Source organism: Streptomyces sp. NPDC044064 (assembly GCF_056434245.1).
On record NZ_JBWKFN010000021.1, the window covers coordinates 1 to 55560 of the forward strand.

Here is a 55560-nt window from a genome sequence, read left to right on the forward strand (position 1 = left end):
ATCGGCTGCGGCATCCTCGCCGGGATCAACGGGCTGCTGGTGAACGCCGGATGGCTGCCCGGCCTGACCCCCGCCCTGGCCGCCGTCGCCTCCGCGTTCATGGCGCTGATCGCGGTGTTCGTCGGATACAACACCGCGAAGGAGTTCGGCGGCACGCCGGTGCTGGGCGGTGCCGTGGCCGCCGTGGTCGTCTACCCGGGCGTGGCGAAGGTGACGGCGTTCGGGGTGCATCTGGCGCCCGGCCAGGGCGGGGTGCTCGGCGCGCTCGCGGCGGCGCTGCTGGCGACCCGGGTGGAGAAGTGGTGCCGGGGCCGGGTGCCGGGTGCGCTGGACGTGCTGCTGACCCCGACCGTGACCGTCCTCGTCTCCGGCCTGGTCACGCTGTACGGCCTGATGTACGCGGCCGGCGTGGTCGCCTCGGCGATCGGTGCGGCGGCGAACTGGCTGCTGGCCACGACCGGAGCGCTGGCCGGACTGGTCCTCGGCGGCCTGTTCCTCCCCCTCGTCACGCTGGGGCTGCACCAGGCCCTGATCCCCATCCACACCACCCTCATCGAGCAGCAGGGCTACACCGTCCTGCTCCCGCTGCTGGCGATGGCGGGCGCGGGCCAGGTGGGCGCGGCGCTGGCGGTGTACGTCCGCCTGCGCCACGACGTCTCCCTGCGTACGACGATCAGGTCCGCGCTCCCGGCGGGACTGCTGGGCGTGGGCGAGCCGCTGATCTACGGGGTGTCCCTGCCGCTGGGCCGCCCGTTCGTGACGGCGTGCGCGGGCGGGGCGGCCGGCGGGGCCTTCATCGGGTTCTTCGCGATGGTCGGGGACAAGGTGGGGGCGACGGCCATCGGCCCGTCGGGCTGGGCCCTGTTCCCGCTGCTCGCGGGGAACCGGGGTCCGGGGCTGACGGCCGCCGTCTACGGGGGCGGACTCCTCACCGGGTACGCGGTGGGGTTCGCGGCGACCTACTTCTTCGGCCTCCCCCGCGGCTCCCGTGTGGCCGCCTCGCCGTGACGCAGCGTCGGCACCGGTCGTTGCCCCGGGCATGATGAAGAAGCTTCTGGCCACCGCCGCCCTGACCGCCTGCGGCGCCGCCCTGGCCGGCCCCGCCCACGCCGACGACCACTGGACCGCCACCGCGACCGCCCTGTGCGCCGGCGACCTCGTCGTGACCCCGGCGGTCAAATCCGTCTCACCGCTGCCCCTGACGGATTCCGCCCCCGCCTGCGGCAAGGGAAGCCTCATCCACAACGGCGGCTGACCGACCGACACGGCAGCGCCCACCCACCACAGGCCACCACGGACGCCCCCTGGCACACAAAGACCACCCGCACCCGCCGACGGCGAATCCGCCGACAAACACCACCCGCGCCCCCGACAGCGAATCCGTCCCGCGAAGACCACCCGCACCCGCCGACGGCGAATCCGCCCCGCAAGGGCCACCCGCACCCGACCACGAAACCCGCACGGGTGGTGCGGGTGGGAACACGAAACCCGGCCGGAGGCCGGGTGCCCACCCACCGGCCGCAAGCCGTCACCGTCCCGCGTTACCGTCGACACCATGAACCACGCCCAGCTCACCGCCCTCGGTCGGGCCCTGCGGCTGCTCGGGGAGCACGGGGAGGCGCTCACCGCCGACACCCCGGACGCCCGGCTGTACGAGGTCAAGGCCGATCTACGGCGCGCCCTCGACCTGCTGGACGAGAGCGTCACGGCCGGTGCCCCCTCCACCCGGTGCCCCGAACATCCGCACGGCCCCGTCGACGAGAGCGCCCCCGACCTGTGCCTGCTCTGCGAGACCCGGCGCCGGGCCGCCCGGCGCTCGGAATTCCAGGGCAGGCCCGGCCCGGCCGGACCGGCCGCCACCGCCCCCTCCCGTTACGGCGTCCGGGCCGACCGCCCCCAGCCCCAGCAGCGGTGGCTGCCGGAGGCCTGGAACGGGCGCGAGTGGGAGCTGTGCGGGACGCCCCGGCGGGACCGGCACGAGGCCGAGGCGTATCTGGCCGCCCAGCGACGCGGATCCCGGCCCGCCATGGCGTACCGGCTCGTGCACGAGTTCACCGACTACGAGGTGCTGCGGATCTGGGGGACGCCGGTGCACGTCGACATCGAGCCCCTGGGCAACCTCTAGCCGAGCAGTGGCAGGGGCAGGAACTCGTGGCCCTGCCACAGACGCCTGCTGCGCTCCTCCGGGTAGGCCGCGACCGTCGGCTCGGCGTCCAGGACCTGCACCCGGCGGGCCTCGGTGTCGTACGCCGGCCAGCCCGGGTCGCCGGTGCGGGCGAACGACGTCCACGCGCGGCGGAAGCGGGCGGACAGCTCCTCCGCCTCGGCCGGAATGTCCGCCCCGGCGAAGAGCAGTCCACCCAGGACGCCGCGGTACGTGCCGAAGAGCAGGGCGACGTCCAGGGCGTGGCAGGCGCCCAGGACACCGCCGCTGCCCGGCGCCGCCCAGGTCAGTTCGTAGACGTGGGCCCTGCCGCCGCCCGCCAGCTGGGCCTGGGCGAGATGCAGGCTCGGCATCCCGAACAGCCAGTCCGTCTGGATCCGTTCGAACAGGTCGCTCGGCGAGGCGTCCGGGAAGGCCGAGCGGTAGGCCTGTTCGCCGGCCTCGCCGCCCGGGGCGTACATCCGCAGCGCCGCGGTCGCCCGGTCCTCCGTGATCTTGCCGAGCATGCCGCCCATGGCCAGGAACAGACGGAACTCGTCCCGGTTGTGGCCCACCAGGAGATCGACGTCCCGTGCCGCGCCCGCCGCCAGAGCCTGCCAGGGGGCGGTGGGCAGGATGTCGCCGTCGACGACCGGGGAGAAGGGCGTGACCGTCGGTGCCGCCTGGCCCCATCTGTCCGTGTACTGGAGCATCTTGGCGCTCAGCGCCTGTCCGGCTCCGACGAGTTCACGGGGGTCCACCGCGGCCAGGTCCGCCGCCGTCGGCTGCCGCCCCGCCTCCGCCGCCAGCGCCCCGGCGATGTCACGCGCCAGCTCTGCGGAGAAGAACGTGCCCGGCAGGCTCTGCGCCACGGCCCGCCGGAACAGCCCCCGGGCCCTCGGCATCACCAGCAGCGAGGCCACCGAGCCCGCTCCGGCCGACTCGCCGAAGACCGTGACCTGGCCGGGGTCACCGCCGAACGCCGCGATGTTCTCCCGCACCCACTCCAGGGCCGCCACCTGGTCCAGCAGGCCCCGGTTGGCCGGCGCGCCCTCCAGGAGGGTGAATCCCTCCATGCCCACGCGGTGGTTGAAGGTGACCACGACGACGTCGCCGTCCCGGGCGATGCGCTGTGCGTCGTAGCCGGGCTGGCCGGCGTGGCCCAACTTGTACGAGCCGCCGTAGATCCACACCATGACCGGGCGGCCGGCGGACGGGTCCGGGCCGGGCGTCCACACGTTCACGGTCAGCCAGTCGTCACCGGTGGGGCCGGGCACCCCGGCCCCCTGGACTCCCAGGTCCTGCGGGGGCGGGGGTCCGAAGGCGTACGCCTCCCGGGTGCCGTCCCAGGGCCGGGCCGGGCGCGGGGCCTGGAACCTGGCCTCGCCGACCGGGGGTTCGGCGAAGGGGATGCCACGGAAGACCGCCAGACCGTCCTCGTGGCGTCCGCGCACCGCGCCGGAGGCGGTGCGCACCACAGGTCCGGCGGTCTCCGCCGCCCGGGCACCGGACTCGCTCGTCGTCATGCTCGCTCCTCACTGGTCATCAGGGGAACGGACGGGAACGATCACAAGTGCCCGGCGAACCGGGCCACTTCGGCCCAGGTCAGCTGAGGGTCTGCAGCGCGGCCGCGTCGTACGCCTTCAGCTCGTCGAAGCGGTCCGCGAGCACCTTCGCCGCCCACTCCGGGTCCTGGAGCAGCGCGCGGCCGACGGCGACCATGTCGAACTCGTCGGCCTCCAGGCGGTCGAGCAGGTTGTCGATGCTCTTGACCGGGGAGCCCTCGCCCTGGAAGGCATTGATGAAGTCGCCGTCGAGGCCGACCGAGCCGACGCTGATGACCTGCTTGCCGGTGAGCTTCTTCGTCCAGCCCGCGAGGTTCAGGTCGGAGCCGTCGAACTCGGGCAGCCAGTAGCGGCGGGTGGAGGCGTGGAAGACGTCGACGCCGGCGGCGGCCAGCGGGGTCAGGATCGCCTCCAGCTCCTCGGGGGTCTCGGCGAGACGGGCGGCATAGTCCTGCTGCTTCCACTGCGAGTAGCGGAAGATGATCGGGAACTCGGGCGAGACGGCCGCGCGGACCGCCGCGACGATCTCCGCCGAGAACTTGGTGCGGGCCGCCGCGTCGCCGCCGTAGGCGTCGGTGCGGCGGTTGGTGCCGGCCCACAGGAACTGGTCGAGGAGGTAGCCGTGGGCGCCGTGCAGCTCGACGCCGTCGAAGCCGATGCGCTCGGCGTCGGCGGCGGCCTGGGCGAACGCGGCGACGACGTCGTCCAGGTCCTGCTGGGTCATGGCCCTGCCGGTGGGCTCGGCACCCTCGGTGACCAGGCCGGACGGGCCGACCGCCGGAGCGTCCGCGAACGGCGGCTCACCCTGCTTGCGGACCATGCCGATGTGCCACAGCTGCGGCACGATCGTGCCGCCCGCCGCGTGCACGTCCTCGGCGACCTTCGCCCAGCCGGCCAGCTGCTCCTCGCCGTGGAACCGGGGCACACGGTCGCTCTGCCCGGCCGACTCGTGCCCGACGTACGTACCCTCGGTGACGATGAGACCGACACCGGCGGCGGCACGGCGCGAGTAGTACGACCGCACGTCCTCGCCGGGGACGCCGCCCGGGGAGAACATGCGGGTCATCGGCGCCATCACGATCCGGTTGGGAACCGTGAGCCCGTTGAGGCTGATCGGGCGGGAGAGGATCTGGGCCGCGCGGGAGGCGGGAGGCGTCGTGTCGGTCACGTGGGGGCTCCTCGAGTGCTGCTCGGTCTGACCGGCTGGTATGTGCATACGCATTGTTGCACCTCCTCAAAGAACCATCTATGCGGTGCGGCACATTCCAGGTCCGGGCCGGCCACCTTGTGATCCCGGCCACGCCCGCCGGCCTCAGGGCAGCTCGGCCGCCGCGCGCGAGCGGGCGTCCCGGTTCAGCCGCCGCACCCTTGCGCGCAGCACCTCGTCCGGCGCCGCCTCCCCCAGCTCCTCGGGCGGACAGTCCCACTCCCGGCCGCCACCCACGGGCCTGAGCTGCACATAACCCCCTACGCGCGCCATGACCTCACCGATCCGCCCGCTCCGCACGTCGACGGCGTACGTCCCGATCTCCCCGGTCACGCATCCCCGCCCGGCCGCCGCAGCACCGCCGCCAGCCGCGAGGCCACGCCCAGGTTGCAGCGGCCCAGGTCGACGAGGGCGTAGGGGTGGCCGTGGGCGCCGGTCACCGGGTCGATCCGCAGCGAGGGGAGGATGATCCCCACCTCGCGCAGGGCCGTGCGCAGCCGCTCGACGGCTTCCGCCGCGGAGCGGGCGGGCCGGTCGTCCGCGGTCGATTCCTTCGCATTCATTGCGCCAATTCCTCCACGCTGGGTGTTCACTTTCGCTACACAGCGTGGCCGTCCGCGCTCTAGCCTGGCTAGACACAGCGTCCCAACAACCCTGCTTGTACGACCCGGGAGTTGCCATGGCAGGACCGAAGGACCTCGATCCGTCGTCGTCGCCCCGCGCCCTGCTGGGCGCCGAGTTACGGCATGCGCGCGAGCGGAAGGGACTGAGCCAGGAGCAGCTGGGCCAGAGGCTGTTCGTGAGCGGGTCGTTCATCGGGCAGCTGGAGGCGGGGACTCGGCGGATGCAGCCGGAGTACGCGGAGCTGCTGGACGAAGTCCTGGAGACAGGGGGCTTCTTCAGCAGGAACTGCCATGCGGCGGCCAAGACGAAGTACCCGCAGCACTTCGCGGAGGTGGCGGAGTCGGAGGCTCAGGCGTCGGCGATCAGAGAGTATGCGCCACTTCTCATCCCCGGGCTGCTCCAGACGGCCGAGTACGCACGGGCCGTGAACCGCGCGTACGACCCGACGACGCCGGAGGAGACCATCGATGAGTGGGTGGAGGGACGAATGGCGCGGGCCCGCCTCCTCGACCACCCAACAAAGCCGCTGTTGTGGGCAGTGCTTGACGAGGCGGCCTTGCGCCGGGAGACCGGCGGCCGGGCAGTGATGGCGGAGGCCCTGCGCCATATCACCGGCCTGGCCCGTCGGAGCCGAGTCATCGTGCAGGTGTTGCCGCTCAGCGCGGGTGCGCACACGGCTATGGAGGGTGCCCTCAAGCTGATGGACTTCGAGGGCGCCCCTCCACTGGTCTACCTTGAGGGAGTACGCAGCGGGCGGCTGGAGGACGACCCGGCCGCTGTCGCCCAACTCAGGTTCGTATTCGACCTCCTTGTGGCCTCCGCTCTCTCACAAGAGAAGTCCCTGGCCCTGGTCGAGGCGTTGGCGGAGGATTACGCCCATGAGGAACATCGCTGACTACGACCTGAGCACGGCTGAATGGATCAAGTCGAGCTACAGCGGTGGTGGCGGCGGCAACTGCCTCGAAGTTGCGGTCGACCACCCCGCCCTCATCCCCATCCGCGACTCCAAGACCCCCCTGGGCCCGAAGCTCGCGTTCCGGGCCGAGGCGTGGTCGGCGTTCGTCGAAGACCTGAAGCGGGCCTAGCCGAGGCTCAAGCGCCAAGCTCCGAGCCCTCTTTGCATGGAATGGGAGGCGGGTTCAACCCACCCTCCCACCCTGCGAGTTGACTTGGCGCGACCGACTTGCGACGGACAGTCACGAGGCTCTAGCGTGCCCGCATAACGAACAACCCCCGCCAGGTGCTACCAACACCTGCGGGGGTCTGACCTACGAGATCAGGAAGCGGATCCCGTGGCTGACGCCAAGCTTAGTGCTGCCCCTGTACCCGTGCACGCATCCGGCCATCCGATGGCCAATCCGGGTTACGGCAAACGCTCCGCACCGGACCAACTCCCCCGCACCAAACACGACTTCGCACACTTACCTCCCCGCGAAGCCGCCATCGCCGCGTACATCGACCGCCTACCCGACGGCGCTGACATCTCCGTCAAAACGCTGGCCAAGACGCTCCCGTACGGCCAGTGCGCGCTCCGTACGGCGCTCAACCGCATTCAGGCGGCAGGGCACTTGAGGCGAGGCCGGGAACGGCTGGAGACCGACTCGGGCGGCTCGCGCTGGATCACCCGATCGTGGTGGTCCCGTACCGCGCGCGACGATGCCTGGTGGGCGGCGTTCACGCGCGGCAACGTACCGGAACCGGAGCAGCCGCCGGACGAACGCGCCCGCCCCACCCGCTCCCGCGCCCACATCCTCCTCGCCGCCCTGGGCCGTACGGCCCCGGTCCTGTCCCTCTCCGCCGCCGACTGCGCGGCGCTCGCCCCGCTGGTGGAGGAGTGGTTCGCGCGCGGGGCCACCGAGGAGATGCTGCTGGCCGCGCTGACCGCGGGGCTGCCGACGCCCGTGCACAGCCCGGCGGCCCTGCTCCGCCGCCGGTTGACCGACAAACTCCCGCCGGAACCACCCGCCCCACGCCCGCCCCGCCGGGTCCTGGAGTGCACGGAGTGCGGGGTACCGGGGCGCCCGGAAGCACTGCCGGGGGGCGTGTGCAGCGGCTGCCGAGGCGAACGCGCTCCCTCGCACCCTCGTACGCCCCTGCCCGCCCCCGCAGTCCACGCCCGCGTGGGCGAGATCCGGGCTGCCATGTCCGTACGACGACGCGAAAGGACACCCGCATGACCGCTCCTACGGTCCGGCGACACCACCCCGGGGCACGATGGAGGGGAGGAGGCGACGCCATGACCCCCAGCACCGCCGAACGCCCGCAGATGCCCATCGAGGACTTCGAGGACCTCGCCGCCGCAGCCCCTGAGCACGTGCGCCTCGAATTCGTCGACGGCCGGGTCCGTACCAAGGACCCGCTCAGCGTCGAGGACTTCGAGGAGCTGGAACGCCGGGCACCGGAGACCGTCCGGCTTGAGTACATCAACGGAAAACTAGAGGTCAAGGCGATGCCGGACGGCAAGCACCGTTCGATTTACGTGTGGCTGGTGCGCCAGTTCCTGCTCCACCGTCCCGACCTTGATCTCGCGCCCGAGTCCGGGGTCAAGGCCGAGGCGTACCGCAAGGGACGTGCCCGCACCGACGCGGCACTCGCACCCGTGGATCACTTCGTCGAAGACGGCGAATGGTCCGAGGCCAACGGCATCCTGATGGCTCTGGAGATCACCTCCCGCGACCACGACACCAACCAGCGCGACCGCATCGACAAGCCCATCGGCTACGCGGAGGCCGGTATCCCGGTCTACCTCCTCGTCGACCGCGACAACTGCACCGTAGTCGTGTACAGCGAGCCCAAAGACGGCCACTACCGTCAGTCCCCCTCCTACCCCTGGGGAGCAGTCGTCGAGCTTCCGCCGCCCGTGAGCATCACCCTCGACACCGAACCGCTGAAGAAGTACGCCTACTGAAACGCCCGAGGGCGGCACCCCCAGCCAGAAGCTGGAAGCACCGCCCTCGGTCCGAAGGACAGGCGATCAACCGTCAGGTCGATCAGAAGTCCATGTCACCGCCCGGCATGCCGCCCGGAGCGGCCGCAGCGGCCTTCTCCGGCTTGTCGGCGATGACGGCCTCGGTGGTGAGGAACAGCGCGGCGATGGAGGCGGCGTTCTGCAGGGCAGAGCGGGTCACCTTCGCCGGGTCGATGATGCCCTCGGCGACCAGGTCGACGTACTCGCCGGTCGCGGCGTTCAGGCCGTGGCCCGGGGTCAGGTTGCGCACCTTCTCCACCACGACACCGCCCTCGAGGCCGGCGTTGACGGCGATCTGCTTCAGCGGGGCCTCCAGGGCCAGCTTCACAGCGGCGGCACCGGTGGCCTCGTCGCCCTCGAGCTCCAGCTTCTCGAAGACACCGGAGGTCTGCAGCAGGGCCACGCCACCACCGGCGACGATGCCCTCCTCGACCGCGGCCTTCGCGTTGCGGACGGCGTCCTCGATGCGGTGCTTGCGCTCCTTGAGCTCCACCTCGGTGGCGGCACCGGCCTTGATGACCGCGACACCGCCGGCGAGCTTCGCCAGGCGCTCCTGCAGCTTCTCGCGGTCGTAGTCCGAGTCGCTGTTCTCGATCTCGGCGCGGATCTGGTTGACCCGGCCGCCGACCTGCTCCGAGGAGCCGGCACCGTCGACGATGGTGGTCTCGTCCTTGGTGATGACGACCTTGCGGGCGCGGCCCAGGAGGTCCAGGGTCGCGTTCTCCAGCTTGAGGCCGACCTCCTCGGAGATGACCTCGCCGCCCGTGAGGATGGCGATGTCGCCGAGCATGGCCTTGCGGCGGTCACCGAAGCCCGGAGCCTTTACGGCGACGGACTTGAAGGTGCCACGGATCTTGTTGACGACCAGGGTCGACAGGGCCTCGCCCTCGACGTCCTCGGCGATGATCAGCAGCGGCTTGCCCGACTGCATGACCTTCTCGAGGAGCGGGAGCAGGTCCTTGACGGAGCCGATCTTGGAGTTCGCGATGAGGATGTACGGGTCCTCGAGCGACGCCTCCATGCGCTCCATGTCGGTCGCGAAGTAGGCGGAGATGTAACCCTTGTCGAAGCGCATGCCCTCGGTGAGCTCGAGCTCCAGACCGAAGGTGTTGCTCTCCTCGACGGTGATGACGCCTTCCTTGCCGACCTTGTCCATGGCCTCGGCGATCAGCTCGCCGATCTGGGTGTCGGCGGCGGAGATGGACGCGGTGGAGGCGATCTGCTCCTTGGTCTCGACGTCCTTCGCCTGCTCCAGCAGGGCGGCGGAGACGGCCTCGACGGCCTTCTCGATACCGCGCTTCAGAGCCATCGGGTTGGCACCGGCGGCGACGTTGCGCAGGCCTTCCTTGACCAGGGCCTGGGCGAGCACGGTCGCGGTGGTCGTACCGTCACCGGCGACGTCGTCCGTCTTCTTGGCGACTTCCTTGACCAGCTCGGCGCCGATCTTCTCGTACGGGTCCTCGAGCTCGATCTCCTTGGCGATGGAGACACCATCGTTGGTGATCGTGGGGGCGCCCCACTTCTTCTCGAGGACGACGTTGCGGCCCTTGGGGCCGAGCGTCACCTTCACGGCGTCCGCGAGCTGGTTCATGCCGCGCTCGAGGCCGCGCCGCGCCTCCTCGTCGAACGCGATGATCTTGGCCATGTGAAGTGGTCCCTCCAGGACTGGGGGTGATTCCTTCGGACCGCGCCCGCGCCCGCGACGGACGGCTCGCCGACCTGTGGTTCCTTGCCCCACCTGGCCTGCGGGCCTCACCGACCCGGTCCTTCTTGTCACTCTCACCTTCAGAGTGCTAACGCCAATGATTAGCACTCGACCCCCCCGAGTGCAAGCGCCTCGGGCATGCCGGAGGGGGCGCTCAGCCGCGCGCGAACAGGGACCCCGGGCACGACGAAGGGCCCGTACCCCAGGAGGTACGGACCCTTCGAAGATGAACAGAAGAACGTCGCTGTCAGTCGACGCGTGCCTCAGCTGGTCGCCAGCCGGACCATGTCCGCCTGCGGGCCCTTCTGACCCTGCGAGATCTCGAAGTCGACCCGCTGCCCCTCTTCCAGGGTGCGGTAACCGTCCATCTGGATCGCGCTGTAGTGGACGAAAACATCCGCACCACCGTCGACCGCGATGAAGCCGTACCCCTTCTCCGCGTTGAACCACTTGACGGTGCCCTGAGCCATGCCTAACTCCCCTATTACTGGCCCTTGCACAGATCCACACTTCGCGGACCCGGGTCAGACCTCACCCCCCATTGGTCGGGGGCGTGCGCCGGAACGCGTCGACCGCGGCTGAATGTATCTGTCCAACTGCCCTCTGCAACAGGTCAATCGGACGAGAATTCTGGACGAGCGCGATCCGGAATCTGCCGAGAATTCGCCCGAATTCAGGGCAAGTCGGGCTATATAAAAGGCGCAAAAGGCGCATACTCCGCGTGTACTTTGGCTGCTTCTCACCGGGCGTAAGGCATGATTCCGGGGCTTGCGACCCGCAGATCCGGCACGCGTTCCCCAACCTTACCGCGCTCAATCACACAGAATGGCCCCCTCCGCTTCTCTCACGGAGGAGGCCATTCGATGAACATTCAGTAACCGCGGTTACCGAAGGTAATGGTCCACTTTTGATCAGCCGCCGGCGACGGCGGGAATGATGGAGACACCGGCACCGTCCGGGGTCGCCGTCTCCAGCCCCTGCTCGAAGCGGACGTCGTCGTCGTTGACGTACACGTTGACGAAGCGGCGCAGCTTGCCCTGGTCGTCGAGAACCCGGGCCGCGATGCCCGTGTGGTTCTTCTCCAGGTCCTGGATCACCTCGGCGAGGGTCCCGCCCTCGGCGGCGACCTCGGCCCGGCCGCCCGTGTAGGTGCGCAGGATGGTGGGGATGCGGACGGTGACGCTCACGATGAAACCTCCGGTCAGGCGGAACGAAAGGACGGGGTAGGACGAGGTCCCTAGACGAGCCCCGCGTCGCGGAACGACTCGAGGGTGGGACGGATCGTCGCGGTGAGCCCCGTACCCGCCACCGCGTCCAGCGTCTTGAGACCGTCACCGGTGTTGAGGACGACCGTCGTCAGGGCCGGGTCCAGCACACCGTCCTCGATCAGCTTCTTCGTCACGCCGACCGTCACGCCGCCGGCGGTCTCCGCGAAGATGCCCTCGGTCCGGGCCAGCAGCTTGATCGCGTCCACGACCTGCTCGTCCGTCACGTCCTCCACCGCGCCACCGGTACGGCGGGCGATGTCCAGGACGTACGGGCCGTCGGCCGGGTTGCCGATCGCCAGCGACTTGGCGATGGTGTTCGGCTTCTGCGGGCGGACCACGTCGTGACCGGCCTTGAAGGCGGTGGACACCGGCGAGCAGCCCTCGGCCTGCGCACCGAAGATCTTGTACGGCCGGTCCTCGACGAGCCCGAGCTTGATCAGCTCCTGCAGACCCTTGTCGATCTTCGTGAGCTGGGAGCCGGAGGCGATCGGGACCACGATCTGGTCCGGGAGCCGCCAGCCGAGCTGCTCGCAGATCTCGTACGCCAGGGTCTTCGAGCCCTCCGCGTAGTACGGCCGCAGGTTGACGTTGACGAAGCCCCAGCCCTCGCCGGCCGGGTCACCGATCAGCTCGGAACAGAACCGGTTCACATCGTCGTAGTTGCCCTCGATGCCGACCAGCTCGCCGCCGTAGACCGCGGCCATCACGACCTTGCCCTGCTCCAGGTCGTGCGGGATGAACACGCAGGAGCGGAAGCCGGCGCGGGCGGCGGCGGCGCCGACGGCACCGGCGAGGTTGCCGGTCGAGGAGCAGGAGAGCGTGGTGAAGCCGAAGGCGCGCGCCGCCTCCAGGGCCTGGGCCACCACCCGGTCCTTGAAGGAGTGCGTCGGGTTGCCGGAGTCGTCCTTCACGTACAGCCCGCCGGTGACACCCAGCTCGCGGGCCAGGTTGTCGGCCTTGACGAGCTTGGTCCAGCCCGGGTTGATGTTGGGCTTGTCGGCCACGTCGGCGGGGACGGGCAGCAGCGGCGCGTAACGCCAGATGTTCGCGGGGCCGGACTCGATACGCTTGCGCAGCTCTTCGGTGTCGTAGGCGGCGAAGTCGTAGGCGATCTCCAGCGGACCGAAGCACTCCTCGCAGGCGAACACCGGCCCGAGGGGCACCCGGTGACCGCACTCGCGACAGCTCAGAGCTGTGGCGGGGCCGAGGTCTACGGTGGGATTGCTGGTGCTTGCAACTGTCTGCACAGCCATGGAGGCGAGGCCCTTTCTCCTCATCTTCCTCACGACGCATCTCGCCGTGAGACGGATTTGGCACCTTCCCTAGCCGGGAGCCTCGCTGGAGAACGAGAACCGACTGGAGGGTTGCCGGGGCTTCATCGGGCCGTTTCCCTCTGCCCCTCTGGATGAGCTGTATGTGGTTGTCAACGCTCGTTGACCCTGACATGCGATGGTCACCGGCGTTGTTCAAGACTGTAACCGAAGGCCAGGACAGTTGAGATAGTCGTCCGAACCGCGAGATGGATCACACGGTCACGCCATGTGATCACGACAGTGAGGAGCCGCAGACCGTGCTGGAAGAAGTCGAGCGCTGGCTGGCCACCCGCTCCTGGTCCGTGACCGATCGTCCGCTCCACCGGATACTCGCCGCCAAGCAGCGCACCGGTCAGTCCGTCTCCGTCGTCCTGCCCGCGCTGAACGAGGAGGAGACGGTCGGCGACATCGTCGCGATCATCCGTCACGACCTCATGCAGCAGGTCCCGCTCGTCGACGAGATCGTCGTCGTCGACTCCGGGTCCACCGACCGCACCTCCGAGGTGGCCGCCTCGGCGGGCGCCCGGGTCGTCCACCGCGACGAGATCCTCCCGCGCATCCCGGCCGTCCCCGGCAAGGGCGAGGTGCTGTGGCGCTCGCTGCTGGTGACCGGCGGGGACGTCATCTGCTTCATCGACGCCGACCTGAAGGAGTTCTCCTCCGACTTCGTCTCCGGCATCGTCGGCCCGCTGCTCACCGAACCCGGCGTCGACCTGGTCAAGGCGATGTACGACCGCCCGCTCGGCGGCGCGACCGGACAGGGCGGCCGGGTCACCGAACTCATGGCCCGTCCGCTGCTGAACATGCACTGGCCGCAGCTGGCCGGTTTCGTGCAGCCGCTCGGCGGCGAGTACGCGGCCCGCCGCTCGCTGCTCGAACAGCTCCCCTTCCCCGTCGGCTACGGCGTCGAGCTGGGCATGCTGGTCGACGCCGTGCACCTGGTCGGCCTGGACGCCCTCGCCCAGGTCGACGTCGGTGTGCGCAAGCACCGCCACCAGGACGGACAGGCGCTGGGCCGGATGGCCGCGGCGATCTACCGCACGGCACAGCTCAGGCTCGCCCGCGGACACCTCGTACGGCCGTCCCTCACCCAGTTCGAGCGGGGCGAGGACGGGTTCGAGCCACGCACCTACTCGGTGGACACCGAGGAGCGGCCGCCGATGGCGGAGATCGCGGAGTACGCGGCGCGCCGGGTGGCGTGAAGGGCGCACGAGAACGGCTGTATACAGCCCCCTTCCGGGGCAGACCGTACGTTTGAGCGTTTCCGGGCCGGGCTAGGTTGAGGCGTATGGCTTCCACCCACGGTGCTGAGGTGCTGGTCGCGTCCAATCGCGGCCCGGTTTCGTACGAGGTCCTCGAGAACGGCTCGCTGCGTGCCAGACGGGGCGGCGGCGGGCTGGTCTCGGGTCTGTCGGCCATCGGGCCGGACACCAACGCGGTATGGGTGTGCGCCGCGCTGGGCGACGGCGACCGCGAGGCGGTACGGCGCGCGGGCGGCGGGCTGCTGCCGGCCGAGGAGACCGGCGGGCAGCGGGTGCGGATGCTCGACATCGACGCGACCGTGTTCTCCGACGCGTACAACGGCATCGCCAACTCGGTGCTGTGGTTCGTCCACCACATGCTGTACCAGACGCCGCTGGAGCCGGTCTTCGACGCGGAGTTCCGGCGGCAGTGGGCGTCGTACGAGGCGTACAACCGCGCCTTCGCCGAGGCGCTGGCCGAGGAGGCGGCGGACGGCGCCGCGGTGCTCATCCAGGACTACCACCTGGCCCTCGCCCCCCGGATGCTCCGCCGGCTCCGCCCCGACCTGCGCATCGGCCACTTCTCGCACACCCCGTGGGCCCCGCCGGACTACTTCCGTCTGCTGCCCGACGACATCGCGGCCGAGCTGCTGACCGGCATCCTGGGCGCGGACCGGGCCGCGTTCCTGACCCAGCGGTGGGCGGACGCGTTCACCGACTGCTGTCACGCGGTGCTGGGCCCCGGCATCCCGTCCGGGACCCGGATCGGTGTGCACGGGCTCGGCGCGGACGCGGACTTCCTGCGCGAGCGGGCGCACCGGACGGACGTGGACGAGCGGATGGCCGCGCTGCGGGAGGAGATCGGCGAGGGGCGCCGGACGATCGTCCGGGTGGACCGCACCGAGCTGTCCAAGAACATCGTGCGCGGCCTGCTGGCGTACCGGCAGCTCCTGGAGGACCACCCCGAGTGGCGCGAACGGGTGGTCCACCTCGCCTTCGCCTACCCGTCCCGGCAGGACCTCGCCGTCTACCGGGAGTACACGGCCGAGGTGCAGCGGGTGGCGGAGACGATCAACTCCGTGTACGGGACCGAGGGCTGGACGCCGGTCGTGCTGCACGTCAAGGACGACTTCGCCCGCTCCCTGGCCGCGTACCGGCTCGCGGACGTGGCGCTGGTGAACCCGATCCGGGACGGCATGAACCTGGTCGCCAAGGAGGTGCCGGTGGTCTCCGAGGAGGGGTGCGCGCTGGTGCTGTCGCGGGAGGCGGGGGCGTACGAGGAGCTGGGCGAGGACGCGATCGTGGTGAACCCGTACGACATCGGGGGCACGGCGAACGCGTTGCACGAGGCGCTGAGCCTGCCGGCGGGTGAGCGGGCGGAACGCTCGAAGAGGCTCGCCGTGGCCGCCACGGCGCTGCCGCCCGCCCAGTGGTTCCTGGATCAGCTGGGCGGACTGGAGCGGTAGCGGGTCAGGGCATGCGTGCTGCCAGGGCTCGCAGGAGGGCCACGACTCCCTCCGGGCCGTCCACCACCACGTCCGCCCGTTCCGCCAGTTCCGTGACCTCGGTGCTGCCGCTGCAGACCAGGAGGCCGGGGACGCCGTCGGAGCGGAGCTTGTCGACGGCCGCGTAGGCGGGGAGGTCGCCGAGGTCGTCGCCGACGTAGAGGACGGACCCGGCTCCGGTGGCGCGGACGTGGTCGAGGAGGGCGACGCCCTTGTCCATGCCGGGCGGGCGGAGTTCGAGGACGAGCCGGCCGGGCTCGACGATCAGTCCGTGGCGGGTGGCGAGGTCGGCGAGGGGGTCGTGCAGGGCATCGAACGCGGCCTGCGGGTCGTCGGCGCGGCGGGTGTGCACGGCGATCGCGCGCCCCTTCTCCTCGATCCAGGTGCCGTGCCCGGCCCCGGTCTGCTCCAGGAGGCCCGGCAGCTCGGCGCGGACCTCGGCCACGCCGGGGTGGGGCGGAGGTGCGGTGACCGTGTCGGACGCGGCCTCCCAGCGTTCGGCGCCGTAGTGCCCGAGGACGACGAGGTGTTCCAGGCCGGGGGTGCCCGCGAAGCCGCCGTGCCTGACCGCCACCTCGGCGGGTCTGCCCGTGATCACGGCCACCGAGGCGACCTTGGGGGCGAGGACGGCCAGCGCGGGGACGGCGTCCGGGTGGGCTCGGGCCTGTTCGGGGTCGGCGACGATGGGGGCCAGGGTGCCGTCGAAGTCCAGGCCGATCACCGCGGTGCGGGGCCTGGCGAGCAGCGCGGCGAGTCCGTCCCGTCCGGCCTGGGTCACCGGGGTCGGCAGAAGGTCCATACGGCGACAGTATCCAGGGCGGGCCCTGGTCACTCCTGGCAGCAAAACCTCAGCGCTCCGAGCGGCGTGCCTCCCGGACCCGGCGCAGACGGTTCACCGTCACCGGGTCCAGGGCCAGGGCCCGCTCGTCGTCCAGCAGGGCGTTGAGGAGCTGGTAGTAGCGGACCGGGGAAAGGCCCAGTTCCTCGCGGATGGCCCGTTCCTTCGCGCCGGGGCCGGGGAAGGTCCGGCGCTCCAGCGCGAGGACGGCCTTTTCGCGGGTGCCCAGTTCCATGAGGGTCACCGTAACGCCGGGCGGTGACAGCCGGGTCAGCTCGCGTCGCTGCTGTCCGCCTCGGTCGCCGTCGCCTGGAGACGGGTCAGGACGCCGGAGGGGCTGCCGCCGGGGGTGACCGCCTGGCCGATCTCCTTCTTCACGGACGCGCTGACCGTCGCCCAGGAGGTCTTGCCGACGGGGTACAGCTCGGAGATCGGGAGCTGGTCGAGGAAGGGGCGCAGGTCCTTGTCGGGGGCGGAGTCCGACTCGGTCATGGTGTTGGACGCGGAACCCGTGACCGGGAGGAGTCCGTACTCGCGGGAGAAGGCGAGGACGTTCTTCTGCTCGTAGACGAAGTCGAGGAAGTCGCCTATCTGCTCGGCGTGCCCGTGCTGCTTGAAGCCCATCATCCAGTCGGTGACACCCATCGCGGCCTTGGCCTTGCCGGTGCGGCCCGGCATCGGGACCGTGCCGAAGCGCACACCCTTCTTGGCGGCCTGCTGGATCAGGGTGGGATGCCCGTTGAGCATGCCGACCTGGCCGTCGGCGAAGGCGGCGAAGGCGTCCGCGCGGTTGAGCCTGCCGGGGGCGACCGGACCGGTCAGGCCCTTGCCGACCAGGTCGTCCCTGAGCCAGGTGAACGTCTCGACGTTCTGCGCCGAGTCGATGGTGTAGGTGCCGACGTCGTCGGTGTAGCCGGCACCGCCGCTGAGCAGCCACTGCATGGTCTCGGCCTGCGCCTCCTCGGAACCGAGCGGGAGCGCGTAGGGGTACTTCACCCCCTTGTCCTTGAGCGCCTTCGCGTCGGCGGCCAGCTCGCTCCAGGTGGTGGGCGGGGTGATGCCGGCCTCGGCGAAGAGGGTCTTGTTGTAGAAGAGCACCCGGGTGGAGGCGGCGAACGGGATGCCGTACTGCACGTGCTTCCACTCGCCCGCGTCGGAGAGCTGGGAGAGGAAGTCGGCCTGGGTGCGGATGGAGAGCAGGTCGGAGGCCTGGTAGAGCTTGCCCGCGGCCGCGTAGTCGGCGTAGGCGCCGATCTGGGCGATGTCGGGCGCGTCCCCGGCGTCGACCATCTCCTTGACCTTGCGGTCGACGTCGTTCCAGGAGTAGACGCTGACCTCGACCTTCACTCCGGAGTGCTGGGACTCGTACGCCTCGGCCAGCTTGTCCCAGTACTTCTTCGAGCTGTTCGCCGTGGAGTCGCCGTAGTCGGCCGCGACCAGTCTGAGGGTCACGTCGGAGGAGCCCGTACTCCCGCAGCCGCCGAGGACCGCCGTCATGCCCAGTGCGGACACCACCGCGATCGTTCCTGCCGTACGCCGACGCACTGTCAAAGCCCCAACCCTGCTGTCTGACCGTTCAATATGTGGACACATAAGGTCTACACCACGCGAGTGGACTAGACCTCTTGTGGGTCCGCGGGCCACACTGTCCCCCGTGAGACATGTCATCGCCCTGGACGTGGGCGGTACCGGGATGAAGGCGGCCCTCGTCGGAGACGACGGCGCGCTGCTGCATCGCGCCCGCCGCGCGACCGGCCGCGAGCGCGGGCCCGACGCGGTGGTCGAGACCATCCTCGGCTTCGCCGCGGAGCTGCGCGCGTACGGCGTGGAGCACTACGGCGAACCGGCCGCGGCGGCCGGCCTCGCGGTCCCCGGCATCGTCGACGAGGAGCACGGCATCGCCGTCTACGCGGCCAACCTCGGCTGGCGGGACGTGCCCCTGCGCGCCCTTCTCGCCGACCGGCTCGGCGTGCCCGTGGCCCTCGGCCACGACGTGCGCACCGGCGGGCTCGCCGAGGGCCGGATCGGCGCGGGCAGGGGCGCCGACCGCTTCCTGTTCGTGCCGCTGGGCACCGGCATCGCCGGCGCCATCGGCGTCGACGGGCGGGTGGAGGCGGGCGCGCACGGCTTCGCCGGCGAGATCGGCCATGTCGTCGTACGGCCCGGCGGGACCCCGTGCCCCTGCGGGCAGCACGGCTGCCTGGAGCGGTACGCCTCCGCGTCCGCCGTCAGCGAGGCGTGGGCGGCGGCCTGCGGGGACCCGGAAGCGGACGCGGCCGACTGCGCGAAGGCCGTCGCGTCCGGTGACCCGAACGCCGTCCGGGTCTGGCAGGAGGCGGTGGACGCGCTGGCCGACGGGCTGGTCACCGCACTCACCCTGCTGGACCCGCGCACGCTGATCATCGGTGGCGGCCTGGCCGAGGCGGGGGAAGTGTTGTTCCAGCCGCTGCGGGACGCCGTCCGCCGGCGGGTCACCTTCCAGAAACTCCCGTCCATCGTCCCCGCCGCCCTCGGCGACACGGCCGGCTGCCTGGGCGCGGGACTCCTCGCCCGGGATCTCCTCAACCACACCAACCGTACGGAGGCAACCCGCTGATGGCAGCCGACCCAGGGGCGCGGGGAACTGCGCGACCAGCCACGACGCACCCGCAGCCCGCGAAGGCCGGAACCCCCCTGGTGCTGTCCGGCGCCAACGTGGTCCTCCCCACCGGAACCGTCAAAGAGGGCCAGGTGATCGTCGACGGCACCGGCATCACCAGCACAGCCCCAGGGAACGCCCAGGTCATCGACGTACGAAACCACTGGCTGGTGCCCGGCTTCGTCGACATCCACAACCACGGCGGTGGCGGAGCCTCCTTCTCCGGCACGGTGGACGACGTGCTCAGAGCCATCCGTACGCACCGCCTGCACGGCACCACCACCCTGGTCGCCTCCACCGTCACCGACGAGATGGATCTGCTGGTGCAGCAGGCGGGGCTGCTGAGCGAGCTGGCCGAGCAGGGCGACATCGCGGGCATCCACTTCGAGGGGCCGTTCATCTCGCCGTGCCGCAAGGGCGCGCACTCCGAGGAGCTGCTGCGCGCCCCGGACCCGGCCGAGGTGCGCAAGCTGATCGACGCGGGGCGCGGCAGGACGAAGATGGTCACCCTCGCCACCGAGCTGCCGGGCGGCATCGACTCCGTGCGGCTGCTCGCCGAGCACGGCGTGATCGCGGCGATCGGGCACACGGACGCCACCTACGAGCAGACGGTCGAGGCCATCGACGCGGGCGCCACGGTCGCCACCCACCTCTTCAACGCCATGCCGACGCTCGGCCACCGCTCCCCCGGCCCGATCGCCGCCCTGCTGGAGGACGAGCGGGTGACGGTCGAGCTGATCAACGACGGCACCCATCTCCACCCCGCCGCGCTGGAGCTGGCGTTCCATCACGCGGGCGCCTCCCGGGTCGCGTTCATCACCGACGCGATGGACGCGGCCGGCATCGGCGACGGCCGCTACATGCTCGGCCCGCTGGAGGTCGAGGTCAGCGAGGGGGTGGCCCGTCTGGTGGAGGGCGGCTCGATCGCGGGCTCCACGCTCACCCTGGACCGCGCGTTCAAGCGGGCGGTGACGGTCGACAAGCTGCCGGTCGAGGACGCGGTCGCCGCGCTTTCGGCCAACCCGGCCCGTCTCCTTGGCCTCTCCGAGCGCATCGGCTCCCTGGAGCCCGGCAAGGACGCCGACCTGGTGCTGCTGGACGCGAACTTCGACCTGAAGGGCGTGATGCGCAGGGGTGAATGGGTGGTAGCGCCCCAACTGCCCTGATCCGTCCCCCTCTTCGCCGGACGGCGGCCGATCCTCGCACTGGGCCGGCCGCCGTCTGTTTGGCATGATCAGGTCCCCGGTACCGATGGCACAGGACTTCGAGGGAGGTCGGCCCGGGTGATCCTCACGGTCACACTGAACACCGCTCTCGACATCACCTATCGCGTACGGTCCCTCCGGCCGCACACCTCGCACCGCGTCTCGGACGTCATCGAACGGCCGGGCGGCAAGGGCGTGAACGTGGCGCGGGTGCTGGCGGCCCTCGGACACGAGGTGACGGCCACCGGCTTCGCGGGCGGCGCCACCGGCCGGGTGCTGCGCGAGCACCTGGCGGCCACGCCCGGCGTGACGGACGCCTTCGTCCCGGTCGCCGGGTCGACCCGGCGCACCATCGCCGTCGTGGACGAACTCTCCGGCGACACGACCCAGCTGAACGAGCCCGGCCCGCAGATCTCCCCCACCGAGTGGGGCGCCTTCCTGGACCGCTACGAGGAGTTGCTGGCCCCCGCCTCCGCGGTGGCCCTCTCCGGCAGCCTGCCGCCGGGGGTACCGGTGGGCGCGTACGCGGGCCTGATCCGCACCGCCCGCGCGGCCGGCGTCCCCGTACTCCTGGACACCAGCGGCGAGCCCCTGCGCCGTGGGGTCGCGGCCCGCCCCGACATCATCAAGCCCAACACCGAGGAACTCGCCGAACTCACGGGCTCCCACGAGCCGTTGCGCGCCACCCAGGACGCCCGCCGCCGCGGCGCCCACACGGTGGTCGCCTCCCTCGGCCCGGAAGGCCTGCTCGCAGCGACCCCCGAGGGCCGCTGGCGCGCCGCTCCGCCGGCCCACATCCACGGCAACCCGACCGGCGCGGGCGACTCGGCGGTCGCGGGCCTGCTCTCGGGCCTGGTGGAACACCTGCCGTGGCCGGAGCGCCTGACCCGCGCGGTCGCCCTGTCGGCGGCGACCGTACGGGCGCCTGTGGCGGGCGAGTTCGACCCGGGGACGTACGAGGAGCTGCGGGGGCGGGTGGCGGTGAGCGGGGTGGTCAGCGCGGCCTAGTGCCCCGGCCCTAGCTGTCCTTCTTGACCTGCCCCGGCTTCAGCTTGACGTTACTGATCAGGGCGTTGCACTTGTCGTCGGTGCCGCAGGAGATGGAGATCGTGTTGGGTCCCTGCTTCAGGGTCGGCCACACGAAGGACCGGGTCCAGCCGTTGGCGAAGTCACCGTCTTTGGCGTGCCGGTAATTCTGCAGGTCCAGCTTGCTGCCGAACGGGGTGCCGTTCACGGTGACCGACATCGTCTGGTCGCCGCCGGCCGCGCTGTAGTACACGAACAGGGTGTACGGGCCGGCCGACGGTGCGTTCACCTTCCAGGTGACCGAGGCGCCGGGCTGGTTCAGCCCCGTCACATAGCTGCCGTCGGAGGAGGTCGCGCCCTTGACGTCCGAAGCCTTCGCCGCACCGCCGGCAGGCTCGAGGGCCGAGGCGTCGGACTGCGTCGAGCCGCTCGCCGCCGAGCTGCTGCTCGACGGGCTCGGGTTGCTGTTCTGGGACTGGGTCGGGGAGGTGCCCACCTGGCTGCTGGACTTGTTGTCGTCCGAGCCGTCGTTGAACATCGCGATGCCGATGCCGATGACGACCGCGGCGACCACCGCGATCGCGCCGATCAGCAGGCCCTTGGTGTTCGGGCCGCTGCGGGCCGGGGCCGGCGCGGACAGGCGGCTCGTCGGGGCGCCGCCGGGGAGCGTCTCCGGGGCCTGGTAGTGGGCGTTCGGCTGGCCGTAGGTGCCCTGCTGCTGCGGGACACCGGGCTGCGGCTGCTGCCCGCCGTACGTGCGCTCGCCGACCGAGCGCACCCTGCTGACCGAGTTCGGGTAGCCGTACCCGCCGGACGGCGGCTGGGCTCCTCTGGCCTGACCGTCGGCGTACAGATAGCCGAACGGGTCGTCGTCCTCGGGCGTGCTCGGGCTGTTTTCGCCGGGCGTCATCCCTTGGTCTCCTCAGCAGGTGCGGGTGGATGCGGTACAGGTCTGGAATGGCGAGCCTACCCGCTCTGGCTGGCCCAAACGGGTGACTCGGACCGCATCAACTCACTGACCTGCGGATCATCCGGCGCGTCGGTGCTGTTTGGGACGAGATCGTTTCTCTACGTACATCCGCTCGTCGGCTGACTTCAACACTTCGTCCGCAGTCATGCCGCAGTGCGCCCATCCGATGCCGAAACTGGCGCCCACCCGGACGGCCCGTCCCTCGGCGCGGATGGGCTGAATGATCTCGTTGCGCAGGCGTACGGCGAGGTCCTGGGCGTCGGCCATGCCGAGGCCGTCGGCGAGGATCACGAACTCGTCGCCGCCGAGGCGTGCCACGGTGTCGCCGTCGCGGACGCCTCGGGAGAGCCTGCGGGCGACCTCGATCAGGACCGCGTCGCCCGCGTTGTGCCCGAAGCGGTCGTTGATCGACTTGAAGCCGTCCAGGTCGCAGAAGAGGACCGCCAGGCCCTTGGTGCCGTCGTCGCGGCCGTCCTCGGGGGCGACGGTGTGGACGTGGTGGTCGAAACCGTCGTACGACTCCGCACCCGGCACGAAGTCGAAGCCGTGGCCGGCGGGGGTGTCGAAGGCGGGGTGGCCGTAGGCCGCGTCGAGGGACTCCAGGGCGCCGGCGTGGGTCGGGCGCTGACAGAGGCGCGCAGACAGCCGGGAGCGCAGCTCGGCGGAGTTCGGCAGGCCGGTGAGGGAGTCGTGGGAGGCGCGGTGGGCGAGCTGCAGCTCGCGGCGCTTGCGCTCCTCGATCTCCTCGACGTGGGTGAGCAGGAAGCGGGGGCCGTCGGCGGCGTCCGCGACGACCGAGTTGCGCAGCGACACCCACACGTACGAGCCGTCGCGGCGGCCGAGGCGCAGTTCCGCGCGGCCGCCCTCGGCGGAGGTCCTGAGCAGGGTCCCGATGTCCTCGGGGTGGACGAGGTCGGAGAAGGAGTAGCGGCGCATCGCGGAGGCGGGGCGGCCCAGCAGGCGGCACAGGGCGTCGTTGGTGCGCAGGATCCGGCCGTGCTGGTCGCCGCCCATCTCGGCGATCGCCATGCCGGAGGGGGCGTACTCGAAGGCCTGCCTGAAGCTCTCCTCGCTGGCTCGCAGCGCCTGCTGCTCCCGCTCCAGGCGGACCAGGGCGCGCTGCATATTCGCACGTAGACGCGCGTTGCTGATCGCGATGGCGGCCTGGAAGGCGTACATCTGGAGGGCCTCGCGGCCCCAGGCGCCGGGGTGACGACCGTTGCGCGGCCGGTCGACGGATATGACGCCCAGCAGCTCACCGGAGGAGCCGCCCGGCGCGCCGGGCGTGTACATCGGCGCGAAGAGCCGGTCGGAGGGGTGCCACTCGTCCTCGAAGCGGGGCGCGGGCCCGTCGGTGTACCACTGCGGGACGTCGTCGTCGTCCAGCACCCAGCCCTCGGTGTGCGGTATGAAGATCAGGTCGCCCCACTGCTCGCCCATGTTCAGCCGGCGCAGCCAGGAGTCGCGGGAGCCGACCCGGCCGGTGATCAGTGCCTCGGCGGCGGGGTTGCCGGAGAAGGCGGCGACGACGAGGTCACCGTCCTGGCGCACGAGGTTGACGCACGCCATCTCGTACCCGAGGGCGTTCACCGCGCCGTCGGAGACGGTCTGCAGTGTGTCCGCCAGGCTGCGTGCCGTGTTCATGTCGGCCATGACCTGGTGCAGCTGCCGCAGGGACGCAAGACGGACATACGGCTCCGACTCGGTCTCCATGCTCGCCCTCCCCCCGAGACCTCGCAGCGAATCAAGGGTTGTCTTCGGCGCTTCTTTACCCCGGTTGGTTCTTGTCGTGCTCCTAGCTTCCCGCCACTGAATCACAGCGCGCTGCCCACTCGGTACACAGGGTCAACAATTACTGCCCCTTGTGACTCAAGTCACAGATGAACATGAACAATTGGGTGGAGTTTCTGCGTTTTCCCCGTGCGATTACTGAACGCAGGCTTTGCGAGTGCGTTCACATCATGCACACATTGCCGGCCACTCATGGTCCCCGGGTCCTAGGACCCGGTTCGGTCCAGGGCCCGATGCGGCGTGCCCGGAGCGGAGATTAGCGTCTGCGGCGTGCTGAACACTCCCTCACCCACCGTCGCACCCCCGTCCGGGCATGCTGAGGGGGTGAGCAACGACGAGTTCCGGGCCGCGATGTCCCGGCTGGCCGCGGGCGTGGTCCTGGTGACCGCGCAGGAGCCGCCGCTGGACCCGGACGACCCGACCGCGCCGGGCGGCGAGGACGTCGGCATGACCGCCACGGCCTTCATGTCCGTCTCGCTCGACCCGCCACTGGTGCTGGTCAGCCTGCGCACGGGCGCCCGCATGGACGACCTGCTCGACGAGCAGCCGCTGTGGGCGGTCTCGGTCCTCACCGAGAGCCAGCGCCACGTCGCCGGCCGCTTCGCGATGAAGGGCCGGATCAGCGACCGTCTGCTCTTCGAGGACCTCCCCTGCGTCCGCGGGGAGGCCTCCGGCGCCCCGCTGGTGGGCGGCGCGCTGGCCACCCTGGAGTGCCGCACCGAGCAGCGGGTGACGGCCGGGGACCACACCCTCGTCATCGGCCGGGTGCTGACCGCCCGGGTACCGAGCGCCGAGGGCGGACCGCTGCTGTATTTCCAGGGCCGCTACCGGCAGTTGGGGTAATCGGGCGCCGTGGAATTCCGTGGCGGTGCCGTGAACACCCGGGCCAATACGCGCGGATGGACGACTGCTCGTCCGGAAGGCGGATAACCCCGGGGAATCCCGGAGGGGCTACGACCAGTCGCGGCCGGACCTGCCCCGCTTGGTGTCCGAGCGCTGCTTCTTCTCCCGCAGCCGCCGCTCGTTGATCCCCCGCGGGATCCGGGTCGGCCGGCGCGGCTTGGGCGGTGGGGCCGTCGCCTCGGCGAGGAGGGCGGCCAGGCGCACGGCGGCGGTCTCGCGGTTGCGCCACTGGGAGCGGTGCTCGGAGGACCGTACGACCACGACCCCGTCGATCAGCCGCCCGGCCAGCCGCTGCAGCGCCCGCTCCTTCCACACCTCGGGGAGCGCCTCGGTGGCCGCGAGGTCGAAGCGCAGCTCCACCTGCGAGTCGCTGGTGTTCACATGCTGCCCGCCGGGCCCGGAGGATCTGGAGAAACGCCACGTCAGCTCGGCCTCGGGAAGCGAGACCGAGCCACGGATGAAGTAAGGCCCGGACATGCATCCCATGTTCCCGTTCTGGCCCGCCTCGCGTCATCCGGTTTTCGTCGCGGGTAAAAATGGTAAAGGGATCCGGAACCATCGGGACCCCCCTCGACGTTCTCCCCGGTGACGGTAGCTTCGTCGGCACAGAAACCTAAAAGGGAAGGGACTCCCAATCATGGCTGTAAGCCTGTCCAAGGGTGGCAACGTCTCGCTCACCAAGGAGGCTCCGGGCCTGACCGCCGTCACCGTGGGCCTCGGCTGGGACGTCCGCACCACCACCGGCACGGACTTCGACCTCGACGCCTCCGCCATCGCGGTGAACACGCAGGGCAAGGTCTACTCCGACGCCCACTTCGTGTTCTTCAACAACAAGCAGACCCCGGACAGCTCCATCGTCCACACGGGCGACAACCGCACCGGCGAGGGCGCGGGCGACGACGAGGCGATCAACGTCAACCTCGCGGCGCTCCCGGCCGACATCGACAAGATCGTCTTCCCGGTCTCCATCTACGACGCCGAGAACCGCGGCCAGAACTTCGGCCAGGTCCGCAACGCCTACATCCGCATCGTCAACCAGGCCGGCGGTGCCGAGATCGCCCGCTACGACCTCTCCGAGGACGCCGCCACCGAGACGGCCATGGTCTTCGGCGAGCTGTACCGCAACGGCGCGGAGTGGAAGTTCCGCGCGGTGGGCCAGGGCTACGCCTCGGGCCTGGTGGGCATCGCCCAGGACTTCGGCGTGAACGTCTGACGGACACCGCGCTGCGCGAGGACCCCCGGCTTCGGCCGGGGGTCCCGGCATTCGGGGCCGTGCAGCGGCCCTACCGGCCCGCCGGCCGGTAATGCCCCAGCACGGCGGACAGCTGGGTGAACCACTCGCCCAGCCGCGCCCTCGGCTTCGCCTCGACGACGCACTCGTAGAACCGGCCGTCGGGGAGGACCACCGCCACCATCAGGGCCTTGCCGGACGGATTCGCCTTGTAGTGGACGCTGCGGATGTCCTGCCAGGGGAACTCGACGGACATGCCGTGGTCCTCGAAGGCCACCCCCTGGGTGTCGACCACGATCGAGTTGTGACGGTCGACCGCCATGAACTCCGGCCCACCGGCCTGCGGTGGGGGCGCGGTCGGGGGATAGACGTACTGGGGCGGCGGGGGGCCGAAGCCCGGCTGGGCGGTGGCCGGCGGGAGCGACGACGGCGGCTGCCCGCCGTAGGGGGGCTGGTTGCCGTACGGCGGTGGCTGGGTCGTCATCGTCTTCCGTCTCCCCGGACATGGTGTGGCTTCGGCGGAAATCTATCCAGCACCCCGGTGACCCCGGAAAGAGGGCCGGTCGGTGGATAGGGTCCCGTCATGCTCCTCGAACAGCTCTCGACGACCGACGGCTCCCTCCCCGCCGAGCTGCTCACCGAGCTCACGGCCCTGTACGCCTCCAACCGCGAGTTCCACGCGCTCAGCGGTGACTTCCCCGACCCGGACGACGTACGGCCCGAGCAGGTGGCGGCCGCGCTGGCCGACGAGTTGGCGCATCCGGACGCCGAGGTGCTGCTCGCCCGCAGCCGGGGCCGGGCGGTCGGGATCGTGATCACGCTCGCCCGGCACCCCGACCCGGCCGACCCGGACCCGTGGATCGGGCTGCTGATGGTGGACGCGGCCGAGCAGGGCAAGGGGTACGGCCGACAGGTCGCCATGCTGGTCGAGGAGCGCTTCCGCACCGCCGGGCGCCGGGCCGTCCGGCTCGCCGTCCTGGACAACAACCCCAAGGGACTGGCCTTCTGGACCGCCCTCGGCTACGAGGTCGTCGGCCACCGCCCCGACCGCGCCCACGGCCGCCCCTGCGCCGTGCTGCGCAAGGTCCTGCGGACACCCCGGCGGGCGGCCCGCGTCGCCGTCGTGGACCCCGAGGGCGCGGTGCTCCTCTTCCGTTACGACAACGTCGAGGTCGGCGTCCACTGGGCGCTGCCCGGCGGCGGCCTGGAGCCGGGCGAGGGCCCGGCCGAGGGTGCCCTGCGGGAGCTGGCCGAGGAGACCGGCTGGACCGACGTGAAGCCCGGCCCTCTCCTGTGCACCTGGGAGCACGACTTCACCCGCATGGGGATCGCCGTCCGCCAGCACGAGCACATCTACGTCACCCACGGCCCCCACCGCGAACCGGCCGGAGCCGGCCTCGCCGCAGCGCACGCAGCCGACGGCATCCTCGACTGGCGCTGGTGGACCCGGCGGGAGCTGGCCGAGGAGGCGGAGCCGGTGTGGCCGCCGGACCTCGCCCGGCTGCTGGACGAGTGGGAAGGCCGAACGGGCGGGGCGTGACACTCGGCGCGTCAAGTCCGCTTGAATAAAGGGCAGTTGGGCGCGTGCGGTGCGTCCGGATAGCGGATTCCGAGGCACGTCTTTCGGATACGAACACGTAAAATCTTGTCGGCACTCTGTCAAACAAGCCGTTCTCGGTGTCACTCTCTCCCCGCCGCCGCAACTCTGTGCATCCCCTGTGTCCTGCCTGGGTCTCCAACCCCACGGAGACCAGCCTGAAGGAGATCGAGTGAGACAGCAGCCCCACGCTCCCCGCACCTCCCGCAAGACCGCCGTGCGCGCCGCCGCCCTGGTCGGCTCGGCCGCGATGGTCGTCCTCGCTCTGCAGAACGGCGCCGCCACCGCCGCCCCCACGCACACCCCCGGTGCCACCGCCCTCCCGCTCGGCGTCACGGCCCGCGCCGCCGCCATCGAGTCGGCCCAGCACCACGCCGGTGCGGCGGCCCGCGAACTCGGCCTCGGCGCCAAGGAGAAGCTGGTCGTCCGGGACGTGGTGAAGGACGCGGACGGCACCGTCCACACCCGTTACGAGCGGACGTACGCCGGGCTCCCCGTCCTCGGCGGCGACCTGGTCACCCACGTGGCGAAGAACGGTTCGTTCAAGGGCGTCGACAAGGCGGTCAAGGCCCGGATATCCGTGCCGACCACCACCGCGGCCGTCTCCCCCGCGAGCGCGAGGAAGACCGCCCTCAAGGCCGCCGGCACCGCCAAGGCAGCCGCCTCGACCTCCCGCAAGGTCGTCTGGGCCGCCGGCGCCAAGCCGGTCCTCGCCTACGAGTCCGTCGTCAAGGGCCTCCAGCACGACGGCACCCCGAGCGAGCTGCACGTCATCACCGACGCGCAGAGCGGCAAGAAGCTCTACTCCTACGAGGGCGTCGACACCGGCACGGGCACCAGCCGCTACAGCGGCACGGTCACGATCGGCACCACGGCCTCCGGCTCCGGCGGCTACGACCTGATCGACGGGGGCCGCGGCGGCCACAAGACGTACGACCTGAACGGCGGCACGTCCGGCACCGGCACCCTCTTCCACGACGCCGACGACGTCTGGGGCGACGGCAGTGTGACCAACCGCCAGACCGCCGCCGTCGACGCCGCCTACGGCGCCGCCGTCACCTGGGACTTCTACAAGTCCGCGTTCAACCGCAACGGCATCGCGGGCGACGGCAAGGCCGCCTACTCCCGGGTCCACTACGGCAACGCCTACGTCAACGCCTTCTGGGACGACAGCTGCTTCTGCATGACGTACGGCGACGGCGCGGGCAACGCCGACCCGCTCACCTCGCTCGACGTGGCCGGCCACGAGATGAGCCACGGCCTGACCGCGGCCACGGCGAAGCTCAACTACAGCCGTGAGTCCGGCGGTCTGAACGAGGCCACCTCGGACATCTTCGGCACCTCGGTGGAGTTCTTCGCGAACAACTCCTCCGACCCCGGTGACTACCTCATCGGCGAGAAGATCGACATCAACGGCGACGGCACCCCGCTGCGCTACATGGACAAGCCCAGCAAGGACGGCGGCTCCGCCGACTACTGGTCGAAGACGGTGGGCCGCCTCGACGTGCACTACTCGTCGGGCGTCGCCAACCACTTCTTCTACCTGCTGAGCGAGGGCAGCGGCGCGAAGACGATCAACGGGGTCTCCTACAACTCCCCGACCTACGACGGCTCCACGGTCACCGGCATCGGCCGGGCCAAGGCAGACCAGATCTGGTACAAGGCCCTGACCACGTACTTCACGTCGACGACCAACTACGCGGGCGCCCGCACCGGCACCCTGCAGGCCGCGGCGGCCCTGTACGGCTCGGGCAGCGCGGAGTACAACGCGGTGGCGGCGGCGTGGAAGGCGGTCAACGTCAAGTAGCCGCACGCGCACGGTGGTACACCGGCCGGGCCGCCCGTCACGGGTGGTCCGGCTTGCCGTCTCCGTACAGCCAGTCCTTCCAGATCTCGCGGAAGTCCTTGTCCGGGGCCTTCTTCTCCACGTACGCGGTGAAGTCGGCCGTGTCGGCGGTGCCGTAGCGGTGGGCGGCGGCCCAGCCCTGGATGATGTCGTAGAAGGTGTCGTCGCCGACCTTCTGGCGGATCTTCTGCAGCACCATCGCGCCACGCTGGTAGACCGGGCTGTCGGAGATGTGCGCGGCGCTGGAGGGCCTGGCCGGCGGGAAGGCCCAGATCTCCTCGTGGTCGCCCTTGTACAGGTCGGTGAAGGTCTGCTGGGCGCTCTTGCCGCCGAAATCCTCCGCGTAGAGCCACTCGGCGTACGTCGCGAAGCCCTCGTTGAGCCACATGTCCCGCCAGCTCTTCGGGGTGACCGAGTCGCCGTACCACTGGTGGGCGAGTTCGTGCACGAGCGTGCTGGTGTCGAACTGGTCGGCGGGGAAGACGGGCCGGGTCTGGGTCTCCAGGGCGTAGCCGGCGTCGCCGGGGCGGTCGACGATCGCACCGGTGGAGGAGAACGGGTACGGCCCGAAGTTGGTCTCCTCCCAGTCGATGATCTCGGGGATCTTCGCGAGCACCTTCGCGCTGTCCTCGGCCTGGGTGGGGTCGACCGCGGTGAGCACGGGCAGACCGTGCGGGCCTGTGCTGCGGGTGATGTCGTAGTGCCCGATGGCGACCGTGGCGAGATAGGCGGCCATGGGCTGGGCGCAGTGCCAGGCGAAGGTGGTCCGGCCGCCCTTGGTGTGCTGACTGCTCAGCTCTCCGTTGGAGACGGCCTGGAGGCCCTTCGGGACGGTGACGGTGATGTCGTACGTCGCCTTGTCCGAGGGGTGGTTGTTGACGGGGAACCAGGCCATGGCGCCGACGGGCTCGCCGAGGGCGAGCGCGCCGTCGGCGGTGCGCAGCCAGCCCTCCTCGGAGCCGTCGGGGTCGGTGAGGGTCTTCGGTCTGCCCGCGTAGCGGACGGTGACGCTGAACGTCTCGCCCTTGTCCAGGTCGTCGTGGGGCCGGACGGTCAGCTCCTGGCCGGCGCGGTTCCAGCGGGCGCTCCTGCCCTCGACGGTGACCGAGTCGACGTCCAGTCCGGCGAGGTCGAGGTCGAAGGCGGACAGGTCCTTCGTGGCGCGGGCGGTGATGACCGCCTCGCCGGTGAGGTGGCGGGTGTCGGGGGTGTAGTCGAGGGTGAGGGCGTAGTGGGTGACGTCGTAGCCGCCGTTGCCCGCCTTCGGGAAGTACGGATCGCGCACGCCGGGGCCCCCTGGGGTGCCGTGGACCCCGCCGTCGCACGCGGTGCCGGTGAGGGCGAGAGCGAGCAGGGTGGCGACCGCCGGGACAAGGCGCGCGGATCTGGACATGTCATCGATCTTAGGCGGGCGGGCACACGGCAGCAGGGGGCGGGCGGTGGGCGTGACACCATCTCTTCCGTGCTCGACATCGGCTACGCCCTCTCCAACCGCTTCCCGGACCCGCCGCAGACCGACTACCGCCGCGCGGACGTCCATGCGCTGCGGCACGACCTGTTCTGCGGGGACGTCTATCTCGCGGACACCAAGTCGGACCGGGAGCTGTCCACAGCCTGGGGATGGGTGCCGGTGCTGGACTTCGCGTGGGCGCTGTGCGACATCGCGGAACAGCTGGACCGGGACCCCATGGGCTCCCGCGCCTCCCGGCCGCAGCACGCGGAGCTGGACTTCACCGAGTCCACCGACCGCATGCTGTTCGAGCGCCGCTTCGGCTGGGTGGACGTCGAGGCCGACTGGATGCCGGCCGAGGAGCCCCCGCTCACCTTCTCCCACACCGAACTCCGCCGCGAGGCCCGGGACTTCCTGCACGACCTGATCGCCGACCTGACCGACCTGCACGAGGACCTGGCGGAGAACCCGGCCGTGTGGACACTGCAGGCCCGCTTTCCTCGAGTGCCGTAACGCCGCGCGCCGCTCAAGCGCCGGACGGGCTGTTCTACTCCACCCTGATCCCCAGTTCGTGTGCCAGCACCGGCGCCAGGTCGAGCAGCTGCCCGGTGCTGATCACCGCCCCCGACAGCCGGTCCAGGCCCCGGACGATCTCCAGCGGGGCGGCCCCGCGCAGATCCACGTCCGTCAGGGTCGCACCGCTGAAGTCGGCCTCCTTCAGGGCGCAGTCGAGGAACTCGACCCGCTCCAGACGGGCGCCCGCGAAGTCCGGCTCGACCAGGACGCAGGAGTCGAAGACCACGTCCTTGAGGCGGGCCTCGCGCAGGTTCAGACAGTCGATCTTGCCGCCGCGGATCACGACCCGCTCCAGGACGGCGCCATGGAGCTGGGTGCCGCCGAGGCGGGGGTCGATCAGCTCGACGTCGCGGAGCGTGGACTCGGCGAGCTGCGTGCCGACCCCCCGCAGGCCGGTGAGGACCGAGTCCAGGAAACGGGCCCGGCCCAGTGCCGTCTCGTCCACCGCGCAGCCCGTCAGCGCGCAGTCCAGGAAGCGGGCGCCCGCGCCGTCCTGCCCGGCCAGGTCCGCCTCCCGGAACTCCAGCCCGTCGTAGTCGCCGTCCGGCGCCAACTCCCCGTCCGTCCAGGGCTCCAGGGGCGGCAGCCGCAGCTCCGGCCGCCGTGCGCCCTTGATCCCCGCCTTGCCCGTGCCCGTCGCTCTCCTCGCCATGGCCCCATGCTGCCCCCCTCCACTGACAATCCGCCTGAGCTGCGGAAACCGGATCCGCGCCGGGCCGATGTCACATTTCGGGGTCCTGTTCAGTCGTATGCACGGAAGGTGAACCGACCCGAGGGAGAGCGCACCCCATGCATCGCATCACCGTCGTCGGCGGCGGTTTCGCCGGGCTCACCGCCGCCATCACGGCCGCCGAGTCAGGCGCCCAGGTCACCGTGTACGAGGCCCACCACACCCTGGGCGGCCGGGCCCGCACCGCCGAGGCGCCGTACCGGACGAACGAGGGCCCGCACGCCCTCTACAGCGGCGGCCCGCACTGGACCTGGCTCAAGCAGCGGGACCTGATCGGGCCGCTCGCCCCGCTCCCGCCCCTGGAGGCGGCCCGGCTGCGGCTGCGGCACCACGGCGTCCTGCGCCGCACCCCGCCCTTCGCCCTGCTCAAGCTGTTGCGCCCCGGCGTCCGCCGGGCCCCCGTCGACACCGACTTCCTCAGCTGGGCGACCGACGTCGCCGGCGAGGAGGGCGCCCGGGCCGCGGCGAACTACTCCGCCGTGGCCCTCTTCCACCACGACCCGGGCGCCCTGTCCGCCGCCTTCGTGCAGGAACGGCTGCGCCGGGCCACCAAGCTGCCACCGGAGGCGCACTATCCACGCGGCGGCTGGGCGAGCGTCATCGACCGGATGGCCGCGCGGGCCTGGAACCTCGGTGTGCGGATCGAGACGCTGTCCCGCGTCGACGCCCTGCCGACCGACACCCCCGTGGTCGTCGCCACCTCCCTGCCCGCCGCCCGGCGGCTGCTCGGCGACGACTCGCTGACCTGGCCCGGCGGCCGTACCGTCCTGCTCGACCTCGCCCTGCGCACCCGGCGCGGGGACGCCTTCGCCGTCTCCGACCTGGACGCGCCCGGCTGGATCGAGCGGTTCACCGCGCAGGACCGGACTCTCGCCCCGGCCGGCGAGCAGCTGCTCCAGGGGCAGATCCCGATCGGCCCGGGCGAGGCGCGCGGCGACGGTCTCGCCCGGGCCGAGGAGCTGCTCGACCTGGCCTTCGAGGGATGGCGGGAGCGGGTCGCCTGGCGCCGGGAGTCCGTGGCGGAGGGCCGTACGGGAGCCGTGGACCTGCCGGGGACCAGCTGGCGGGACCGCCCCCCGGTGGACCGCGGCGACGGCGTCTACCTGGCCGGCGACCAGGTGGCGGCACCGGGCGTGCTGTCGGAGGTGTCCTTCAACAGCGCGGTCACCGCGGTGTCGCTGATCCTCGGCCGGACCGCCCTTGACCTCAAGCATGCTTGAGGTCGAAGAGTGGCCCCCGGAGACGCAGACACGATCACTGGGGGGTCCCATGCACGCCGTGCGCCTGTACACCTTCGGACCGGCCGAGAACCTGACCTACGAGGACGCCACGGACCCGGTGCCGGGGCCCGGCGAGGTGCGGATCGCCGTGGCGGCGGCCGGGGTGCACCTCCTCGACACGGCCCTGCGCGAGGGCCGGCAGGGGCCGCTGCCCGAACCGCCCGTGCTGCCGACCGTCCCCGGCCGTGAGGTCGCGGGGGTCGTGGACGCCCTCGGCGACGGCGTGGCGGAGGCGTGGCTCGGCCGGCGGGTGGTCGCCCACCTGGGCTTCGCGCCCGGGGGGTACGCCGAACTCGCCGTCACCGCCGCCGAACGCCTGCACGAGATCCCGGAAGGACTCGGCCTCGCCGAGGCCGTCGCCATGATCGGTACGGGGCGTACGGCGCTGGGGATCACGCAGTTCGCCGAGCCGGGTCCGGACGACGTGGTCGTCGTACCCGCGGCCGCCGGCGGCATCGGCACCCTGCTCGTGCAGTACGCCAAGAACGCCGGAGCGACGGTGATCGGCCTCGCGGGCGGGCCGGAGAAGACCGCCCGCGTGCGGGCCGACGGCGCCGATCTCGCCGTCGACTACAACGACACCGCCTGGCCGGCCAAGGTCCGCGCCCACCTCGCAGGGCCCGCCACGATCGTCTACGACGGCGTCGGCGGTGCTGTCGCCCGGGAGGCCGTGGCGCTGCTCGGGCCCGGCGGCCGGCATCTCGTCTTCGGCTGGTCGGCGGAGGGCATCGGTGAGGAGGCCCGGGGCCACTTCGTCGACGGACTCTCCGAGTCGGTCCTCGGCCCGGCGATGCTGCGGAAGGCCGGCGGTCTGCGCGCCCTCGAACTGCGCGCCCTCACCGAGGCCGGCCAGGGCCGTCTGCGCCCGGCCGTCACCCGTTTCCCACTCTCCGAGGCGGCCGCGGCACACCGGGCGCTGGAGAACCGCGGCACGATCGGAAAGGTGGTGCTGGAGCCATGAAGGACAAGCACGGCAGGACCCCGCACGCGGATGCGATACGCCCGGATTCATGGTCTTCTGGCCAGATGAGCACCGGCCGAACGGGTGAAACCCCGGCGGCGGCAGCCGGAGCCGAAGGAGCCGATCCCCACCGCTGGTGGAGCCTGGTCGTCATCGCTCTCGCCCAGCTGATGGTGGTGCTGGACGCGACGATCGTGAACATCGCACTGCCCTCGGCGCAGCAGGACCTGGGCATGTCCGACGGCAACCGGCAGTGGGTCATCACCGCCTACACCCTCGCCTTCGGCGGACTCCTGCTGCTCGGCGGCCGGATCGCGGACCTCGTCGGCCGCAAACGGACCTTCGTCATCGGACTCGTCGGCTTCGCGGCCGCCTCCGCGCTGGGCGGCGCGGCCACCGGCCCCGGCATGCTCTTCGGCGCCCGCGCCCTGCAGGGCGCCTTCGCCGCCGTCCTCGCACCCTCCGCGCTGAGCCTGCTGACCACGACCTTCACCGACCCGCGCGAACGCGGCAAGGCCTTCGGCATCTACGGCGCCCTGGCCGGCAGCGGCTCGGCGATCGGGTTCATCGTCGGCGGTCTGCTCACCGAGTACCTGAACTGGCGCTGGTGCCTGTACGTCAACGTGCCCATCGCGATCGCCGCGGTCCTCGGCGCCTCCGCCCTGCTGCGCGACCGCCCCGGCCGCACCGACGCCCGCCTCGACGTGCCCGGCGCCCTGCTCGGCTGCGGCGGACTCGTCGCGATCGTCTACGGCTTCAGCGAGGCCGAGCCGCGCGGCTGGACCGACCCGCTGGTGCTCGGCCTGTTCGCGGGCGGTGCCGTCCTGCTCGTCGCCTTCGTCCGGTGGCAGAACCGCGCCCCGAGCCCGCTGCTGCCGCTGCACATCGTCAAGGACCGCAACCGCGCGGGCTGTTTCCTGACCATGATGCTCGCGGTGATCGGCATGTTCGGGATGTTCCTGTTCATGACCTACTACCTGCAGGTCATCCTCGGCTACTCCCCGATGAGGGCGGGCCTGGCCTTCCTCCCGCTGACCGCGGCGATCATCACCGGCTCGACCCAGATATCGGCCCGCCTGCTGCACCGGGTGGCCCCGCGCGTGCTCATGGTGCCCGGCACGCTCATCGCCACCTCCGGTCTGATCCTGCTGACCCGGATGACCGTCACCTCCTCCTACACCACCGAGATCCTGCCCGCACTGCTCCTGATGGGCCTCGGCATGGGCCTGACCTTCATGCCGGTGTTCGCCACCGCCACCGCCGGCGTCCCCGCCCGCGACTCCGGCGTCACCTCGGCCACCGTCAACACCGCCCAGCAGGTGGGCGGCTCGATCGGTACGGCCCTGCTCAACACCATCGCCACCACCAGCAGCACCGCCTACATCGCAGCCCATCTGCACCACCCGGCCGACAAGCCCACCGTGGTCCCGGAGGGCGTGGTGCACGGCTACACGGTCGCCATCTGGTGGGCCGCCGGCATCATGCTCCTCGCCGGCCTGGTCGCGGGCCTGATGGTCACGGCCAAGGCCCCCGGGCACGGCGCACGGGCCGGGGCGCGGGTGGCCGAGCCGGCGACCTGAACCGCCGGGCCTCGCGCCGCAAACCGTCCCGGGGCCCCGTGATGCCTCAGTGGCGCCCCGCCACCCGGTCCGCGATCTGCGCCAGGCGGGAGGACTCCGTGCCCGGATGGAGGAGTTCACGCCGGTCGGCGGCGCGGTAGGTGGCGTACATGCCCTGGACGCCGAGCCAGCGGAAGGGTTCCGGCTCCCACTTGCGGACCTTGTGGTTCACCCAGGGCAGGTCGGTCAGCTCGGTGCGGCCGGCCTGGCCGGAGTCCTGCTGGACGAGGTCGCGCAGGGTGCGGGCGGCGAGGTTGGTGGTGGCGACGCCCGAGCCGACGTAACCGCCCGCCCAGCCGAGGCCGGTGGCCCGGTCGAGGGTGACCGTGGCGCACCAGTCGCGCGGGACACCGAGGACACCGGACCACGCGTACGCGACGCGCACGCCCGCGAGGGCGGGGAAGAAGCGGGTCAGGATCTCCTGGAGGGCCTCGATCGTCTCCGGCTGGGTGCGGCCGTCGTTGTCGGTGCGCGAGCCGAAGCGGTACGGCACCCCGCGCCCGCCGAGCGCGATCCTCCCGTCGGCCGTGCGCTGCGCGTACATGTAGGCGTGCGCCATGTCGCCCAGTGTCTCCCGGCCGTCCCAGCCGACGGCCGCCCACTGCTCGTCGGTGAGCGGCTCGGTGGCGATCATCGAGGAGTTCATCGGCAGCCAGGTGCGCCGCTGGCCCTTCAGGGAGGCGGTGAAGCCCTCCGTGCAGCGCAGGATGTAGGGGGCGCGGACCGTGCCGTAGGGGGTCACGGCGTGCTTGGGGCGGATCTCGGTGACCGGGGTCGACTCGTGGATGGTGACGCCGAGCGCCTCCACGGCCGCCGCGAGGCCCTTCACCAGCTTCACGGGGTGCAGCCGGGCGCCGTGCGGGGTCCAGGTCGAGCCGACCGCGCCGGCCACCCTGATCCGCTCGGCGGTCTGCCGGGCGCCGTACAGCTCGCGGTCCTTCTCGCCGTACGACAGCTCGTGCTCGTGGAACGCCTTCAGCCGGGCCAGCTGGGCGGGCGTCGTCGCCACTTCCAGCACCCCGCCGCGGTGCACGTCGGCGTCGATGCCCTCGGCCTCGGCGACCGCGACGACCTCGGCCACGGTGTCGTTCATCGCCTTCTGCAGCCGTACGGCGGCCTCGTGGCCGTGCAGCTTCGCGTACCGGTCGCGGCCCGCGATGCCGTTGTACAGCCAGCCGCCGTTGCGGCCGGAGGCGCCGTAGCCGCAGAACTTCTGCTCCAGGACGGTGATCCGGAGGAAGGGGGCGGCCTTCTTGAGGTAGTAGGCGGTCCACAGCCCCGTGTAGCCGCCGCCGACGATGACGACGTCCGCCGACGCGTCCCCGGACAACGGCTCCCGCACCGCAGGGAGACCGTCGTCCGCGTACCAGAAGGAGATGCCGCCGTTGACGACACTTCTTGCCGTGCTGCTCATGTGCGGACGTTAACCGTTCCTGGAGACTGAGTGGAAGTGGGTCCTACGGGGCGAGGCACGCGCACGGCGGGGGAGCCGATGGGCAGCGAGGTTCGGCGGGACGACGACGGCGGAGGTGCGGCGGAGCTGCGGAAGGAGGCGGAGGACGCCGTCCGGGAGGCACGGCGGCTGCTGGACGGCCCGGAACGCCGGCCTCCCGCCGAGACGTTGGGGCCGGTGGGCGAGCGGCTGGCCCGCGCGGAGGCCGCGCTGGCCGAGCGGCACGAGGAGGAATTCCTCCCTGTCGTCGTCATCCACCTGGGCCTCGTGCTCGGTGCGCGTTGCCTGAGCAGGGACGAGAGCGCCTCGTCCGGTTCCAGCGAACGAACGGAGGCACTAGGGCGCCTGCGGTGGGCGGACAAGGGGCCGCTGGACAACCTGCTCGTGGTGCAGGCCCGCATGATGCTGGTCTTCCTGCTCCTGCCCTGGATGCTGCCCCGCGCCGACGGCACCCGCACCGCCCTTCAGGTGGCGCTGCTCTCCGCCGCCGACGAACGGGTGCTGACCGAGTCGTTGCGCCGGGACATCACGGAGGCCCTGGAGGTGGTCGGCCGCATCGCCGCGGCCCCGCTCGACCCGGAACTCCAGCAGCGGACCGCGAGCGTCAAGCGGGACCTCGAGCTGATACTCACCCCTGGCTGGGCTTCCCCCGGCACGACGGCGGAGACGGCGGTGGCGACCACCGACGCGGACACCACGGGTGCGGCCGTCGCCCCCGAGGACGCGCTGCTCGACGCCGTCCGCGGCCTGGTGGCCCTGGCCGGCTCACGCAGCACGCCGCAGTTCACCCGCGTGCTGGTCTGGCTGAACACCAAGTTGCATCCCAAGAGCGACGGGCGAACCGGCCACGGCGAGGACCTGGTGGACCCGGAAGCCGCGGCGCTGCTGCGCCAGGCCGACGCCGGCCGGGCAGCCGGCACCGACGGCATCCGCCGCGCCGCCGACCTGGTGCTGCAGGCGCTGCGCGCGTTGCCGCCGGACACACCCGAGCGGGCACGGGTCGCCAGGCTTCACGCCTACCTGCTCGTCATAGTGGAGTTCAGGGAGCCCGGTTCGGTCGACTTCGGCACGGTGGAGCGGCCCACGCCGGAACCGGACGACGACGGCGACCGCCTCGGCGAGTGGCCGATCAGCCTCCCCGTGGAGCCCGGCTTCTTCGACCATCTCGACAGCCATCTGCAGGACTTCGTCTCCCACCTCGGCATTCGCGAGCGGCGCTCCGCGGCCGTGAACGACCGTTTCCTGGCCCAGCGAACCGGCGATCCCGGTTACCTGGAGGACGCCGCCGCCCTGCTCAAGGAGGCGCTCGACGCGAGCCCCGCGGACTCGTGGTGGGCCACGGCCCTGCGGGTGGAGTTGGCCGAGATCGTGGACGATGCCGCCTCGCGCGGCGGCATCTTCCATGACTCCGACGTCTCCCTGGCCGCCATGCGCGGGCTGGGCGCCACCCTGGAAGGCGAGGGCTCCCTGCCGCCCGACGCACCGCTGGCCCTCGACTTCACGCTCTCTCGCGCCGACGGCGAGTTGCGGCGCGCGGAGCGCACCGGAGACCACGAGGCGCTGCCGCGCCTGAGCGAGGAGCTCCGTGGCCAGCACGCCGCCCTGCCTGCGGACAGCGAGTGGCGCGACAAGGTGGCGGAGCGGCTGAGCCGGATCGACAAGCTACGCGCGGACGCGCGGCGGGCCGACGACGGCGAGGCACCTGGAGCGGCCAAGACGGCAGACCCTGTCGACGCGCGAGCGTTCCTGGAACGCGACATCGCCGAGATCCGCCGGTCGCTGGACGAACCGGAGGCGTACCACGAGCAGGAGTACGACCGGCGCGCCCATCTCGGCCTGCGGCTGTATTTCGCCGTTAGGCAGGGTGAGAAAGACCCGGCGCTGCTGGACGAGGCCATCACCGAGCTGACCCGTGTCCGCGCACTGCTCGCCGAAGGGCGTGGCGCACACCGACGGGTGGACCTCCTGAGGATTCTGGCCGAGGCCCACTCCATGCGCTCCGCCCGGCCCGGCGCGCACGCCGCCGACGACCTGCTGGCGTTCGTGCGGATCACCCGTGAGGCGCTGGCCGAACTGGCCGCCGACGTCCTGCTCCAACTCGGCGCCGACCACGGCCTGTCGGCGGCCCTCAACGCGGCCCTGCTGACACGGCGGCTGGCGTTCGTCGACTTCCGACTGAGCCGGGCGGCCGACGCGGTGGCCGATCTGGAGATGGGGCGCGCCCTGGTGCTGCAGGCCGCCTCCACCGCCCGGAGCATCCCCGAGCTGCTCGACGACGCCGGCCAGTCCGCACTGGCCCGGCAGTGGCGCGCCCAGGTCCCCACGGACCCGCTGCGGTCCCGGACCGGCGACGCGCCGTCCTCGTCGGCCGACGGCCCGCCGATCCCGGGCGCGCTGCGGCGCAGGGCGCTGTCCGTGCTGGGCGTCCGCCCCGGTGCAGGGGAGGGCACCCGGCAGCTGGTGGGCGCCGCGGACGTGGCCCAGTTGACGGACGGTCTGGCCGCCACGGGCACAGACGCGCTGGTCTACCTGGTGCCCGGTGCGCCCCTGTCCAACGGCCCCTGGCTCGGCCACGCGCTGATCCTGCGCCCGGGCGCCGCTCCCTTCATCCTTCCGCTGCCGGAGATGAAGGCCCCGGGCAGCCCGCCGCTGGAGCGCTACCTCGACGCCGCGGCGAAGCGCTCCCGGGCGCTCGCCGACCCGGACCTGCACGCCTCGTGGCAGGCGGCCTGGGACGGGCATTGGCAGGCCGCGCTGGGCGACCTGTGCGACTGGGCCTGGAAGGCGGTGATGGGTCCGGTGCTCGCGGCTGTACGCCCGCTGTCGGCGGCCCTGGGGCCGTACGCCCGGCTGCCGCGGATCGTGCTGGTGCCCTGCGGCCCGCTCGGTGTCGTGCCCTGGCACGCCGCGCGCATGCGGGGTCTGGGCGAGCACGGTCACCGGTACGCCTGCCAGGAGGCCGTGCTCAGCTACGCCCCGTCCGGCACCCACTTCCTCGTCTCGGCAGCCCGGCGGCGGATGCCCCCGGCCACCGGCCGGCAGGTGCTCGTCGCCGACCCGGAGCTGACCCTGCCGTGGGCCGAGGTGGAGACGGCCGCGCTGCGGGCCGGCTGCTACCCGGACGCGCTCCGCTACGGCGAGTTCGTCACCACGGACGAGCCGCCGGACGCCGCGGGCACGCCGGAGGAGCTGCTCGCCGTGCTGGCCGGCGGCGCGGCACCGGCGTCCGTGGTCCATCTGTCCTGCCATGCCGTCGCCGCACCGCGCCCCACCGACTCCGCACTGTGGCTGGCCGGGCCGCCCGGTGCGGGCGAGGACGCCGGCCGGCTCACCGTGGCCGGCATCCTCGACGGCGCGTACGGCCGCCGACCGGACACCGCGGGTCCGCTGGTCGTGCTCAGCGCCTGTGAGACCGACCTGAGCACGCGCCACCACGACGAGGCGCTGACCCTCGCCACCGCGCTGGTCACGGGCGGCGCCGCCGATGTCGTGGGGTCCCGCTGGGCCGTGCGGGACAGTGCCACCGCCGTGATGATGGCCGTCTTCCACCACCACCTCACCGCCGGCGGACTGGCCCCGCCCGATGCGCTGCGCGCCGCCCAGCTGTGGATGCTCAACCCGCACCGCAAGGTCCCGCACACCCTCGACGGCCTCCTCCGCCGTGAGGCCACCCGGCCCGACCTGCACCGTCTGCACCACTGGGCTGCCTTCACCCACCAGGGCAACCCGGCGTCCGCGGCGACGGGGTGAGGGGCGGCCGTACCCGTCAACCGGTGGTGACGCTCCGCAGCGCGGACAGGGTCTCCTTCGGGTTCCATGCTCTGCCGCGGCCTCTGACCAGCGGATAGCACGCGAGACCGATCAGCACGGACAGGAAGTGCCCGAAGTCGGTGAAGGTGCGGCTGGTGGCGAGCGGGACCGTGTAGACCGCGAGCACGACCGCCAGGTACAGGTACCGCCAGGGCGCCGCGATCCGGTAGGTGAGCACCGCCACCACGCCCGCCAAGGCGTAACTCACGCCGATGTCCAGGGTGTTGACCGCGGAGTGCGGGGCCATGCCGTCGTGGATCGCATTCAGCAGGGCCAGCTCGCTGATCAGCGTGGCGAACACGTGGGCGGCCACGCACACCGCGAGCCAGCGCAGGGTGCCGAGCCAGCGTTCGGCCTGGGCGTGGAAGACGGTGTACAGGACCGCGTACGGCAGCCAGTGCCCGCTGTCGATCCACATCGCACTGGTGATCAGCACCCGGACCGGGTTCCGCGACAGCTCGTGGATGTTGGTCGACCGCTGCCGCAGGAAGTCCTCCTCGAAGTCCGGCGACATGTGGTGCAGGGCGACGGTGGTGACGAACAGGATCAGCAGCCAGACATAGGTGCCCGGGGCACTGCGGACATAGGCCACCGGCCCCGGGGCGCGGCGGATGTAGGCCGCGGCCGCCCGGAGCCCCCGTCGAAATCGGATGACCCGGTTCACACACGTCAGTATGGTCGGCAAGGTGATCGAGGTGCCTGGCGAGCTGGCCGCTTCTCAGGAGAAATTCAACGGGGAGGCGGGGCGCGCGTTCGTCGCGGACCTGCCGCGGCGGGCCGGGGAATTCCTCGGACGCTGGGAGCTGCGGGTCGACGGACCCGCGATGAACGGGGTGGCCGCGCTGGTCCTGCCGGTCGTCCGGGCCGACGGCAGCGGGGCGGCGCTCAAGCTGCAGCTGCTCGACGAGGAGAGCGCGGGCGAGGCGGTGGCCCTGCGGACGTGGGACGGCGACGGGGCCGTACGGCTGCTGGAGCACGACGAGCCGACCGGCACGCTGCTGCTGGAGCGGCTGGACGAGAGCCGCATGCTGACCGCTGTGCCGGACCCGCGCGAGGCGGTCCTGGTCGTCGCCGGGCTGCTGGCCCGGCTGACGTCCGTGCCGGCCCCCGCGGGACTGCGCCGACTGGGCGATGTCGCGCGGGCGATGCTGGACCGGGCGCCCCAGGCGCTCGGCCGGATTCCGGACCCGGCGGACCGCCGTCTGGTCGCGGACTGCGCGGCCGCGGTGCGTGAGGTGGCCGCCGAGCCCGGCGACCGGCTGCTGCACTGGGACCTGCACTACGAGAACGTACTGGCCGCCGGCCGGGCACCGTGGCTGGCCATCGACCCGAAGCCGCTGGCCGGGGACCCCGGCTTCGAACTGCTGCCCGCGATCTGCAACCGGTACGACCCCGCCGGGACCCGCTGGCGTTTCGACGCGCTGACGGACGCGCTGGGCCTGGACCGGGAGCGGGCCCGGGCGTGGTCGCTGGGGCGGGTACTGCAGAACTGTCTCTGGGAGACAGAGGCCGGCCGGCCGCTGGAGGGCGTGCAGCTGGAGATCGGGCGGGAGCTGCGCGGCGGCTGACACGCCGCCGGATGGCCCATCAGGCCTTTATGGGATTAAACGGTCATACCGTTCGCGATATGAAGAGATGTCACATCGCATATCTCGCCTGCACCGCGGCCCTCGTCGGCGCGGGACTGGGTACGGCCCCCGCCTCGGCCGCCCACAAAACCCTGCTGGTCCACCCGGGCGAGTCCATCCAGAAGGCGGTGGACGCCGCGGGGGCCGGAGACACCGTGCTCGTGCTCGGCGGCACCTACCACGAGAGCGTCAAGATCAGGACGCCCGGGCTGACCCTGCGGGGTGTGGGCCCGGGAACGGTGATCGAGCCCGTCGACGGGAAGACCTCGAAGAAGGCCGCCACCAACTGCACCAAGGGCGGGTACGGCATCTGTGTGGTGGGCACCAAGACCACGAACGTCAAGGGCGTCACCGTCGAGGACCTGGCCGTGACCGGCTTCAGCCGGGCCGGTGTGTTCGGCATGGCGACGGACACCATGACCGTCCGCCGGGTGCACGCCTACAAGAACGGCGTGTGGGGCATCGCCCAGGAGCGGTCCGTGCACGGGCAGCTCCTGTTCAACTACGCCCACGACAACGGCGACGCGGGCCTGTTCCTCGCCAACACCGTCACGGAGGAGGCGGGCGCCTACGACGCCGGGCAGACGCTGGTCGCCCGCAACCGCCTCGCGAACAACCGGATCGGCGTCACCGTGCGCAGGCTGCGCAACCTCACCGTTGCGGAGAACCACATCACCGGCAACTGCGCCGGGGTGTTCGTCGTCGGCGACGAGAACAAGCCCAAGGCCGGCGCCCTGGAAGTGACCGCCAACCGCGTCGTCAGGAACAACAAGTCCTGCCCGAAGACCGAGCGGCTGCCCGCCCTCCAGGGCTCCGGCATCGTCCTGACCGGCACCGAGCAGGTCTCGGTCACCGGGAACCTGGTCACCGACCACTCGGGCAAGTCCCCGCTGTCGGGCGGCATCGTGCTGTTCAAGAGCTTCGTGGGCGTCACCGGCGACAAGAACCGGGTCAGCGACAACATGCTCACGAACAACTCCCCGGCGGACCTGGTCAACACCGACACCGGCAAGGGCAACTCCTTCCAGCACAACGCCTGCCGGGCCTCCAGGCCCGCCGGCCTGTGCTGACTGCGCCCGCACCGCTCCCGCTGGACCGACGAACACCGAAGAGAGAGAGGGCGGCACATGACGTCCGCTGAAACAGCCCCACCGCCACCCATGCGGCTGCGCGAACTCGTGTTCGGCGCGGCCTGTGCCGCCGCCGTCCGGGCGACGGCCCGGCTGGGCGTCGCCGACGCCCTCGACAACGCGCCGATGGCCGTCGAGGACCTCGCGGCCGCGGTGAAGACCGAACCGAAGCCGCTGCGCCGGCTGCTGCGCGCCCTGTCCTGCTACGGCGTCTTCGCCGAGCAGCCGGACGGCACGTTCACGCACACTGAGACGTCCCGGCTGCTGCGCGAGGACGACCCGAACAGCCTGCGCGCCATCGCCCTGTGGTGCACCGAGCCCTGGACCTGGGACGCCTGGCCCAAGCTGGACGAGGCCGTGCGCACCGGCACGAACGTCGTGGAGGACCTCTACGGCAAGGAGTTCTTCACCTACCTCAACGAGGACGCCCCCGAGTCCGCGGACGTCTTCAACCGCGCGATGACCCGCTCCAGCGAGCAGTCGGCGCGGGAGGTGGCGGCCCTGCTCGACCTGTCGGGCAGCAGGTCCGTCGCGGACATCGGCGGCGGCCAGGGGCACGTGGTGGCGTGCCTGCTGGACAAGTACCCGGAGATGCGCGGCAGTCTGCTCGACCTGCCCCGGGTGGTGGAGAACGCCCTGCCGCGGCTGCGCGAGGGCGGCGATCTCGCCCACCGCGCGCGGATCGTGCCCGGCGACGTCCGGGAGGCGATCCCGGTCCAGGCCGACGTCTACATCATCAAGAACATCCTGGAGTGGGACGACGAGAGCACGGCCCGGACGCTGCGCAACGTCGTCGAGGCGGGCGGCCCCGGCACCCGGGTCGTCGTCATCGAGAACCTGGTGGACGACACCCCCTCGATGCGTTTCAGCACCGGCATGGACCTGCTGCTGCTCCTCAACGTCGGCGGGGCCAAGCACACCACCGACTCCATGGTGAGCAGGCTGAGCTCGGCGGGCCTGAAGGTGGAGGACATCCGGCCGGTCAACCCGTATCTGCACGCGTTCGACTGCCACGTGCCCGGGTGACGGGACACCCGGACCCGCAGGACACGGAGCACACGCAGGACACAGAGCACCGGCCGCCGGGCCCGCGACGCTGCGGGCCCGGCGGCCGGTGGCCGTCCGGACGGACCGTACGGCTCAGTCGCGCTCCCAGACGTAGAAGCGGTGTGCCATCGCGTCCTTGGGGGACCTCCAGGTCTCCGGGTCGTACGCGCTGACGTACGCCTGCAGGCGGTCGCTGACGTCACGGAACTCGGGGTGGTTCGTCACCTTGGCGATGGCCGGTCCCGGCTCGCGCTCGGACTCGATGAGGTGCATGTACACATCGCCGAACTGGAAGAGGCTGCGCCGCACCACACCGACGAGGTGGGGCAGTTCTCCGCGGTCGGACTCCTCGAACACCTTGGCGATGCCGGGTGCGGAGCCCGGGGCCATCCGGGCGACGATCAGGGCCTGGTGCATGGGGCCTGTTCCTCCTTCCGGCTCAGTCGGCCAGGGCCGGCGCGGGACGGTGTCCGACGGCGGCCTTCTCGATCTTGTCCCGGATGAGGGCCATCTGGACCTTGGAGTTCCGGTTGATGTTGTCGGTCATCCACTCGTCGTCGACCGGGGCGTCGGGCTTCATCGCGAAGTCCTGCGTCCAGACCATCCGGGTACCGGCCGGGACCTCCTCGTAGCGCCAGTGGATGTCCATGTGGGCGAAGGGGCCGGTCTCGACGCGGCGGGCCTTGACGGTGAGGGTGTCGCGGTCGGGCTCGCGCTCGGAGACCCAGCTCCAGACGACGCCGTTGTCGTCCGGGTGCATGGTCAGCCGGAACGTCGTCTTCTTCCCCTCGCGGGAGAGGACGTCGACGGACGCGTACTCGCTGAACAGCTGGGGCCAGCGCTCCAGGTCGTTGGTCATGTCCCAGACCAGGTCCAGCGGCGCGGCGATGGTGATCTCGTTCTGCGTGTGTCCTGCCATCTCAGGCTCCTGCCATCAGAGTGCTGTTGACGAGGTCGAGGAACTGCCGGGGCGTCTTGCAGCGCTCCGCGTCGGGCGGCATCGGGGTGCCGTGCGTGTTCTCCAGCTCGCCGACGATGCCGAGCAGGCCGAGCGAGTCGACGCCGAGGGCGTCGAACCCGGACTCGCCGCGCTCCAGCAGCATGTCCGGGGCCACAGTGACTCCGGCGGCCTTCTTCATCAGCGCGGACAGTTCTTCCACGGTGATCTGTGCGGTCATGCGATTCCTCCTGTACTGCTAGGCGTTCACGGCGCCGTGCCGGAGCACGAGCGCCGAGTTCGACCCCATGAGTCCCCGGCTGAGCACCAGCGCCGTACGCAGCTCGGCGACGCGGGCACGGCCGGTCACGAGGTCGAGGTCGTGGCAGACGTCGAAGACGTTCGGCGTCGGCGGGATCAGCCCGTGCTCCATCGCGAGCACGGCCGCCGCGGCGTCCAGCACGGGCGCCGCGCAGTAACCCCGGCCGATGCCGGTCTTCGGCGCCGTGACCGGCACCCGGGTGCCGTGCGCGCCGAGGGCGTCGGCGAGCGCGAGCGCCTCGGCCCGGTCCGCCTCCGGCACCCCGAGGGCGTCGGCGAAGACGACGTCGACCTCCTCGGGCGCGCAGCCGGCCTCGTCCAGGGCCTGCCGGACGGCATGGGCCAGGCCGTCCTGGGAGTCGGCCCAGCGGGAGGCACCGGTGAAGGTGGCCGCATGCCCGGCGACGAAGGCCCGGATGTCCGCGCCGCGCTCGCGGGCGGACCGCTCCGCCTCGACCACGAGCATGGCGCCGCCCTCCGCCGGCACGAAGCCGCAGGCGGCGTCCGTGAACGGGCGGTAGGCGCGGGTCGGGTCCTCCTCACGGCTCAGCTCCTCGTAACCGAGCTGGCAGACCATCGAGTACGGCGCCAGTGGCGCCTCGGTGGAGCCGGCCACGATCACGTCGGTGCCGCGCCGCACCGCCCGCGCCGCGTGCGCGAGGGCGTCCAGACCGCCGGCCTCGTCGGAGGCGACGACCGAGCAGGGGCCCTTGAACCCCCGGCGGATGGAGATCTGTCCCGTGCTCGCGGCGTAGAACCAGGCGATGGACTGGTACGGGCCGACGAACCGGCTGCCCTTGCCCCACAGCTGCTGCAGCTCGCGCTGGCCGAACTCACCGCCGCCGGACCCGGCAGCGGTGACCACACCGATGGAGTAGGGCTCCCCGGAGGTGTCGGCCTGCCCGAGCCGGGCGTCTTCCAGTGCGAAGTCGGCCGCGGCCATGGCGAAGTGCGTGAACCGGTCGGTCTGGACGAGGAACCGCTCCTCGATCGTCACTGCCGGATCGAAGGCGCGGACCTCGCCGGCCACCTTCAGCGGAAGGTGCTCACAGCCCTCGCGGGTGATGCGGTCGAGGGCGCTGAGACCCCCCTGGGTGGCCTTCCAGAAGGTGTCGGTGCTGGTGCCGTTGGGCGCGACCACCCCGATGCCGGTGACGGCCGCGCGCCGGTCATGCGGTTCGCTCATCTTGTCCTCTCCCTAGTCCGGTCCCTCGTCCGGGTCAGGACCACCGCGGACTGGAAACCTCCGAACCCGCTGCCCACGGACAGGACGCTGGTCAGCTTCCGTTCGCGGGCGACACGCGGGACGTAGTCCAGGTCGCACTCGGGGTCGGGGGTCTCGTAGTTCGCGGTAGGGGGTACGACCTGCTTGGCCAGGGCCAGCACGCACGCGACCACCTCGATCGCCCCGATCGCCCCGAGGGAGTGCCCCACCATCGACTTGATGGAGCTCATGGGGGTGTCGTAGGCGTGGTGGCCGAGCGCCCGCTTCACGGCCGCCGTCTCATGGCGGTCGTTCTGCCGGGTGCCGGAGCCGTGCGCGTTGACGTAGTCGATCGCCGTGGGGTCGAGCCGGGCGTGGTCGAGCGCCGTGTCGATCGCCCGGGCCATCTCCAGGCCCTCGCTGGTCAGTCCGGTCATGTGGTAGGCGTTGCCGAAGGTGGCGTAGCCGCCCAGTTCGCAGTACACGTGCGCGCCACGGGCCCGCGCGTGTTCCAGCTCCTCCAGGACGAGCACCGCACCGCCCTCGCCCATGACGAACCCGTCACGGTTGTTGTCGAAGGGCCGGGAGGCGTGTGCCGGGTCGTCGTTGTTCGGGGACGTGGCCTTGATCGCGTCGAAGCACGCCATGGTGATCGGGGAGATCGGCGAGTCCGACGCGCCCGCTATGCAGATGTCGGCCCGGCCCTCCTCGACGGTGTGGAAGGCGTACCCGACCGCGTCCAGTCCCGAGGTGCAGCCGGTGGAGACGGTCTGCACCGGACCCTGGGCGCCGAAACGTTCCGCCACCGCGGAGGCCACCGTGCTGGGCGAGAACGCCCGGTGCAGATGCGGCTCCGCCTCGCGGTCGTCGACGTCCCAGCGCTGCCCTCGGTGGCTGACCAGGACGTAGTCGTGCTCCAGGCGGGTGGTGCCGCCGACCGCGGTGCCCAGCGAGACCCCGACCCGCCAGGGATCCACCCGGGCCAGGTCGAGACCCGAGTCCCGGACCGCCTCCTCCCCGGCGACGAGGGCGAACTGGATGTACCGGTCCGCCCGCACGGCCTGGTCCGCGTCCAGGCCGTGCGCCGCCGGGTCGAAGTCGCACTCTGCCGCGATCTGCGACCTGAGCCCCGAGGGGTCGAAGAAGGTTATGCCCCGCGTCGCGGTCCGGCCGTCGGCAAGCAGATCCCAGAATGCCGGTACGCCGATGCCGCCCGGAGCAACGATGCCTATGCCAGTGACCGCCACGCGCCGGGTCATGACCGAACCCGGCCCCGGTCGGCCGCGTGCGCGGCACCTGCCTCGGTGATCACCGCGGCGGCCCCGATGACCTCCGTCTCCTCGGTGTCGACATGGCCCAGCTGAGGCCTGGGCGCCAGCGGACCGAGGTGGAAGACCATCCGCGCCTCCACCTTGCCGACGTTGCGGAACCGGTGCCGCATGTGGGCCGGGATCATCAGGCCCTGCTCGGGTCGCAGCGCGTGCGGCTCACCGTCGAGGTCCACCTCCAGCTGCCCGCAGACGACGTAGACGAACTCCTCGGAGTACGGGTGGTAGTGCTCCCCGATGCGGTCACCGGGCTGCACGATGGCCACGCCCATGAAGCCGCTGGTGGAGCCGACCGTGGCCGGGGTCAGCATGGCGCGCAGGTCGCCACCTCGCCGGACGTTGGGCTCGACCTCACTGAGGTCCACGATTTTCGGACGGGGTTTGACGGACAACGTTGCCTCCGTTGGATGTGCCGTAGCGTCGGGGCTCGGCGGTTGGGGAAGACCCGGCCGCCGGATCAGGCGCCCGGCGAGCGACGGTCGGTGATCAGGTCCATACGGGCGACCTCGGCGGCGAGCAGCTCACGCACCTCGGCGGCCATCCGGGGCTCCCGCGGCAGCACCTCGGCCTCCTGGTCGCCGCGCATGTCGACCAGGCGCACGACCACGTCGTCCCGCTGGAAGACCGTGCTGCGCAGCACGGGACTCGCCGCGTCCTCCGTGGCCACGGAGTCGGCCTGCGCGATCAGCTCGGCCAGCCGCATCCCGTGACCGGACCGGGCCGGGTAGCACAGGGCCTGCCGCCTGCCCTCCGACTGGTCCTCCGTGCCCACGTGGTGCACGGCCGGCAGCGCCGCCCGGGTGAAGAACATCCGGGCCGATTCCTGGTCGTTGAGGTCGCGCTCCTGCTCCAGGTACGGGTTGATCGCCTCCTCGACGGCCCGCACCTCCGGCTGCATGGCCACGTGCCGGAGCGCCGCGAGCAGGTCGCCGCGCACCTCGATGGCCCGCACCACCCGGTTGCCGTGCATGAACAGCGAGGTCCGGCACAGCCGGGTCGTGTCGTCCACCCGCGCCTCGGGCGAGGCGTAGTCGGCGAGGATCTTCGCGACCTTCTTCTCGCTGCCCGGCTTGACCGTGAAGGTCAGCGCGTGCCGGATCACGCCGTCGCCGATGCGCGGGTGAGCCTGCAGCCGGCGCTCCGCCGACTGCGTCTGCGCGGCGCCGCTGGTCTCCCGCACGATGTGGAAGCGCAGCGACCGGGTGTCCCGGACACAGCTGTGCAGCGGCTGCACCATCCGCACGTGCTCCTCGCTGTTCACCCAGGTGAGGAACGGCGGGGCACTCTCCCACTCACTTGTGATGAGCCATTGGGAGGGATTCTCGATGGACTGGCAGAGTTGGTCGCTGACATGGCCGGGCACCGAGGCAACCTGCTTGCACAGCTTCTCGTACGCCTCGAGGAACTGCTGCTGTGCGCCGTCGTAGACGTCGACCAGGAGGACGACCCGGAGCCGGGAGCCGTCGAACACGGACTGGGACACACGCTTCGAGACCTCGCGTGTCAGCTTTTCTGAAAGACGTTCAGACGTCGTGGTCATCCTGCACACATCTCCTTCGCGGGGCAGAGGCGTCGCCGGCCGCGAGTGACGCGACGGCAGCGTTCCTTGATCCTGTGCCGGTCCCCACCACCCCGCGACTCGTATGAACCACGTGGGTGATTGGGCACGCGGAGCGGGTGCCACCGGGCATGAGAACTCACAGGCGCCCACACGCGCACTCCTGCCTCTGGAGGCACCGATGCATCAGAAAGCCGACCACCGGGTTCCCGTCCTCATCGTGGGCGGCTCTCTGGTGGGCCTGTCCATGTCCGTGTTCCTGGGCCGTCTCGGTGTGCGGCACATGCTCGTCGAACGGCACTCCGGGACCTCGGTCCACCCGCGCGGACGCGGCAACAACGTGCGGACGATGGAACTGTTCCGGGTGGCCGGCATCGAACCGGACATCAAGGCGGCGGCCTCACTCCTCGCCGACAACCACGGCATCCTGCAGACGCCGACCCTCGCCGGGGACGCCGGCGAATGGCTGTTCAAGCACATCGACCCGGGCGGCGGACTCGCGAGGTTCAGCCCCACCGGCTGGTGCCTGTGCAGCCAGAACGATCTCGAACCGGTCCTGCTCGACAACGCCCGGGAACTCGGCGGCGACCTGCGCTACCACCACCAGATGGAGTCCTTCGAGCAGGACGCCTACGGGGTGACGGCGGTCATCCGCGACCGCGCCGGCGACGAGCGCTGCACCGTCCACGCCGACTACCTGATCGCCGCCGACGGCCCGCGCAGCCCGGTCCGCACCGCGCTGGGCGTCGGCCGGACGGGCCCCGGCGACCTCTTCGCGAACGTCAGCGTCACCTTCCGCTCCGCGGACCTGGCCGAGGTGGTCGGCGACCGCCGCTTCATCTGCTGCTACCTCACCGACCCGGACGCCGACGGCGCCCTCCTGCCCGTCGACAACAAGGAGCACTGGGTCTTCCACGCCCCCTGGCACCCCGAGTACGGCGAAACGCTGGAGGAGTTCACCGAGGAACGCCTGCGGCACCACATCCGCAAGGCGGTGGGCGTGCCCGGCCTCGACGTGGAAATCACCGGAAAGGCGTCCTGGCGTGCCGCCGAACGGGTTGCCGACCGGTACTCCACCGGCCGCGTCTTCCTCGTCGGCGACTCCGCCCACGAGATGTCCCCGACCGGCGCCTTCGGCTCCAACACCGGCATCCAGGACGCCCACAACCTGGCGTGGAAGCTGGCCGCCGTCCTGTCCGGCTGGGCCGGCCCCGGCCTGCTCGACTCGTACGACACCGAGCGCCGCCCGGTCGCCCTCGCCACCAGCGCCCGCGCCTCCGCCCGCTCGGTCGAGCACAGCCACCCCGGCTTCGCCCCCGCCCCCGGCGTCGGCGCCGGCAAGCGCGGCGGCATCCTCAACGTCGTCCTCGGCTACCACTACCCGCACGGCGCCGCCCTCGGCACCGACCCCGAGCAGCCGGTCGTGGCCGACGACCTGGACCTGACCGGCCGGCCCGGCACCCGCGCCCCCCACCTCTGGCTGCGCCGCGCCGGCACCCGCCTGTCCACCCTCGACCTCTACGAACGCTCCCTGGTCCTGCTCACCGACGCCCCGGACGACGCGGGCTGGCACGCGGCGGCCCGCCGGATCGCCGACACGGACGGAGTACGGCTGGACGCGTACCGGATCGGCCCCGGCGCCGACGCGGACCTGACGTACGACACCGAGGGCACCGACTGGGCCCGGGCCCACGGCACCAGCGCCGACGGCGCGGTCCTGGTCCGCCCGGACGGATTCGTGGCCTGGCGGGCGACCGGCGCCGCCCCCGACCCGGAAGCAGAGCTGCGAAAGGCCCTGCGAACCCTGCTCCACACGACCTGACCTGCACAAACGACAAAGGCCACCCGCACCGTGAGATGCGAGTGGCCTTCGCCCTGCCGAGCCCCCTGTCGGATTCGAACCGACGACCTTCGCTTTACAAGAGCGGCGCTCTGACCAGCTGAGCTAAGGAGGCGTGCGCCTGCGCGCCCGTGCAGTGTACCCAGGTCCGGGGTGGCCCTTGTCGAAAATTACCGCGAAGTTCACAGTCGCCCGGGTACTGACAGACGAGTGAACGCCAGGTACCGTCCTGAGCCAGTTCACTCGCGTGGACTACACCAACCACCTTCCTACAACGGATCGTCCGGCACGTTCCTGCCGGTAGAAGGGGGCCCATTCACCATGGCCACTGTCACGTTCGACAAGGCGACCCGGATCTACCCGGGTTCCACCAAGCCCGCCGTCGACCAGCTCGAGATCGCGATCGAGGACGGCGAGTTCCTCGTCCTGGTCGGCCCGTCCGGTTGTGGCAAGTCCACCTCCCTGCGGATGCTCGCGGGCCTGGAGGACGTCAACGGCGGCGCCATCCGCATCGGTGACCGCGACGTCACGCACCTGCCGCCCAAGGACCGGGACATCGCCATGGTGTTCCAGAACTACGCGCTCTACCCGCACATGACGGTCGCCGACAACATGGGCTTCGCGCTCAAGATCGCCGGCGTCAACAAGGCGGAGATCCGGCAGAAGGTCGAGGAGGCCGCGAAGATCCTCGACCTCACCGAGTACCTGGACCGCAAGCCGAAGGCGCTCTCCGGCGGTCAGCGCCAGCGTGTCGCCATGGGCCGCGCCATCGTCCGTGAGCCGCAGGTCTTCCTCATGGACGAGCCGCTGTCCAACCTGGACGCCAAGCTCCGCGTCTCGACCCGTACGCAGATCGCGTCCCTGCAGCGCCGCCTCGGCATCACCACCGTCTACGTCACCCACGACCAGGTCGAGGCCATGACGATGGGCGACCGCGTGGCGGTCCTCAAGGACGGTCTGCTCCAGCAGGTCGACTCGCCGCGGAACATGTACGACAAGCCCGCGAACCTCTTCGTCGCCGGCTTCATCGGCTCCCCCGCCATGAACCTGGTCGAGGTCCCGATCACCGACGGCGGCGTGAAGTTCGGCAACAGCGTCGTCCCCGTCAACCGGGAGGCCCTGAAGGCCGCCGCCGACAAGGGTGACCGCACGGTGACCGTCGGTGTCCGGCCCGAGCACTTCGAGGTGGTCGAGCTGGGCAGCGGTGCCGCCGCCTCCCTGTCCAAGGACACCGAGGACGCCCCGGCCGGTCTGGCCGTCTCCGTGAACGTCGTCGAGGAGCTGGGCGCCGACGGCTACGTCTACGGCACCGCCGAGGTCGGCGGCGAGGTCAAGGACCTGGTCGTCCGCGTGGGCGGCCGCCAGGTGCCGGAGAAGGGCGCCACCCTGCACGTCGTGCCGCGGCCGGGCGAGACCCACGTGTTCTCGACCTCGACGGGCGAGCGCCTCTCCGACTGACCGCCCTGAGCAGGGCGTTTTCACGCAGGTTGACGAGCAGGGCCCCGCGGAACCCCGCGGGGCCCTGCTCATTGCCATGAAATACCCCGGCACAGCGATCATTTCGGGCACCGCGCGTCAACGCTTTACCCAGAAACTGGCGCCACTTCATCCCCCGTAAGGGTGACTAAATGTCGCCAAATCAGTACCGAGCGCTACCCTCACACGCGTGAAGCACTCCACCAACCCTCAGACACGACGCGGCCATCGGGGCGGCCCTGCCCGCCGGATCGGCCGCACTCTCGCCCTCGTCCTGCCCGTCGTCATGGTGCTCTCCGGAACCCTCGCGGTCACCCGGGTCAACTGGACGGGAAGCCCCTCCAGCTCGGTGCTCACCGCCTCGGACGTCTCCTCGGCGGAGGTCTCCGGCAAGGCGGTCTCCCGCACCCCGCAGGACGTGCTCCGCGACCAGCTGATGACCGAGCTGCAGGACAAGAACCCGGGCGTGGTCCTCACCCACCTCCAGCAGGCGGTCAACGGGCACCCCGCGCTGGCGAAGCACTGCACCTCCATCGCCCGCGCCCTGGGCAGGGCGGCGGTGCGCATCTACGGCGCCTCGCGCGCCCAGTCGTACGCCCGCCCGGTCTGCGACACGGCCTTCGCCACCGGGGTCCTGGCCGCGCACAGCTGAGTGCTGGTTCGGAACTCGGTAACGGCTCCTTAAGGAGCACGTTGCCGGCGGAATTCCGGCTGGGGCGCCACGTACAGTTCGGGACATGACCCACCCGAGCGCCGCGTTGCGCCCCACTCAAGCCGTCGTCCTGGCCGGTGGCCAGGGCTCACGGCTGCGTCCCTACACCGACGACCGGCCCAAGCCGATGGTCGAGATCCCCGGTACGGGCACTCCGATCATCGGCCACCAGCTGGCCTGGCTCGCCGAGGAGGGCGTGACGGACGTGGTGGTCTCCTGCGGCCACCTCGCAGAGGTCCTGCAGAAGTGGCTGGACACGGCCGACCTGCCCGTCTCCGTCACCACCGTCGTCGAGACGGAGCCCCTGGGCCGCGGCGGCGGCCTCAAATACGCCGCCGGGCACCTCCCCCACCCCGACCGGCCCTGGTACGCCACCAACGGCGACATCTGGACCCGCTTCTCCCTGCGGGACATGGCCGACTTCCACACCGAGCGGGACGCCGTCGCCACGCTGGCGCTGGCCAGGCCCCGGATTCCCTGGGGTGCGGTGAAGACCGACGGCTTCGGGCACATCACCGACTTCATCGAGGCGCCGCCGTCGCCGTTCGAGATCAACGCGGGTGTGTACGTGTTCTCGCCCGAGTTCGGGAAGCTGCTGCCCGAGCGGGGGGATCACGAGCGGACGACGTTTCCCCGGCTGGCCCGGGAGCGGAAGCTGTTCGGGTTCCCGATCCCGCAGGGGGCCTACTGGCGGGCCATCGACACGGCCAAGGACCTGACCGAGGCGGCCAAGGAACTGGCCGCGCTGGGTCGCTGACAGGCTCGCCCCCCACGCATGTCAAAGGGGCCCCGTACCTTCGTCGGTACGGGGCCCCTTGATGTCCTGTTCCGTCAGCCCAGGATGCCGCCCACCAGGCCCGGCTGGCCGGTGGACGTGGTGCCGCCGGAGGTGCCGGTGCCGCCCGTGGAGGTGCTG

55 protein-coding genes, 1 tRNA gene and 1 riboswitch (1 of these 57 only partly in view) are annotated in these 55560 nt (G+C 71.4%); of the genes, 28 read left to right on the forward strand and 28 right to left on the reverse strand.

Going from position 1 to position 55560, the window contains the following annotated elements; translation table 11 throughout:
* The 3 genes from AC07DS_RS29805 to AC07DS_RS29815 all read left to right on the forward strand — a co-directional run.
* Positions 1 to 1008, forward strand: a 1008-nt coding sequence (locus AC07DS_RS29805) for a PTS transporter subunit EIIC (protein ID WP_479150239.1), incomplete at its 5' end; no start/stop codon positions are given.
* A gap of 31 nt (positions 1009 to 1039) precedes the next feature.
* Positions 1040 to 1255 carry a hypothetical protein gene (locus AC07DS_RS29810; protein WP_479150240.1) on the forward strand — a complete coding sequence of 72 codons (216 nt, stop codon included), beginning with the start codon at positions 1040 to 1042 and terminating at the stop codon, positions 1253 to 1255.
* Positions 1256 to 1555: 300 nt separating this feature from the next.
* On the forward strand, positions 1556 to 2125 hold the full coding sequence (locus AC07DS_RS29815; RefSeq protein WP_145876032.1) for a hypothetical protein: 570 nt from the start codon (positions 1556 to 1558) through the stop codon (positions 2123 to 2125).
* Here AC07DS_RS29815 and AC07DS_RS29820 read toward each other — a convergent pair.
* The 4 genes from AC07DS_RS29820 to AC07DS_RS29835 all read right to left on the reverse strand — a co-directional run bounded on the left by AC07DS_RS29820 (position 2122) and on the right by AC07DS_RS29835 (position 5478).
* Entirely contained in the window at positions 2122 to 3669 is a 1548-nt protein-coding gene (locus tag AC07DS_RS29820) for a carboxylesterase/lipase family protein (RefSeq protein ID WP_479150243.1), read from the reverse strand. The two genes, AC07DS_RS29815 and AC07DS_RS29820, sit on opposite strands and share 4 nt — an antisense overlap.
* 79 nt (positions 3670 to 3748) lie before the next feature.
* Positions 3749 to 4876 carry an NADH:flavin oxidoreductase gene (locus tag AC07DS_RS29825; RefSeq protein ID WP_479150244.1) on the reverse strand — a complete coding sequence of 376 codons (1128 nt, stop codon included), beginning with the start codon at positions 4874 to 4876 and terminating at the stop codon, positions 3749 to 3751.
* Between the two features lie 144 nt (positions 4877 to 5020).
* Entirely contained in the window at positions 5021 to 5248 is a 228-nt protein-coding gene (locus AC07DS_RS29830) for a hypothetical protein (RefSeq protein ID WP_479150247.1), read from the reverse strand.
* Positions 5245 to 5478: a hypothetical protein gene (locus tag AC07DS_RS29835; protein ID WP_479150249.1), complete on the reverse strand. Its 234-nt coding sequence runs from the start codon at positions 5476 to 5478 to the stop codon at positions 5245 to 5247. The genes AC07DS_RS29830 and AC07DS_RS29835 overlap by 4 nt, the downstream gene beginning before the upstream one ends.
* Positions 5479 to 5594: 116 nt before the next feature.
* On the opposite strand from AC07DS_RS29835, the gene AC07DS_RS29840 reads away from it, so the two are divergent.
* The 4 genes from AC07DS_RS29840 (at position 5595) to AC07DS_RS29855 (ending at position 8447) form a co-directional block, all read left to right on the forward strand.
* Positions 5595 to 6434, forward strand: coding sequence for a helix-turn-helix domain-containing protein (locus tag AC07DS_RS29840; protein WP_479150251.1), 840 nt, complete (start codon positions 5595 to 5597; stop codon positions 6432 to 6434).
* Complete coding sequence (locus tag AC07DS_RS29845; protein WP_479150253.1) at positions 6418 to 6624, forward strand: DUF397 domain-containing protein; 207 nt, start codon at positions 6418 to 6420, stop codon at positions 6622 to 6624. The genes AC07DS_RS29840 and AC07DS_RS29845 overlap by 17 nt, the downstream gene beginning before the upstream one ends.
* 264 nt (positions 6625 to 6888) lie before the next feature.
* Positions 6889 to 7716 (forward strand): hypothetical protein, encoded by an 828-nt coding sequence (locus AC07DS_RS29850; protein WP_479150255.1) that lies wholly within the window; start codon positions 6889 to 6891, stop codon positions 7714 to 7716.
* A gap of 59 nt (positions 7717 to 7775) precedes the next feature.
* Positions 7776 to 8447: a Uma2 family endonuclease gene (locus AC07DS_RS29855; RefSeq protein WP_479150257.1), complete on the forward strand. Its 672-nt coding sequence runs from the start codon at positions 7776 to 7778 to the stop codon at positions 8445 to 8447.
* A gap of 82 nt (positions 8448 to 8529) precedes the next feature.
* On the opposite strand, the gene groL is transcribed toward AC07DS_RS29855, so the two are convergent.
* The 4 genes from groL to thrC all read right to left on the reverse strand — a co-directional run bounded on the left by groL (position 8530) and on the right by thrC (position 12733).
* A complete protein-coding gene (gene groL, locus AC07DS_RS29860; protein ID WP_145876015.1) occupies positions 8530 to 10152 on the reverse strand; it encodes a chaperonin GroEL in 1623 nt (540 codons plus the stop codon).
* 323 nt (positions 10153 to 10475) lie between these two features.
* On the reverse strand, positions 10476 to 10682 hold the full coding sequence (locus tag AC07DS_RS29865) for a cold-shock protein (RefSeq protein ID WP_019057200.1): 207 nt from the start codon (positions 10680 to 10682) through the stop codon (positions 10476 to 10478).
* A 441-nt stretch (positions 10683 to 11123) separates the two neighbouring features.
* Complete coding sequence (locus AC07DS_RS29870) at positions 11124 to 11399, reverse strand: MoaD/ThiS family protein (protein WP_145876013.1); 276 nt, start codon at positions 11397 to 11399, stop codon at positions 11124 to 11126.
* A gap of 50 nt (positions 11400 to 11449) precedes the next feature.
* Positions 11450 to 12733 carry a threonine synthase gene (gene thrC, locus AC07DS_RS29875; RefSeq protein WP_479150260.1) on the reverse strand — a complete coding sequence of 428 codons (1284 nt, stop codon included), beginning with the start codon at positions 12731 to 12733 and terminating at the stop codon, positions 11450 to 11452.
* Positions 12734 to 12750: 17 nt separating this feature from the next.
* Positions 12751 to 12892, reverse strand: a riboswitch (SAM riboswitch).
* A gap of 158 nt (positions 12893 to 13050) precedes the next feature.
* Here thrC and AC07DS_RS29880 point away from each other — a divergent pair.
* Positions 13051 to 13995, forward strand: coding sequence for a glucosyl-3-phosphoglycerate synthase (locus tag AC07DS_RS29880; protein ID WP_479150262.1), 945 nt, complete (start codon positions 13051 to 13053; stop codon positions 13993 to 13995).
* Positions 13996 to 14081: 86 nt separating this feature from the next.
* Positions 14082 to 15500, forward strand: a complete 1419-nt coding sequence (locus AC07DS_RS29885) for an alpha,alpha-trehalose-phosphate synthase (UDP-forming) (RefSeq protein WP_479150263.1) — start codon at positions 14082 to 14084, stop codon at positions 15498 to 15500.
* 4 nt (positions 15501 to 15504) lie between these two features.
* Here AC07DS_RS29885 and otsB read toward each other — a convergent pair whose 3' ends face one another.
* From otsB to AC07DS_RS29900, 3 genes are read right to left on the reverse strand one after another with little or no spacing between them, the layout of a single operon-like run.
* Entirely contained in the window at positions 15505 to 16338 is an 834-nt protein-coding gene (gene otsB, locus AC07DS_RS29890) for a trehalose-phosphatase (RefSeq protein WP_479150265.1), read from the reverse strand.
* Positions 16339 to 16387: 49 nt separating this feature from the next.
* Positions 16388 to 16612, reverse strand: coding sequence for a DUF3263 domain-containing protein (locus AC07DS_RS29895; protein WP_145876006.1), 225 nt, complete (start codon positions 16610 to 16612; stop codon positions 16388 to 16390).
* A 35-nt stretch (positions 16613 to 16647) separates the two neighbouring features.
* Positions 16648 to 17922: an extracellular solute-binding protein gene (locus tag AC07DS_RS29900; protein WP_479150512.1), complete on the reverse strand. Its 1275-nt coding sequence runs from the start codon at positions 17920 to 17922 to the stop codon at positions 16648 to 16650.
* 109 nt (positions 17923 to 18031) lie between these two features.
* Between AC07DS_RS29900 and AC07DS_RS29905 the strand changes: the two genes are divergently transcribed.
* From AC07DS_RS29905 to AC07DS_RS29915, 3 genes are all read left to right on the forward strand, one after another.
* Entirely contained in the window at positions 18032 to 18973 is a 942-nt protein-coding gene (locus tag AC07DS_RS29905; RefSeq protein ID WP_479150267.1) for an ROK family protein, read from the forward strand.
* The gene (nagA, locus tag AC07DS_RS29910; protein WP_479150269.1) at positions 18973 to 20181 is read left to right on the forward strand and encodes an N-acetylglucosamine-6-phosphate deacetylase; all 1209 of its coding nucleotides are present in this window, start codon (positions 18973 to 18975) and stop codon (positions 20179 to 20181) included. Before AC07DS_RS29905 ends, nagA begins: the two co-directional genes overlap by 1 nt.
* Before the next feature lie 117 nt (positions 20182 to 20298).
* A complete protein-coding gene (locus tag AC07DS_RS29915) occupies positions 20299 to 21228 on the forward strand; it encodes a 1-phosphofructokinase family hexose kinase (RefSeq protein ID WP_479150271.1) in 930 nt (309 codons plus the stop codon).
* Between the two features lie 10 nt (positions 21229 to 21238).
* Here the strand turns inward: AC07DS_RS29915 and AC07DS_RS29920 are convergent, their stop codons facing one another.
* A complete protein-coding gene (locus tag AC07DS_RS29920; RefSeq protein WP_479150273.1) occupies positions 21239 to 22156 on the reverse strand; it encodes a CBM35 domain-containing protein in 918 nt (305 codons plus the stop codon).
* 117 nt (positions 22157 to 22273) lie between these two features.
* The gene (gene cdgB / locus AC07DS_RS29925) at positions 22274 to 23929 is read right to left on the reverse strand and encodes a diguanylate cyclase CdgB (protein WP_479150275.1); all 1656 of its coding nucleotides are present in this window, start codon (positions 23927 to 23929) and stop codon (positions 22274 to 22276) included.
* A 348-nt stretch (positions 23930 to 24277) separates the two neighbouring features.
* On the opposite strand from cdgB, the gene AC07DS_RS29930 reads away from it, so the two are divergent.
* On the forward strand, positions 24278 to 24850 hold the full coding sequence (locus AC07DS_RS29930) for a flavin reductase family protein (RefSeq protein WP_479150277.1): 573 nt from the start codon (positions 24278 to 24280) through the stop codon (positions 24848 to 24850).
* A gap of 108 nt (positions 24851 to 24958) precedes the next feature.
* Here the strand turns inward: AC07DS_RS29930 and arfB are convergent, their stop codons facing one another.
* Positions 24959 to 25396, reverse strand: coding sequence for an alternative ribosome rescue aminoacyl-tRNA hydrolase ArfB (arfB, locus tag AC07DS_RS29935; RefSeq protein ID WP_479150278.1), 438 nt, complete (start codon positions 25394 to 25396; stop codon positions 24959 to 24961).
* Positions 25397 to 25547: 151 nt separating this feature from the next.
* Between arfB and AC07DS_RS29940 the strand changes: the two genes are divergently transcribed.
* Positions 25548 to 26123: a TerD family protein gene (locus AC07DS_RS29940; RefSeq protein WP_392316317.1), complete on the forward strand. Its 576-nt coding sequence runs from the start codon at positions 25548 to 25550 to the stop codon at positions 26121 to 26123.
* Positions 26124 to 26193: 70 nt separating this feature from the next.
* Here AC07DS_RS29940 and AC07DS_RS29945 read toward each other — a convergent pair whose 3' ends face one another.
* Positions 26194 to 26625 carry a hypothetical protein gene (locus AC07DS_RS29945; protein WP_479150280.1) on the reverse strand — a complete coding sequence of 144 codons (432 nt, stop codon included), beginning with the start codon at positions 26623 to 26625 and terminating at the stop codon, positions 26194 to 26196.
* A 99-nt stretch (positions 26626 to 26724) separates the two neighbouring features.
* Between AC07DS_RS29945 and AC07DS_RS29950 the strand changes: the two genes are divergently transcribed.
* Both AC07DS_RS29950 and AC07DS_RS29955 read left to right on the forward strand, forming a co-directional pair.
* Positions 26725 to 27681 carry a GNAT family N-acetyltransferase gene (locus AC07DS_RS29950; RefSeq protein WP_479150282.1) on the forward strand — a complete coding sequence of 319 codons (957 nt, stop codon included), beginning with the start codon at positions 26725 to 26727 and terminating at the stop codon, positions 27679 to 27681.
* Positions 27682 to 27988: 307 nt separating this feature from the next.
* Complete coding sequence (locus AC07DS_RS29955; RefSeq protein WP_479150515.1) at positions 27989 to 29545, forward strand: M4 family metallopeptidase; 1557 nt, start codon at positions 27989 to 27991, stop codon at positions 29543 to 29545.
* A 37-nt stretch (positions 29546 to 29582) separates the two neighbouring features.
* Here AC07DS_RS29955 and AC07DS_RS29960 read toward each other — a convergent pair whose 3' ends face one another.
* Entirely contained in the window at positions 29583 to 30977 is a 1395-nt protein-coding gene (locus tag AC07DS_RS29960) for a M1 family metallopeptidase (protein ID WP_479150283.1), read from the reverse strand.
* A 69-nt stretch (positions 30978 to 31046) separates the two neighbouring features.
* On the opposite strand from AC07DS_RS29960, the gene AC07DS_RS29965 reads away from it, so the two are divergent.
* Positions 31047 to 31547, forward strand: coding sequence for a hypothetical protein (locus AC07DS_RS29965; protein WP_479150285.1), 501 nt, complete (start codon positions 31047 to 31049; stop codon positions 31545 to 31547).
* A gap of 34 nt (positions 31548 to 31581) precedes the next feature.
* On the opposite strand, the gene AC07DS_RS29970 is transcribed toward AC07DS_RS29965, so the two are convergent.
* The gene (locus AC07DS_RS29970; protein ID WP_479150286.1) at positions 31582 to 32262 is read right to left on the reverse strand and encodes a pentapeptide repeat-containing protein; all 681 of its coding nucleotides are present in this window, start codon (positions 32260 to 32262) and stop codon (positions 31582 to 31584) included.
* Between the two features lie 137 nt (positions 32263 to 32399).
* Between AC07DS_RS29970 and AC07DS_RS29975 the strand changes: the two genes are divergently transcribed.
* The 3 genes from AC07DS_RS29975 (at position 32400) to AC07DS_RS29985 (ending at position 36161) form a co-directional block, all read left to right on the forward strand.
* Positions 32400 to 33560 carry an NAD(P)-binding protein gene (locus tag AC07DS_RS29975; RefSeq protein WP_479150287.1) on the forward strand — a complete coding sequence of 387 codons (1161 nt, stop codon included), beginning with the start codon at positions 32400 to 32402 and terminating at the stop codon, positions 33558 to 33560.
* Positions 33561 to 33609: 49 nt separating this feature from the next.
* Positions 33610 to 34581, forward strand: a complete 972-nt coding sequence (locus AC07DS_RS29980; protein ID WP_479150288.1) for a zinc-binding dehydrogenase — start codon at positions 33610 to 33612, stop codon at positions 34579 to 34581.
* Between the two features lie 65 nt (positions 34582 to 34646).
* Positions 34647 to 36161: an MFS transporter gene (locus AC07DS_RS29985; RefSeq protein WP_479150290.1), complete on the forward strand. Its 1515-nt coding sequence runs from the start codon at positions 34647 to 34649 to the stop codon at positions 36159 to 36161.
* A gap of 46 nt (positions 36162 to 36207) precedes the next feature.
* Here AC07DS_RS29985 and AC07DS_RS29990 read toward each other — a convergent pair whose 3' ends face one another.
* Positions 36208 to 37614, reverse strand: coding sequence for an NAD(P)/FAD-dependent oxidoreductase (locus tag AC07DS_RS29990; protein WP_479150292.1), 1407 nt, complete (start codon positions 37612 to 37614; stop codon positions 36208 to 36210).
* 78 nt (positions 37615 to 37692) lie between these two features.
* On the opposite strand from AC07DS_RS29990, the gene AC07DS_RS29995 reads away from it, so the two are divergent.
* Positions 37693 to 41403 carry a CHAT domain-containing protein gene (locus tag AC07DS_RS29995; protein WP_479150294.1) on the forward strand — a complete coding sequence of 1237 codons (3711 nt, stop codon included), beginning with the start codon at positions 37693 to 37695 and terminating at the stop codon, positions 41401 to 41403.
* A gap of 16 nt (positions 41404 to 41419) precedes the next feature.
* Here the strand turns inward: AC07DS_RS29995 and AC07DS_RS30000 are convergent, their stop codons facing one another.
* On the reverse strand, positions 41420 to 42076 hold the full coding sequence (locus tag AC07DS_RS30000; RefSeq protein ID WP_479150518.1) for a rhomboid-like protein: 657 nt from the start codon (positions 42074 to 42076) through the stop codon (positions 41420 to 41422).
* Positions 42077 to 42137: 61 nt separating this feature from the next.
* On the opposite strand from AC07DS_RS30000, the gene AC07DS_RS30005 reads away from it, so the two are divergent.
* The 3 genes from AC07DS_RS30005 to AC07DS_RS30015 are packed head-to-tail and all read left to right on the forward strand — an operon-like array spanning position 42138 to position 45247.
* Positions 42138 to 43031, forward strand: a complete 894-nt coding sequence (locus AC07DS_RS30005) for an aminoglycoside phosphotransferase family protein (protein WP_479150295.1) — start codon at positions 42138 to 42140, stop codon at positions 43029 to 43031.
* Between the two features lie 59 nt (positions 43032 to 43090).
* On the forward strand, positions 43091 to 44161 hold the full coding sequence (locus AC07DS_RS30010) for a right-handed parallel beta-helix repeat-containing protein (protein ID WP_479150296.1): 1071 nt from the start codon (positions 43091 to 43093) through the stop codon (positions 44159 to 44161).
* 57 nt (positions 44162 to 44218) lie between these two features.
* Positions 44219 to 45247, forward strand: coding sequence for a methyltransferase (locus AC07DS_RS30015; protein ID WP_479150297.1), 1029 nt, complete (start codon positions 44219 to 44221; stop codon positions 45245 to 45247).
* A gap of 114 nt (positions 45248 to 45361) precedes the next feature.
* On the opposite strand, the gene AC07DS_RS30020 is transcribed toward AC07DS_RS30015, so the two are convergent.
* The 7 genes from AC07DS_RS30020 to AC07DS_RS30050 form a co-directional block, all read right to left on the reverse strand.
* Positions 45362 to 45685, reverse strand: a complete 324-nt coding sequence (locus tag AC07DS_RS30020; protein ID WP_145875972.1) for a TcmI family type II polyketide cyclase — start codon at positions 45683 to 45685, stop codon at positions 45362 to 45364.
* Positions 45686 to 45707: 22 nt separating this feature from the next.
* Positions 45708 to 46187, reverse strand: a complete 480-nt coding sequence (locus tag AC07DS_RS30025) for an SRPBCC family protein (protein WP_145875971.1) — start codon at positions 46185 to 46187, stop codon at positions 45708 to 45710.
* Between the two features lies 1 nt (position 46188).
* Entirely contained in the window at positions 46189 to 46446 is a 258-nt protein-coding gene (locus tag AC07DS_RS30030) for an acyl carrier protein (RefSeq protein WP_145875969.1), read from the reverse strand.
* 18 nt (positions 46447 to 46464) lie between these two features.
* Positions 46465 to 47712 carry a ketosynthase chain-length factor gene (locus AC07DS_RS30035; RefSeq protein ID WP_479150300.1) on the reverse strand — a complete coding sequence of 416 codons (1248 nt, stop codon included), beginning with the start codon at positions 47710 to 47712 and terminating at the stop codon, positions 46465 to 46467.
* Complete coding sequence (locus tag AC07DS_RS30040; RefSeq protein WP_479150301.1) at positions 47709 to 48989, reverse strand: beta-ketoacyl-[acyl-carrier-protein] synthase family protein; 1281 nt, start codon at positions 48987 to 48989, stop codon at positions 47709 to 47711. The genes AC07DS_RS30035 and AC07DS_RS30040 overlap by 4 nt, the downstream gene beginning before the upstream one ends.
* Positions 48986 to 49423 carry a cupin domain-containing protein gene (locus AC07DS_RS30045; RefSeq protein WP_479150520.1) on the reverse strand — a complete coding sequence of 146 codons (438 nt, stop codon included), beginning with the start codon at positions 49421 to 49423 and terminating at the stop codon, positions 48986 to 48988. The genes AC07DS_RS30040 and AC07DS_RS30045 overlap by 4 nt, the downstream gene beginning before the upstream one ends.
* Before the next feature lie 92 nt (positions 49424 to 49515).
* The gene (locus AC07DS_RS30050; RefSeq protein ID WP_479150303.1) at positions 49516 to 50598 is read right to left on the reverse strand and encodes a SchA/CurD-like domain-containing protein; all 1083 of its coding nucleotides are present in this window, start codon (positions 50596 to 50598) and stop codon (positions 49516 to 49518) included.
* A 199-nt stretch (positions 50599 to 50797) separates the two neighbouring features.
* Here AC07DS_RS30050 and AC07DS_RS30055 point away from each other — a divergent pair, with 199 nt between their 5' ends.
* Complete coding sequence (locus AC07DS_RS30055) at positions 50798 to 52438, forward strand: FAD-dependent oxidoreductase (protein ID WP_479150304.1); 1641 nt, start codon at positions 50798 to 50800, stop codon at positions 52436 to 52438.
* Positions 52439 to 52497: 59 nt separating this feature from the next.
* Here the strand turns inward: AC07DS_RS30055 and AC07DS_RS30060 are convergent.
* Positions 52498 to 52571, reverse strand: a tRNA-Thr gene (locus tag AC07DS_RS30060).
* Between the two features lie 206 nt (positions 52572 to 52777).
* On the opposite strand from AC07DS_RS30060, the gene AC07DS_RS30065 reads away from it, so the two are divergent.
* From AC07DS_RS30065 to AC07DS_RS30075, 3 genes are all read left to right on the forward strand, one after another.
* Positions 52778 to 53914 carry an ABC transporter ATP-binding protein gene (locus AC07DS_RS30065; protein ID WP_479150306.1) on the forward strand — a complete coding sequence of 379 codons (1137 nt, stop codon included), beginning with the start codon at positions 52778 to 52780 and terminating at the stop codon, positions 53912 to 53914.
* A gap of 208 nt (positions 53915 to 54122) precedes the next feature.
* Positions 54123 to 54584 (forward strand): hypothetical protein, encoded by a 462-nt coding sequence (locus AC07DS_RS30070; RefSeq protein WP_479150308.1) that lies wholly within the window; start codon positions 54123 to 54125, stop codon positions 54582 to 54584.
* Positions 54585 to 54669: 85 nt separating this feature from the next.
* The gene (locus AC07DS_RS30075) at positions 54670 to 55401 is read left to right on the forward strand and encodes a nucleotidyltransferase family protein (RefSeq protein WP_479150310.1); all 732 of its coding nucleotides are present in this window, start codon (positions 54670 to 54672) and stop codon (positions 55399 to 55401) included.
* A gap of 74 nt (positions 55402 to 55475) precedes the next feature.
* Here the strand turns inward: AC07DS_RS30075 and AC07DS_RS30080 are convergent, their stop codons facing one another.
* Positions 55476 to 55560, reverse strand: the 3' portion of a protein-coding gene (locus AC07DS_RS30080) for a DoxX family protein (protein ID WP_479150312.1). The gene runs 1574 nt beyond the window's last position; 85 of the gene's 1659 nt are visible here — the last part of the coding sequence; its start codon lies beyond the right edge, outside the window — the gene reads right to left on this strand; its stop codon occupies positions 55476 to 55478.

Bases quoted from the DNA above. Each gene is read 5' to 3' on its own strand.
- AC07DS_RS29885 (WP_479150263.1), top strand. From the start codon at position 14,082: ATGGCTTCCACCCACGGTGCTGAGGTGCTGGTCGCGTCCAATCGCGGC.
- thrC (WP_479150260.1), bottom strand. From the start codon at position 12,733: ATGGCTGTGCAGACAGTTGCAAGCACCAGCAATCCCACCGTAGACCTC.
- AC07DS_RS30055 (WP_479150304.1), top strand. From the start codon at position 50,798: ATGCATCAGAAAGCCGACCACCGGGTTCCCGTCCTCATCGTGGGCGGC.
- AC07DS_RS30035 (WP_479150300.1), bottom strand. From the start codon at position 47,712: ATGAGCGAACCGCATGACCGGCGCGCGGCCGTCACCGGCATCGGGGTG.
- AC07DS_RS29835 (WP_479150249.1), bottom strand. From the start codon at position 5,478: ATGAATGCGAAGGAATCGACCGCGGACGACCGGCCCGCCCGCTCCGCG.
- groL (WP_145876015.1), bottom strand. From the start codon at position 10,152: ATGGCCAAGATCATCGCGTTCGACGAGGAGGCGCGGCGCGGCCTCGAG.
- otsB (WP_479150265.1), bottom strand. From the start codon at position 16,338: ATGGACCTTCTGCCGACCCCGGTGACCCAGGCCGGACGGGACGGACTC.
- AC07DS_RS29840 (WP_479150251.1), top strand. From the start codon at position 5,595: ATGGCAGGACCGAAGGACCTCGATCCGTCGTCGTCGCCCCGCGCCCTG.
- AC07DS_RS30030 (WP_145875969.1), bottom strand. From the start codon at position 46,446: ATGACCGCACAGATCACCGTGGAAGAACTGTCCGCGCTGATGAAGAAG.
- AC07DS_RS29960 (WP_479150283.1), bottom strand. From the start codon at position 30,977: ATGTCCAGATCCGCGCGCCTTGTCCCGGCGGTCGCCACCCTGCTCGCT.
- AC07DS_RS29985 (WP_479150290.1), top strand. From the start codon at position 34,647: ATGAGCACCGGCCGAACGGGTGAAACCCCGGCGGCGGCAGCCGGAGCC.
- AC07DS_RS29955 (WP_479150515.1), top strand. From the start codon at position 27,989: ATGGTCGTCCTCGCTCTGCAGAACGGCGCCGCCACCGCCGCCCCCACG.
- AC07DS_RS29895 (WP_145876006.1), bottom strand. From the start codon at position 16,612: ATGGAACTGGGCACCCGCGAAAAGGCCGTCCTCGCGCTGGAGCGCCGG.
- AC07DS_RS29855 (WP_479150257.1), top strand. From the start codon at position 7,776: ATGACCCCCAGCACCGCCGAACGCCCGCAGATGCCCATCGAGGACTTC.
- AC07DS_RS29975 (WP_479150287.1), top strand. From the start codon at position 32,400: ATGCATCGCATCACCGTCGTCGGCGGCGGTTTCGCCGGGCTCACCGCC.
- AC07DS_RS29995 (WP_479150294.1), top strand. From the start codon at position 37,693: ATGGGCAGCGAGGTTCGGCGGGACGACGACGGCGGAGGTGCGGCGGAG.
- AC07DS_RS29815 (WP_145876032.1), top strand. From the start codon at position 1,556: ATGAACCACGCCCAGCTCACCGCCCTCGGTCGGGCCCTGCGGCTGCTC.
- AC07DS_RS30015 (WP_479150297.1), top strand. From the start codon at position 44,219: ATGACGTCCGCTGAAACAGCCCCACCGCCACCCATGCGGCTGCGCGAA.
- AC07DS_RS30010 (WP_479150296.1), top strand. From the start codon at position 43,091: ATGAAGAGATGTCACATCGCATATCTCGCCTGCACCGCGGCCCTCGTC.
- AC07DS_RS30075 (WP_479150310.1), top strand. From the start codon at position 54,670: ATGACCCACCCGAGCGCCGCGTTGCGCCCCACTCAAGCCGTCGTCCTG.
- AC07DS_RS30050 (WP_479150303.1), bottom strand. From the start codon at position 50,598: ATGACCACGACGTCTGAACGTCTTTCAGAAAAGCTGACACGCGAGGTC.
- AC07DS_RS30020 (WP_145875972.1), bottom strand. From the start codon at position 45,685: ATGCACCAGGCCCTGATCGTCGCCCGGATGGCCCCGGGCTCCGCACCC.
- AC07DS_RS29920 (WP_479150273.1), bottom strand. From the start codon at position 22,156: ATGACGCCCGGCGAAAACAGCCCGAGCACGCCCGAGGACGACGACCCG.
- AC07DS_RS30005 (WP_479150295.1), top strand. From the start codon at position 42,138: ATGGTCGGCAAGGTGATCGAGGTGCCTGGCGAGCTGGCCGCTTCTCAG.
- AC07DS_RS29845 (WP_479150253.1), top strand. From the start codon at position 6,418: ATGAGGAACATCGCTGACTACGACCTGAGCACGGCTGAATGGATCAAG.
- AC07DS_RS29865 (WP_019057200.1), bottom strand. From the start codon at position 10,682: ATGGCTCAGGGCACCGTCAAGTGGTTCAACGCGGAGAAGGGGTACGGC.
- AC07DS_RS29980 (WP_479150288.1), top strand. From the start codon at position 33,610: ATGCACGCCGTGCGCCTGTACACCTTCGGACCGGCCGAGAACCTGACC.
- AC07DS_RS29810 (WP_479150240.1), top strand. From the start codon at position 1,040: ATGATGAAGAAGCTTCTGGCCACCGCCGCCCTGACCGCCTGCGGCGCC.
- AC07DS_RS29850 (WP_479150255.1), top strand. From the start codon at position 6,889: ATGGCCAATCCGGGTTACGGCAAACGCTCCGCACCGGACCAACTCCCC.
- AC07DS_RS29820 (WP_479150243.1), bottom strand. From the start codon at position 3,669: ATGACGACGAGCGAGTCCGGTGCCCGGGCGGCGGAGACCGCCGGACCT.
- AC07DS_RS30065 (WP_479150306.1), top strand. From the start codon at position 52,778: ATGGCCACTGTCACGTTCGACAAGGCGACCCGGATCTACCCGGGTTCC.
- AC07DS_RS29950 (WP_479150282.1), top strand. From the start codon at position 26,725: ATGCTCCTCGAACAGCTCTCGACGACCGACGGCTCCCTCCCCGCCGAG.
- AC07DS_RS29940 (WP_392316317.1), top strand. From the start codon at position 25,548: ATGGCTGTAAGCCTGTCCAAGGGTGGCAACGTCTCGCTCACCAAGGAG.
- cdgB (WP_479150275.1), bottom strand. From the start codon at position 23,929: ATGGAGACCGAGTCGGAGCCGTATGTCCGTCTTGCGTCCCTGCGGCAG.
- AC07DS_RS30025 (WP_145875971.1), bottom strand. From the start codon at position 46,187: ATGGCAGGACACACGCAGAACGAGATCACCATCGCCGCGCCGCTGGAC.
- nagA (WP_479150269.1), top strand. From the start codon at position 18,973: ATGGCAGCCGACCCAGGGGCGCGGGGAACTGCGCGACCAGCCACGACG.
- AC07DS_RS29970 (WP_479150286.1), bottom strand. From the start codon at position 32,262: ATGGCGAGGAGAGCGACGGGCACGGGCAAGGCGGGGATCAAGGGCGCA.
- AC07DS_RS29990 (WP_479150292.1), bottom strand. From the start codon at position 37,614: ATGAGCAGCACGGCAAGAAGTGTCGTCAACGGCGGCATCTCCTTCTGG.
- AC07DS_RS29945 (WP_479150280.1), bottom strand. From the start codon at position 26,625: ATGACGACCCAGCCACCGCCGTACGGCAACCAGCCCCCCTACGGCGGG.
- AC07DS_RS30040 (WP_479150301.1), bottom strand. From the start codon at position 48,989: ATGACCCGGCGCGTGGCGGTCACTGGCATAGGCATCGTTGCTCCGGGC.
- arfB (WP_479150278.1), bottom strand. From the start codon at position 25,396: ATGGGATGCATGTCCGGGCCTTACTTCATCCGTGGCTCGGTCTCGCTT.